49 protein-coding genes and 1 tRNA gene (1 of these 50 running past the window's edge) are annotated in these 57671 nt (G+C 52.9%); 25 read left to right on the forward strand and 25 right to left on the reverse strand.

Features of this window, described 5'->3' with window-relative positions; genetic code table 11:
- The coding region (locus tag ACU8YC_RS12340) for an inverse autotransporter beta domain-containing protein (RefSeq protein WP_446895381.1) at positions 1-3310 on the forward strand (3310 nt) is incomplete at its 5' end.
- Positions 3311-3714: 404 nt separating this feature from the next.
- On the opposite strand, the gene ACU8YC_RS12345 is transcribed toward ACU8YC_RS12340, so the two are convergent.
- From ACU8YC_RS12345 to ACU8YC_RS12370, 6 genes are read right to left on the reverse strand one after another with little or no spacing between them, the layout of a single operon-like run.
- On the reverse strand, positions 3715-4107 hold the full coding sequence (locus tag ACU8YC_RS12345; RefSeq protein ID WP_446895382.1) for a DUF4280 domain-containing protein: 393 nt from the start codon (positions 4105-4107) through the stop codon (positions 3715-3717).
- Positions 4104-5024, reverse strand: a complete 921-nt coding sequence (locus ACU8YC_RS12350) for a type VI secretion system protein TssA (RefSeq protein WP_446895383.1) — start codon at positions 5022-5024, stop codon at positions 4104-4106. Before ACU8YC_RS12350 ends, ACU8YC_RS12345 begins: the two co-directional genes overlap by 4 nt.
- Complete coding sequence (locus ACU8YC_RS12355; RefSeq protein WP_446895384.1) at positions 5024-8563, reverse strand: type VI secretion system protein; 3540 nt, start codon at positions 8561-8563, stop codon at positions 5024-5026. Before ACU8YC_RS12355 ends, ACU8YC_RS12350 begins: the two co-directional genes overlap by 1 nt.
- A complete protein-coding gene (locus ACU8YC_RS12360) occupies positions 8560-9309 on the reverse strand; it encodes a DotU family type IV/VI secretion system protein (protein WP_446895385.1) in 750 nt (249 codons plus the stop codon). The genes ACU8YC_RS12355 and ACU8YC_RS12360 overlap by 4 nt, the downstream gene beginning before the upstream one ends.
- Positions 9290-10627, reverse strand: coding sequence for a type VI secretion system baseplate subunit TssK (tssK, locus tag ACU8YC_RS12365; RefSeq protein ID WP_446895386.1), 1338 nt, complete (start codon positions 10625-10627; stop codon positions 9290-9292). The genes ACU8YC_RS12360 and tssK overlap by 20 nt, the downstream gene beginning before the upstream one ends.
- A 14-nt stretch (positions 10628-10641) precedes the next feature.
- Positions 10642-11010 (reverse strand): T6SS protein Cts2N, encoded by a 369-nt coding sequence (locus ACU8YC_RS12370; RefSeq protein ID WP_446895387.1) that lies wholly within the window; start codon positions 11008-11010, stop codon positions 10642-10644.
- 470 nt (positions 11011-11480) lie between these two features.
- Here ACU8YC_RS12370 and tssB point away from each other — a divergent pair, with 470 nt between their 5' ends.
- The 13 genes from tssB to ACU8YC_RS12435 all read left to right on the forward strand — a co-directional run bounded on the left by tssB (position 11481) and on the right by ACU8YC_RS12435 (position 27252).
- Positions 11481-11993, forward strand: coding sequence for a type VI secretion system contractile sheath small subunit (tssB, locus tag ACU8YC_RS12375; RefSeq protein ID WP_446895388.1), 513 nt, complete (start codon positions 11481-11483; stop codon positions 11991-11993).
- Positions 11994-12012: 19 nt separating this feature from the next.
- A complete protein-coding gene (gene tssC, locus ACU8YC_RS12380) occupies positions 12013-13494 on the forward strand; it encodes a type VI secretion system contractile sheath large subunit (protein ID WP_446895389.1) in 1482 nt (493 codons plus the stop codon).
- A 19-nt stretch (positions 13495-13513) separates the two neighbouring features.
- Positions 13514-13996: an Hcp family type VI secretion system effector gene (locus ACU8YC_RS12385; RefSeq protein ID WP_446895390.1), complete on the forward strand. Its 483-nt coding sequence runs from the start codon at positions 13514-13516 to the stop codon at positions 13994-13996.
- Between the two features lie 9 nt (positions 13997-14005).
- Positions 14006-14383: a GPW/gp25 family protein gene (locus ACU8YC_RS12390; protein WP_446895391.1), complete on the forward strand. Its 378-nt coding sequence runs from the start codon at positions 14006-14008 to the stop codon at positions 14381-14383.
- A gap of 19 nt (positions 14384-14402) precedes the next feature.
- Positions 14403-16124 (forward strand): type VI secretion system baseplate subunit TssF, encoded by a 1722-nt coding sequence (gene tssF / locus ACU8YC_RS12395; protein WP_446895392.1) that lies wholly within the window; start codon positions 14403-14405, stop codon positions 16122-16124.
- The gene (tssG, locus tag ACU8YC_RS12400) at positions 16088-17035 is read left to right on the forward strand and encodes a type VI secretion system baseplate subunit TssG (RefSeq protein ID WP_446895393.1); all 948 of its coding nucleotides are present in this window, start codon (positions 16088-16090) and stop codon (positions 17033-17035) included. Before tssF ends, tssG begins: the two co-directional genes overlap by 37 nt.
- On the forward strand, positions 17026-19548 hold the full coding sequence (gene tssH, locus ACU8YC_RS12405; protein ID WP_446895394.1) for a type VI secretion system ATPase TssH: 2523 nt from the start codon (positions 17026-17028) through the stop codon (positions 19546-19548). The genes tssG and tssH overlap by 10 nt, the downstream gene beginning before the upstream one ends.
- Positions 19545-20420, forward strand: coding sequence for a hypothetical protein (locus ACU8YC_RS12410; RefSeq protein WP_446895395.1), 876 nt, complete (start codon positions 19545-19547; stop codon positions 20418-20420). The genes tssH and ACU8YC_RS12410 overlap by 4 nt, the downstream gene beginning before the upstream one ends.
- A gap of 206 nt (positions 20421-20626) precedes the next feature.
- Complete coding sequence (locus ACU8YC_RS12415) at positions 20627-20875, forward strand: type II toxin-antitoxin system Phd/YefM family antitoxin (protein ID WP_446895396.1); 249 nt, start codon at positions 20627-20629, stop codon at positions 20873-20875.
- Positions 20865-21146, forward strand: coding sequence for a type II toxin-antitoxin system RelE family toxin (locus ACU8YC_RS12420; RefSeq protein WP_200103067.1), 282 nt, complete (start codon positions 20865-20867; stop codon positions 21144-21146). Before ACU8YC_RS12415 ends, ACU8YC_RS12420 begins: the two co-directional genes overlap by 11 nt.
- Before the next feature lie 26 nt (positions 21147-21172).
- Positions 21173-23137, forward strand: coding sequence for a type VI secretion system Vgr family protein (locus ACU8YC_RS12425; RefSeq protein ID WP_446895397.1), 1965 nt, complete (start codon positions 21173-21175; stop codon positions 23135-23137).
- Positions 23137-23658 carry a toxin-antitoxin system YwqK family antitoxin gene (locus ACU8YC_RS12430; protein WP_446895398.1) on the forward strand — a complete coding sequence of 174 codons (522 nt, stop codon included), beginning with the start codon at positions 23137-23139 and terminating at the stop codon, positions 23656-23658. Before ACU8YC_RS12425 ends, ACU8YC_RS12430 begins: the two co-directional genes overlap by 1 nt.
- Positions 23659-23916: 258 nt before the next feature.
- Positions 23917-27252: a S8 family serine peptidase gene (locus ACU8YC_RS12435; protein WP_446895399.1), complete on the forward strand. Its 3336-nt coding sequence runs from the start codon at positions 23917-23919 to the stop codon at positions 27250-27252.
- Positions 27253-27523: 271 nt separating this feature from the next.
- On the opposite strand, the gene ACU8YC_RS12440 is transcribed toward ACU8YC_RS12435, so the two are convergent.
- The 7 genes from ACU8YC_RS12440 to aspA form a co-directional block, all read right to left on the reverse strand.
- Positions 27524-28792 carry a tyrosine-type recombinase/integrase gene (locus ACU8YC_RS12440; RefSeq protein WP_446895400.1) on the reverse strand — a complete coding sequence of 423 codons (1269 nt, stop codon included), beginning with the start codon at positions 28790-28792 and terminating at the stop codon, positions 27524-27526.
- A 194-nt stretch (positions 28793-28986) separates the two neighbouring features.
- Positions 28987-29062 (reverse strand) — tRNA-Phe (locus ACU8YC_RS12445).
- Between the two features lie 158 nt (positions 29063-29220).
- Entirely contained in the window at positions 29221-29796 is a 576-nt protein-coding gene (locus ACU8YC_RS12450) for a transcriptional regulator (protein WP_210904338.1), read from the reverse strand.
- A gap of 36 nt (positions 29797-29832) precedes the next feature.
- Positions 29833-31542 carry a protein-disulfide reductase DsbD gene (locus ACU8YC_RS12455; protein WP_187259230.1) on the reverse strand — a complete coding sequence of 570 codons (1710 nt, stop codon included), beginning with the start codon at positions 31540-31542 and terminating at the stop codon, positions 29833-29835.
- Positions 31518-31865 carry a divalent cation tolerance protein CutA gene (gene cutA / locus ACU8YC_RS12460; protein ID WP_151217311.1) on the reverse strand — a complete coding sequence of 116 codons (348 nt, stop codon included), beginning with the start codon at positions 31863-31865 and terminating at the stop codon, positions 31518-31520. Before cutA ends, ACU8YC_RS12455 begins: the two co-directional genes overlap by 25 nt.
- 131 nt (positions 31866-31996) lie before the next feature.
- Entirely contained in the window at positions 31997-33298 is a 1302-nt protein-coding gene (gene dcuA, locus ACU8YC_RS12465) for an anaerobic C4-dicarboxylate transporter DcuA (protein ID WP_151217313.1), read from the reverse strand.
- 115 nt (positions 33299-33413) lie between these two features.
- Positions 33414-34850 carry an aspartate ammonia-lyase gene (aspA, locus tag ACU8YC_RS12470; protein WP_016151388.1) on the reverse strand — a complete coding sequence of 479 codons (1437 nt, stop codon included), beginning with the start codon at positions 34848-34850 and terminating at the stop codon, positions 33414-33416.
- A gap of 337 nt (positions 34851-35187) precedes the next feature.
- Here aspA and ACU8YC_RS12475 point away from each other — a divergent pair, with 337 nt between their 5' ends.
- Entirely contained in the window at positions 35188-35667 is a 480-nt protein-coding gene (locus tag ACU8YC_RS12475) for an FxsA family protein (protein ID WP_151217315.1), read from the forward strand.
- A gap of 40 nt (positions 35668-35707) precedes the next feature.
- On the opposite strand, the gene yjeH is transcribed toward ACU8YC_RS12475, so the two are convergent.
- Entirely contained in the window at positions 35708-36955 is a 1248-nt protein-coding gene (gene yjeH / locus ACU8YC_RS12480; protein ID WP_187253589.1) for an L-methionine/branched-chain amino acid transporter, read from the reverse strand.
- Between the two features lie 274 nt (positions 36956-37229).
- On the opposite strand from yjeH, the gene ACU8YC_RS12485 reads away from it, so the two are divergent.
- The 3 genes from ACU8YC_RS12485 to ACU8YC_RS12495 all read left to right on the forward strand — a co-directional run bounded on the left by ACU8YC_RS12485 (position 37230) and on the right by ACU8YC_RS12495 (position 39701).
- The gene (locus ACU8YC_RS12485) at positions 37230-37523 is read left to right on the forward strand and encodes a co-chaperone GroES (protein WP_000027827.1); all 294 of its coding nucleotides are present in this window, start codon (positions 37230-37232) and stop codon (positions 37521-37523) included.
- Between the two features lie 43 nt (positions 37524-37566).
- Positions 37567-39213, forward strand: coding sequence for a chaperonin GroEL (gene groL / locus ACU8YC_RS12490; protein WP_003025464.1), 1647 nt, complete (start codon positions 37567-37569; stop codon positions 39211-39213).
- Positions 39214-39347: 134 nt separating this feature from the next.
- A complete protein-coding gene (locus ACU8YC_RS12495; protein WP_151217317.1) occupies positions 39348-39701 on the forward strand; it encodes a DUF4156 domain-containing protein in 354 nt (117 codons plus the stop codon).
- Between the two features lie 171 nt (positions 39702-39872).
- Here ACU8YC_RS12495 and yjeJ read toward each other — a convergent pair whose 3' ends face one another.
- Positions 39873-40736 (reverse strand): YjeJ family protein, encoded by an 864-nt coding sequence (yjeJ, locus tag ACU8YC_RS12500; protein ID WP_446895401.1) that lies wholly within the window; start codon positions 40734-40736, stop codon positions 39873-39875.
- Between the two features lie 184 nt (positions 40737-40920).
- Complete coding sequence (epmB, locus tag ACU8YC_RS12505; RefSeq protein WP_151217319.1) at positions 40921-41949, reverse strand: EF-P beta-lysylation protein EpmB; 1029 nt, start codon at positions 41947-41949, stop codon at positions 40921-40923.
- Positions 41950-41990: 41 nt separating this feature from the next.
- Between epmB and efp the strand changes: the two genes are divergently transcribed.
- The 3 genes from efp to ecnB all read left to right on the forward strand — a co-directional run bounded on the left by efp (position 41991) and on the right by ecnB (position 43003).
- The gene (gene efp / locus ACU8YC_RS12510) at positions 41991-42557 is read left to right on the forward strand and encodes an elongation factor P (RefSeq protein WP_003025478.1); all 567 of its coding nucleotides are present in this window, start codon (positions 41991-41993) and stop codon (positions 42555-42557) included.
- A gap of 57 nt (positions 42558-42614) precedes the next feature.
- The gene (locus ACU8YC_RS12515) at positions 42615-42749 is read left to right on the forward strand and encodes an entericidin A/B family lipoprotein (RefSeq protein WP_151217320.1); all 135 of its coding nucleotides are present in this window, start codon (positions 42615-42617) and stop codon (positions 42747-42749) included.
- Positions 42750-42856: 107 nt separating this feature from the next.
- On the forward strand, positions 42857-43003 hold the full coding sequence (ecnB, locus tag ACU8YC_RS12520) for a lipoprotein toxin entericidin B (RefSeq protein WP_003025482.1): 147 nt from the start codon (positions 42857-42859) through the stop codon (positions 43001-43003).
- 30 nt (positions 43004-43033) lie between these two features.
- On the opposite strand, the gene ACU8YC_RS12525 is transcribed toward ecnB, so the two are convergent.
- A complete protein-coding gene (locus ACU8YC_RS12525) occupies positions 43034-43633 on the reverse strand; it encodes a helix-turn-helix transcriptional regulator (protein ID WP_151217322.1) in 600 nt (199 codons plus the stop codon).
- Between the two features lie 256 nt (positions 43634-43889).
- Between ACU8YC_RS12525 and sugE the strand changes: the two genes are divergently transcribed.
- A complete protein-coding gene (gene sugE, locus ACU8YC_RS12530) occupies positions 43890-44207 on the forward strand; it encodes a quaternary ammonium compound efflux SMR transporter SugE (RefSeq protein ID WP_000118520.1) in 318 nt (105 codons plus the stop codon).
- Here the strand turns inward: sugE and ACU8YC_RS12535 are convergent.
- The gene (locus ACU8YC_RS12535; protein WP_446895402.1) at positions 44204-44737 is read right to left on the reverse strand and encodes a lipocalin family protein; all 534 of its coding nucleotides are present in this window, start codon (positions 44735-44737) and stop codon (positions 44204-44206) included. The genes sugE and ACU8YC_RS12535 overlap by 4 nt on opposite strands.
- A gap of 92 nt (positions 44738-44829) precedes the next feature.
- On the reverse strand, positions 44830-45975 hold the full coding sequence (locus ACU8YC_RS12540) for a class C beta-lactamase CMY-179 (protein ID WP_187259226.1): 1146 nt from the start codon (positions 45973-45975) through the stop codon (positions 44830-44832).
- Positions 45976-46106: 131 nt separating this feature from the next.
- Between ACU8YC_RS12540 and ampR the strand changes: the two genes are divergently transcribed.
- On the forward strand, positions 46107-46982 hold the full coding sequence (gene ampR / locus ACU8YC_RS12545) for a LysR family transcriptional regulator AmpR (RefSeq protein ID WP_151224455.1): 876 nt from the start codon (positions 46107-46109) through the stop codon (positions 46980-46982).
- Between the two features lie 40 nt (positions 46983-47022).
- Here ampR and frdD read toward each other — a convergent pair whose 3' ends face one another.
- Genes frdD through frdA form a run of 4 tightly spaced genes read right to left on the reverse strand, consistent with a single transcriptional unit; the run spans position 47023 to position 50313 of the window.
- Entirely contained in the window at positions 47023-47379 is a 357-nt protein-coding gene (gene frdD / locus ACU8YC_RS12550) for a fumarate reductase subunit FrdD (RefSeq protein WP_103768662.1), read from the reverse strand.
- Between the two features lie 10 nt (positions 47380-47389).
- The gene (gene frdC / locus ACU8YC_RS12555) at positions 47390-47785 is read right to left on the reverse strand and encodes a fumarate reductase subunit FrdC (protein WP_151217327.1); all 396 of its coding nucleotides are present in this window, start codon (positions 47783-47785) and stop codon (positions 47390-47392) included.
- A gap of 10 nt (positions 47786-47795) precedes the next feature.
- Positions 47796-48530 (reverse strand): fumarate reductase iron-sulfur protein, encoded by a 735-nt coding sequence (gene frdB / locus ACU8YC_RS12560; protein WP_137384014.1) that lies wholly within the window; start codon positions 48528-48530, stop codon positions 47796-47798.
- Positions 48523-50313: a fumarate reductase (quinol) flavoprotein subunit gene (gene frdA / locus ACU8YC_RS12565; protein WP_048212906.1), complete on the reverse strand. Its 1791-nt coding sequence runs from the start codon at positions 50311-50313 to the stop codon at positions 48523-48525. The genes frdB and frdA overlap by 8 nt, the downstream gene beginning before the upstream one ends.
- A gap of 324 nt (positions 50314-50637) precedes the next feature.
- Between frdA and epmA the strand changes: the two genes are divergently transcribed.
- A complete protein-coding gene (epmA, locus tag ACU8YC_RS12570; protein WP_048236296.1) occupies positions 50638-51615 on the forward strand; it encodes an elongation factor P--(R)-beta-lysine ligase in 978 nt (325 codons plus the stop codon).
- Positions 51616-51829: 214 nt separating this feature from the next.
- On the forward strand, positions 51830-53332 hold the full coding sequence (gene yjeM / locus ACU8YC_RS12575; protein WP_446895403.1) for a glutamate/gamma-aminobutyrate family transporter YjeM: 1503 nt from the start codon (positions 51830-51832) through the stop codon (positions 53330-53332).
- 65 nt (positions 53333-53397) lie between these two features.
- On the opposite strand, the gene mscM is transcribed toward yjeM, so the two are convergent.
- Together mscM and asd are read right to left on the reverse strand one after the other, a co-directional pair.
- On the reverse strand, positions 53398-56712 hold the full coding sequence (gene mscM, locus ACU8YC_RS12580) for a miniconductance mechanosensitive channel MscM (protein WP_151217329.1): 3315 nt from the start codon (positions 56710-56712) through the stop codon (positions 53398-53400).
- Between the two features lie 17 nt (positions 56713-56729).
- On the reverse strand, positions 56730-57671 hold the 3' portion of the coding sequence (gene asd / locus ACU8YC_RS12585) for an archaetidylserine decarboxylase (RefSeq protein ID WP_151217331.1). Its footprint extends 27 nt past the window's final position; the window shows 942 of its 969 coding nt (coding positions 28-969); its start codon lies beyond the right edge, outside the window; it ends in the stop codon at positions 56730-56732.

Here is a 57671-nt window from a genome sequence, read left to right on the forward strand (position 1 = left end):
CTACACCCTGGGGGGCGGTGAGACCGCCGCCTCCGTTGCAAAAAAATTCCACCTGACCCTTGACCAGCTGCGCGAAATCAATCAGTTGCGCACCTTCGCACACGGCCTGAACGGTCTGCGGGCCGGGAATGACGTGGACGTGCCGCTGATGACGGCAAGGGATAAAAAAACAGTATCAGGTACATCCACTGCATCCCCCTCCACTGACGGCACATCCGTTCCCCTGCCGGAGGGCGATGAGCAGGTGCAGAAGATGGCAGGTTACGCCTCACAGGCCGGGAGCGTCCTGGCCGCCAGCGTAAAAAGTGAGGCGGTCACGTCCATGGCCCGCGGCCTGGCCACGGGGACTGCCAGCGGTGAAATCCGGCAGTGGCTCAGCCATTTCGGTACTGCCCGCGTGCAGCTGGATGCGGATAAAAACTTCTCCCTGAAGAACTCGCAGTTTGACCTGCTGATACCCCTTTATGACCGGGGGGATAACCTGGTGTTCACGCAGGGCAGTCTGCACCGGACCGACGGCCGGACCCAGGCTAACCTCGGCGCCGGGTTACGCCACTTTATGCCCGGCCACATGCTGGGCGGAAATCTGTTCGGCGACTACGACCTGTCCCGCGACCATGCGCGTGTCGGTGCCGGTCTTGAATACTGGCGTGACTTCCTGAAGCTGGGTGTCAATGGCTACTACCGCCTGACGGACTGGAAAGACTCCCCGGACCGGGCCGACTACGAGGCCCGTCCGGCAAACGGCTGGGATGTCCGGGCGCAGGCCTGGGTGCCGTCCCTGCCGCAGCTGGGTGGCAGGCTGACGTATGAGCAGTACTACGGGAAGGAAGTGGCCCTGTTCGGGGTGGACAACCGGCAGAAGAATCCGCATGCCATAACGGCGGGGATTAACTACACGCCCGTGCCGCTGATTACCCTGGGGGCAGAGCAGCGTCAGGGGCCGTCGGGGAAAAGCGACACGCGACTCACCCTGGACGTGAACTATCAGCTGGGGGTGCCATGGCGTAGTCAGGTCAGTCCGGATGCGGTGGCGGCCATGCGAACCCTCACGGGCAGCCGGTATGACCTGGCGGAGCGTAACAACCATATCGTACTGGAGTACCGTAAGCAGGAGCTGGTAAAGCTGGCTCTGAGTACCGACAGCATTGCCGGCGCAGCCGGCACCACCCACGCCCTGGCTGCCACGGTCAGCTCAAAATACGGGGTGCAGTCTGTCAGTGTGGCCGCTGGTAGCTTCCTGGCGGCGGGCGGCGTGGTGACGCCGCAGGGCACCTCACACTTCAGCCTTACTCTGCCCCCTTACCGGGTAACTCAGCAGGCGCAGGTCGTGAAGAAGGATATCCGCCCGGCTGATGCTACCGACCAGAATATCTACACTCTGACCGTGACCGCAGAGGACCAGCGGGGCAACAGCGCACCGGCAAAATCCGTGACGGTGACTGTCCTGCCGCCCGAACTCAGCATTGAGGGCTCACTTCAGGTGAACAATGACAACGCGCCGGCCGATGGCACGTCTGTCGTGACAGTGACTGCACTGATTGGTGATAGTAACGGCCATATCGTGGCGGACCAGCAGGTGGTGTTCGCCATGTCCTACCCGGATGGTCGTTCTGACACACAGACCGTTGTGACGGATGCGCAGGGCCGGGCGGTTGTGGATATCACTTCCGTGGTGGCCGGTACGACCACCGTGACGGCGACAGTCGGCGCGGTGGCGAAGAGCGTTCCTGTGCATTTTGTGGCCACAGGTATTGTGGCTTCACACTCCACGCTGACGGTGTCGCCGTCTTCTGTTATCGCAGATGGCCGCGCCACGGCCACCCTCAGTCTGCGTGCGAGGGATATCGAGAATAATCCGGTGGCCGGGAAGGCCGCTGAACTGAGCTTCCCGGCCACCGGTGTGAGTGTGAGCATCACGGCGGCTTCGGAATCTCCAGTCGGCTCCGGGCACTACACCGCGCAGATCAGCGGAACGCAGGCCGGTACGGTCACCCTGGGCGTGGCTCTAAGAGGCTCCACAACGGGGGGACTGAGCTCGCCCCTGACTCTGATAGCGGATGACAGCACGGCGGGGATCACCACCCCGGGCGCGGGCCTGACCACGGAGACGGATAACGCCGTGGCCGACGGCACTGCCAGCAACACCGTGAAGGCGGTGGTCGCCGATATCCGCGGCAATCCTGTTGCCGGCGTGGCAGTCGGCTTCAGTGCCGACAACGGTGCCACTATCGCTGGCACTGGCACCACTGGGGCGGACGGCAGCGTGACGCAGTCCCTGACCAGTACCACCGCCGGCCTGAGCACCGTCACCGCGACCGTGAACGGTAGCAGCGCCACCACTGCTACGCACTTTGTGGCCGATGACGGCAACCTGAGTACCATCCTGTCTGCTCTGACGGCGGTCCCGGCCACCATCGTGGCGACCGGGAGGGATGCCTCCCTTATCACTCTTGTGCTGAAGGATGTGAATGGCAACCCGGTCGCCGGACGAGCCGTGACGCTGACCGGCAGCCTGACCGGTACCACTACCGGGGCGGTCACTGACCACGGTGACGGGACCTATACTGCAGAGCTTACCGGCACTGCTGCAGGCAGCACTACTGTCAGCGCGCAGGTGAACGGTAGTGCCTTTGGCGTGTCCCCGGTCACAGTCACGCTGACCGCTCCACCGCCACAGATTATGTCCGGTACGGTCAGCGTGAACGGTGCGACGTTTGCGCTAGACAGCGGCTTTCCGACTACCGGCTTCATGGGCGCGAGTTTCCGGATACAGCCAGGCGGCAGTGATGCGAACAACAACCAGTATATCTGGAGCAGCGACCAGTCCTGGGTTAGCGTGGCCGGTACCGGTGTTGTGACATTCACCGGGACAGCAACCCGCGCCACGAAAACGGTGACCATCACAGCTACCCCGGTGGCTGGAGGCGCGCCGCTGACCTACGCCTTCACCCTTAAGGGCTGGTACATAAATGATGGGGATGCTATACGAAGCTGGTCTGATGCGAACATGTACTGCTCATCGCAGTCGGGTTACAGTTTACCAACCATCGTACAGCTCACAAATGATACATGGCGTAAGTCCTCAGGGGCAAAAGGTCAAGATCAAACTCGGGCGGCAAACGCAGGGCTCTGGAGTGAATGGGGTAACTTAACGTCTTACTCAGGTGCGGGTTTCTCCGGCACTTCTTACTGGTCGTCGGAGCAGAGTTCCAGTGACTATAACTACTACGTCTTCCTTAACGTTGGCGTCGTTTACCATGACGTCAATACCATCATGATCTACTCGGTGTGTCGTCAGGGTCTTTAATCTTTATTTTGTAGTTCTTAGCGTTAGTTTTTTATTTTTAATTATGGTTTTTATGTCCCCCGCGTTTACGCGGGGGACTGAGGAGAATGATGGGAATAAAGGAGAGGTTGTCACGCAGGTGAGACAGAGGGTAAAGCATCAGGCCCAGGCAAATAGGTGACATGACGTCATTTTATTACAATCGGAGACAACCTTTTGAAAAATAACGGTAATATGCGTAATGTGCACCCCGCGAGCAGCAATTTTAATGACGTAGACTTTCATAGCCTACAGGCTCTGTTATGTAATGGTGGTGGTTATTTTAAGCCCTGCAGAAAACCCATTTGATGATTGCCCCTCGCTTTATCATGTGTTTCCAAAAGAAAAACATACTATGCGATAACGTATTAATACGACATATCCCATTAAACCAAAAGTGTTGTCACCTGCCCGGGATTCCTAATTTGAATCACCCCACCACAGGCGCACATTAGCTGCGATTGCATGGTGAGAGCCGGCGTATTGCCGATCATTGTCGTCGTTGAACCGGGCATCCATGGCGCGATGATGGTTGGTATGCATGGCATCGGTGTCAGCATGCCGAACGCCGCCGCGGTTGCGGCAGCAACGGTCGGGTTGGCGAGGCTGTTGCACATCCCGAACGGCAGAATGTTTAGAAACGGTTTGTTATCCATAATATTCGCCATCGGCAGGTTGTTGACGATGGTTCGGCTGGTGGGCAACACGTTCAGGGCGGCAGGCGCTATACCAAACGAGCATTCCAGCATCGCGCCATTACATACGGCAGGACAACTCATGGCAGTACCCCCAATTGCCGCCACAGTCGGCGGGCAGATTCATCGCTGTTAATCAATTCAGAGAGCAGCTCCGGCAGCGGCGTATGCCCCCAGGCATGGGCTCGATACAACAGATAAGGTACCGGGCTGTGCGGTTCGGTACGCGCCAGATAATCTGCCACCTGTTTAATCATCAGATACGCCTCTTCGCGGTGAGCGAACGCTCCGGGGCTGTTTACCGTTGGTACGGCGTCTTGCGAAACCGGTGGCGAGGATTCGGGTAATGCGTTGCCCAGCGCCTGCAGGCTGGTTTTGATTTTTTGCTCCAGCGCGTTGAATGACGGCGCGGAGTCTGCGGGCCAGCTCTGACAGGCACGATCGAGCCGGGCAAGCCATTCAAGGCTTGCCGTCAGCGCCTGAACAATAGATTCTTCCGTGCCAGGTGGCGGAACGTTGGATAATTTTCCCTGCTGCCACTGAGTCAGGGAGATTTTTTCCCCATGCGCCATAAACAGCGGGGCTTCAGCGACCAGCGCGGCATAATGCTGTGCCATCCAGCAGAGCGGGGCGGCACGATAATCATAGTCACCGTCTTTAATTTTCGGGTGCAATTCCTCCGGGTAACGCTCCAGCGCCAATGTGGCTAACGCCAGCGCATCGGGCAAAGCTGTTAAGCCGCGGGTTCGTATCCATGCTTCGCCCAGCCAGCACATGATTACCAGATCCTTACTGATCGTTTTCGTCAGCACAGTGGCGATGTTGGCGACTTCATCCCAGTCGGCACGGCGCGGCGTACTTTGCCAGACACCGGTGGGCAGCGTTTCGTCATCCTGCTGGCGGGCGGCGATCAACTGGTCGAACTCCGGGGAGTAGCGAATCGAGTCGCCACATGGTTTATCGGTCAGAATGGGAGTCAGTAATGCCTGAATATGTTCCATTATTTTCCTCGTGGTAATCCCTGTTCGGTAAGTGGTATCCACGGTAGTGGCGCTTTGCCCTGCGGGTCCAGCAATACGACCTGGCAGAAGACCGTGGCCTGTGCCTGTTTCTGACCATCACCGATCGGGAGCGAAAAGTGCAGCGGCAGCGGTTGGGTGAGCGCGCCGCCAATGCGCTGTTGTTCAATCATTCTCAGCAGTGACCATGTTCCCTGCCAGCGCCAGCGGCCAGTATCACCGCTTACCGTTATACCTGTCTGTGACAGGCCTGGCATTGGACGCCATGTGGAATTGGCTGCCCAGCGCAGACTAAAGTTCAGACTATCGCCGCTGCGCCAGTGCAGGTCAGTTGTGCTGCCGGGGTAGCTAATCGATTGTTGATTGCCGACAAGCCGCCAGTCGGCAATCTGATCGGCCCCTGCCTCGCGGTTACGTGAGGTGCGCCAGATGACTCGTACAGTGACCCCTTCGGGGGAAACCAGCGCAGCAAGAAGCGGTTTTGCCGCCGCCAGTTGTTGAATCAGCGGCGACTGTTCGGAGAGCGATTCCTGCGGTAGTTGCGCGAGCAGAACGGTGAGCTCGCGTACCCGGTCAACATCGGCGTCTGGCGCATGCGGCACGGCAGTAAAGGGGAAATGTCCCGCCAGCCAGACGTTGTACAGCGTGAAGATTTGCTGCACTGCACCAATGCTTGCCTGCTGGCGAAGCTGCTGACATTTTTGCAACGATGTATTGACCAGCGCGTTCAGCGACTGACTATAGAAATCATTGCCGCCGGAGACGCTGAACGGCGCCAGCGTGCTCTGGCAATTCTGCGCATTCATTGCGGGCAGCGTCGCGGCCAGGGTCGTCATTTGCTGCGATGGACTGCCCGGATCCTGCTGCTGAAGTCGCTGCATTGCGCCCAGCGAACTGCTCCAGCGGGCGATAAGCTGGTTGTCGCCCGACGTTAGCCAGGCGCGCTGTCTGTCGAGCCAGTCAATATCGGGCTGATAACGCGTCAGCGCCGTGGATATTTGTTCTGCCTGCGCAGTCGCCCAACCGGCCACTTTTTGGCTGCTGATTTGCGCCTGCTCTGCGCTGGAGTAGTCGATGGCTGGCGGGGTCACCGCCGGTAGGTGCGCCCCACCGTCCTGACGGACCCGGTTAATCACCTGAGCGGCGACTTGCTGGCGTAACGCTGTAGCAAATTGGGGGCGATTAAGCTGGTTAAATGCATCCACGACGCTATCCGCGATGGCGGTACTGATATTGCTGTTCTGCACAGTATCGGGAGCGCCAGTGTAGAGCGCCTGGCGCATGGCGCTTTCCACGGCCTGCTGAGCCAGTAGAGTCAGTCTGGGTCGCCAGATGCTGTCAGGAAGCTGCTGCATAAAACGTTCGTATCCACCATACAGCGCCAGTGCCTGCTGTAGCTGCAGATTCCTAGGGTAGGTCGTTTCGTTCACCGTGGGGTGATGGGTACCAGACTGCCAGAAAGGCTGATTAAGCAGGTCGCGCAGGCTTTTCTGGAGTGCCAGAATATCGGGAGAAACGTTGAAATCACCTTCTGGTGACTGCTCGGTTAATGACGAAAAATGCAGGCGTGAACCATCGACCTGGGCCAGAAAACGCTGGCGCAGCAGAGCTTCGTGGCGCTGGAGATCCTGAATCACGCTGTTGTCAATCAGCCGTAGCGCGCGGGCCTGGGTGAGCAGCTCGTCCAGCGGTAAGCGAATGGGGGAGTGCGTGGCATCGCGGCTCAGATTGTTGATTGTTGTCAGCGTACTCTGCAGGCGGCTGACCTGACGCACCAGCGAACGGACAAACAGCGGCGTTACGTTCGTGCCGTTGCTAAATAGCGTCAGCAATTGTTCAAGCTGCTCCTCGTTGTTATCGAGGCTGGTATTACCGTAATTCTGTTCCAGCCAGCGCATGGCTTCGCGGGAAAATATCTCGCTGTTTTGTTGCGTCAGTTCGCTGGCGTCGGGTAAACGCAGGCCAGACAGATTGAGCGTGGCAAACATCTCGTTCAACGCGTCCTGCGAAGGCAGTGAATCGGTATCGACGGTCACGCCCCAGACGCTGGCACTGGCGTTTGCCAACGTCTGTACAGTGGGTTGCTTCATCTGCATCAATTGTAGCAACGGCAAATAGCGCGACTCCATTTGTTTTGCCACCGTTAGCAAGTGCTGAATTTGCCGGTAACGCTCTTCGGGCAGCAGATCGTCCTGCTCAAAGCCCCTTTCATTTTGATTTTGCAGGCAGATGCTGTTGGTAGCGGGCACCAGCAGGCTGACCAGGGTGACGTTGTTAAACATCTCGCGCAATTTTGTATCGGTACGGCTGAACAGCGAGCCGGGCCAGACGATGGAACGAAACTGCCACTGTGGAATGCCATTGAGAACTCGCCAGTACAGCGTGGTGGAACGCTCACCAGTAATATCGGCGCGGACGGCTGCGGCGAGGATCTGCAGACGATCGTGAAGTAATACAGCATTGGTATATTGATATCGCCAGCTCCAGGTCATGGCGATGAGCCACAGCACGCAAAGACAGCTGTAACAGGCGAGGGTAATGAAATGGCGGCGCAGATTCAGGCGCAACAGACGGCGTACAGGCAGTGCCAGACCGCGTTCTGCGGCGATTTTCCCACTCAGTAGCGACTGACAAAACTGCATCTGCGGCTTGTCGTTGGTCACGGTGCGCGCGACAAACCAGATCCCTCTAAGCAGCGGCGGCTCATCGCGGGCGTTGCTGTTGAACAGGGTGTCGAAATAATCATGCAAAGGCTTGGCAAGCGGTGGGAAAAATTCGGGTAGTCGAAAAAGCGTTGTTGTCGTCTGGCCTTGCAAGGTGCCGAGCTCGGTAATGAGCTGGCGTAGCGATGCCCGTGTGTTATCCAGCGCATCGTCAATCCACTGGGATTGCCAGATAGCTTCTCTGGCGACTGAAATCGCGCTGCCAATGGGGCTAAGGCGAGCATCCTCGGGTAACTGCGCGAGCAGGTCGGCGACGCCCTCCTGTGATTCCAGCCCACTGACCAACAGATAGATGGGCAGGCTCAAGCCGCAAACTTGCTGGATTTGTTGGCAGTGGTTAAGCAGGCTGGCGCGTGTGGCTTCATCGTCCAGCAGCGCTTCCAGCGGTAGGGTGATAATCAAGGCATCCAGCGGGCGCTGAGGGCGGCTTTTTACCAGTGCGGCCAGCATTTTTTGCCAGCCGTTCTGGCGAATAAGGCGTTTTTTTTCCGTTGCTTGCAGCGCTTGCGGAAGACACAGAAGACGGCAGCGTTGGTTAAACCACCACTGCCCGAACCAATACTCCATGCCGTCCGTTAGCGACCAGCTGCGGCAGAGCAGTCGGTTATCGTTTTCATCACCGAGCATCAGAATGCGCATGCTGTCGTAAGGATCCTGGTCGCCGCAGGCGCGTTGGATCTCTTTTTGCGCCCGGTTAAAGGTATCGTTGCGATTTTCCCACTGCCACCAGACGCACCAGACGGTAATTGCCAGCATTACCAGCACGACGATCAACAGAGTCAGCCAGGGTTGGGTCACTTTTTATCTCCCGGACAAGACTGGGTGACCGGAAAGTCAGGCAGCGCGTTTACGCTAATGGCATCTTCAATACTCAGCCATAAACGCTGGCTTACCAACAGCAGCGCCAGCAGGATGATGATGGCGATCAGGTGCAGGCGTGAGTTGTCTGGCAGGCGACGGTGGACCGGGAGCTGTAAGGGGGAACCGAGCGCAGCGGATGCCATCCGTGGCGCAAGAACGCAGGGGTCTGCGTCATACTGAAAAGCAAAATACCAGAGCAAACGGCACGTCTCCAGATGTGTCTGTTGGTCAAAGTCGTCACGTCGGGATCCGAACCCCAGCGTCAGGCCGCGCAGGTAAAGCGCGGCTAAATCACGCAGACCCGGATTACGTTCATTGAGCAGGGCGGTGATCTTGCGGGGGATCCGATCCCCTGCGCTATGGGTTTGCCACAGATGATATTCCAGCGGGCAGTTTTGCCACAGAGCGAGTGCGGGCCAGTCGCTGTAGAGTACGGTCTCATCGATCAACGCGACCAGTGCGTACACGGCGTCATCAATCTGCTGTTGAAAAGGTGCTCCCAGCACGCGTGTCAGACGACGGCTGTACTCCGCCACCCTTTGATTTCCGTATTCAAAAGCCTGGTTATGCAGTTCGGCTGGCGGCAGCGTGCTGCTTTTACAGGCGTCGAACTGTACCAGCCAGTGAGAGAATATCTCATCAAACAGACGGCTGGCGGGCATATCAGGCACCACGTGCATCATGGCGATCCTCCTGGCGATAGAGTATGACCTGCAGCGGCATCACGTTGGTTTCATGCAGCGGAGCAATAACCAGCGGCGCCTCTTTTTCAAACCATTGGGTGGTCAGCGTTAGCGTGAACAGCGCAATGCTGGTGTCGGTTTCCCAGTCGCCCCGTTTCTCGGCTGCCAGCGGTATGATGCTCATGCCGTGCATCCGTTGTCGGCGCAGGATTGGCAAAAATGGTTGGCTGGCGATCAGACTCTGCTGTAACCAGATTTCAGCCCTCGATGCGTCACCGGTGGGCATCAGAATGCCAACCACGATCTGCTCTTCGGCATAAATATCCGGCGGGAGTTGCAGTGAAAAATAGCTGTCCAGTTTGCTGAAATTAAGTCGTTGATAGCGGCGATGTATATACGAGAGTTGCGTTTTCAACAGGGCGAAAAGCGCTGCAAATCCGGGCTGCATATTCTGGTAATCAAAGGTCGGCAGCAGGGGCAGCGTTTTTTCCTGGGTGAGGATCGCTGTCTGGCCGATGAACAGGCACAGTGCCTGCCAGAGATCCTGCGGATGCGTCTGCGCGCGGTTAATCAGGCTTTCCAGCAGCGGCAGCGCAGACTGAATGCTCTGTAACGACAGCGCCAGCCATAGCCAGTCGTTAGTGCGTTGACTCTGTTGCGCCAGTTGCATTTCCCGGCTCAGAAACAAACTTTTTTCCCGAGCCTGCAAACAAAGTTGTCGCGTATGTCGCGAAAGATAGCTCTCTTCGTTGACTCTGGGCGCTGGCGGAAACCATTCGCTCTGACGAAAACCGCCTTCGGTATAGATGACCTGCAGGAGCGGCAGGCAGATAAAATCCGCGCGTTCATTTGAGCACACCAGACGCGGCGCAGCTTGCCAGATTGGAATGCTTTCGGGAAATTCGCCGCTGCTCAGGTCAGGGAGCGGAGCGCTGTTGATGGAGCGGTAGCGATCCTTCATTGGCTGCCACTGTCCGGCACGGTTTCGTGGGGGCAGCGCCAGCCAGAGTATATGCTCACTGTCCGGTGCGGCAGGCAGTAAACGGGCGCAGTCAAACTCCAGCGGTGAATCGTCGCTAATGTCGTATCGGATTGGCGTACCGTCAGGCATGATCGCCTCAAGATGTAAAACGCGTAACGACCCGGCACATAGCGCCGCGTCGTCAATCTGTAGCCGGTTGACGCCCCAGAACCAGGGATTAGCACACTGTACCAGTGCCGTGGAAAGCGTTTCATTGCGCAGTACCTGCAACTGGAAATGCTGCGGCAGCATTGCCATTCCTTCATACCAGCAAACCATTGCCGGAATTGTGCTCATAGTACTTTCCTTGTTCAGGGGACCAGGACTGCTTCATCCGTCATGAGTAACAGATGCAGTGAATCTGTTTTTTCCAGTCTTAAGCGGTGTTCTCCTGCGCTGCGGTAGCGGGCAAACAGCAGCATTGCCTCTGCCTTAACGCCCTGCAGTGGGGAGTTTTTGGTCACAAAACGTGAATCCGGCACCAGCTCCAGCGACCAGACGTGCAGCCCGTCAGGACTATCGCGCAGGAGTTGTGATTTGGCGTTAAACCACTGTGTCGCACTAAGCGATTGTACGGTTGGCAGCAACGCGTTATCGGTAATCGCGACAATATCCACTGCGACGGGCGTGTTATCGTTTGCATCTGCTACGGTTTCAATGACCACATCATTAAATGCCACACGGTTTTGCCACAATGAACAGCCGCTACTCAGTAAAATTAATACACTGAATAATATTATATTGGCTGAATGGCATGGCCCGTTTTTCATATAAAATCCTTTTATATCATCTTTAAGAATGTAATTAATGGCGGAGGTTGTTTTTTTGACTTAAATCATCATTAGGTGAATCTCAAACATTAAAATTCGTTAACATTTAAATATTAATTAAATTTATATTTTCAGTGTAAAGTATTATTTTGCAATCTCATAGTAACTCATTGATTTTTATTTATTAATTTTGTCTTGATTTGGTTGATTGATTTTTATCAAATGATTTGTTTTTTTGTGTGGAAAGTAAAAAATCAAGTTGATATTTATTGGGTGCTGTGCTTTTAATATTGCAGGTAGTTATTCATGAATATTACTTTTCGAATAACGGTGCGGCAAATATCGTACCAGGGATACTATTGCATTAAAAAGGATTAAATATGGCCGAGAGCATACAGCATAAACTCAACCGTATTAGGCCGCCACGCGTACAAATAACGTATGATGTGGAAACGGGTGGGGCGATTGAGAAGAAAGAACTGCCTCTAGTGGTCGGTATTTTAGCGGATTTATCCGGCCAGCCAGCCTCCCCTCCGGAGAAATTACGCGAGCGGCGGTTTGTCGAAATCGATCGTGATAATTTCGATGATGTGCTTTCCTCAATTTCACCTCGTCTGGCGATACAGGTTGAAAATCGTCTGGATAATGATGGCTGCAAATTGAACGTTGAGCTGCACTTTAACGAGTTCGGCGATTTTTCTCCACTCAGTATTATCAATCAGGTTAAACCCCTCCAGCGTCTCTTCCTTGCCCGCCAACGCTTGCGCGATCTGCTCACCAAACTGGATGGTAACGACGATTTGGATGCGTTGTTGCAGCAGGTGGTAAACGACAATGCCGAACTTCAGGCATTAAGGCCCGCAGCGGCAGAAAAACCGGCTGAAAACGCGTAACTGAATCAGGAGAAGAACAATGGACAATGTTCAGGAACAAGCTGAAAGCGGCGGACAGACGGTCACGCTGAGCGTGCTGGATCGCATTATCCAGGAAGGGCGGATGGCGCGCGATGAGCTGCAACAGACCTACGCGCGTGACATGCTGGAAGAGCTGGCGACGCAAATTCTTGATGAAGGTATGGCGATAGGGAGCGATACCTTGGCGATGATCAACCACCGCATCGCGCAAATCGACGAACTTATCAGCGGTCAGTTGAATGAGGTGCTGCACCACCCGGATATGCAGAAACTGGAGGCATCCTGGCGCGGGCTGCACCAGTTTGTGATGAATACGGAGACCAGCACCCGACTGAAATTACGTCTGCTGAACTTGTCGCGCAAAGAACTGCAGGACGATTTGGAAAAAGCGGTCGAGTTCGATCAGAGCACGTTGTTCAAGAAATTGTATGAGGATGAGTACGGTACTTTTGGTGGGAATCCCTATAGCGTGCTGGTGGGCGACTTCGAGTTTGGCCGTCATCCGCAGGATGTGGCGCTGCTGGAGAAAATATCTCAGGTCGCGGCGGCCGCTCATGCGCCGTTTATCGCCGCAGCCAGCCCACGCTTGTTTGATATGGGATCGTTCGCTGAGCTGAGCTTACCACGCGATCTGGCGAAAATCTTCGAAAGCACCGAGCTGATCAAATGGCGGGCATTCCGGGACAGCGACGACTCGCGCTATGTCTCGCTGGTGCTACCGCACGTATTGCAGCGCCTGCCTTACGGTCCGGATACGGTGCCGGTGGATGGGGTTAACTTTATCGAGGACGTCAACGGCATGGATGCCAGCAAATACCTGTGGGGAAATGCCGCATGGGTACTGGCCAATCGCATTACCGAGGCGTTTGCCTTATATGGCTGGTGCGCCGCAATTCGTGGCGCGGAAGGCGGCGGACTGGTGGAAGATCTCCCTGCGCATACCTTCTCCACGCCATCCGGCGATATCAGTCTGCGCTGTCCGACGGAGATAGCCATTACCGATCGTCGCGAAAAAGAGCTGAACGATCTTGGGTTCATCGCGTTGTGTCATAAAAAGAATACAAATACTGCCGCGTTCTTTGGCGGGCAAACCACCAATCAGGCAAAAATCTACAACACGCCTGAAGCCAACGCCAACGCGCGGATCTCGGCGATGCTGCCTTACGTCTTTGCCGCCTCCCGCTTTGCGCACTATCTGAAGGTCATTATGCGCGATAAAGTCGGTAGTTTTTTGAGTCGCGAAGATGTTGAGCGATTCCTCAATAACTGGATTGCCAGCTACGTGCTACTCAGCGACACCGCACCGCAGGAGATCAAGGCACAGTATCCGTTGCGCGAAGCAAGGATAGACGTACTGGATGTTCCCGGCAAACCCGGTGTCTATCGCGCGGTGGTATTCCTGCGCCCTCATTTCCAACTGGAAGAATTGACCACATCTATCCGCCTGGTTGCGGAATTGCCACCGCCAGTATCGGCTTAATTGCATAAGGGAAGATTCTATGGATGCTATTTTTTTAAAGATTGATCCGATCAAAGGTGACAGCAACGTCGATGGATATGTAGACCAAATCGAAATTATGTCCTTCAGCCATAATGTGGCGATGCAGGTTACTAATGATGTGAGTAACACCAACCGTACGTCTGGTCGGGCGCATGTGGGGGAGATGTCCCTGACCAAATTTGTCGATATTTCCACTCCTGAGCTTAATCTTTACTGCTGTTCCGGGAAAATGATTACCCAGGCGGTATTAACGCTATGTCGCAACGATGGCGACTCGGTGCTGCCGTTTATTGTCTATACCCTCGACAACGTATTGATTTCACATATCAGCGTCAGCGGCGGCTCGGGTGGTAAACCTGTTGAAACGCTATCGCTAAACTTCAGCAAAATTAAATGGGAATTGAAGGCCCAAAAATTAGAAGGGGCGGAGAAAGGTGCGGCGGCGTCGGCCTGGGATATGGCGATGAACAAGAAACCGTAACCTGAGGTGATGTCCATGTCGCTACCCGTCGCGCTGCTCGACAGGTTGATGGATGAAAACGTTACGCCGCGCGAATCGGTGTGTCGGGAGTTGAGGCGATTGTTCAACTCCCGAGCCCCGGCGGGTGGTGACGAGTTACCGCTGCTGCTTGCCTGGGGCGCCCCGGAATGGCATGGGCTGAACGCGGGCGATGAACGCGTGCTTAACGGATATTGTCGTCGACTTCGCGCAGCCATTTTACGCAACGAGCCGCGGATACAGGTGCTAACTGTCAGCGTGAAAGATGCGCATCATCAGATGCTGGCGCTGCGCATTGAAGCGATGCTGTGGAACGATGACGACCCGTTGACGCTGAGTCTGGCGTATCAAAACGGCAGTTGGCAATAACCCGCGAAAGGGGAGATCAATGGACGATCGATTGTTGGAAAATTATCTGCAGGAATTACGATGGTTGCGTAAAGCCAGTGGCGAGTTCGCCCATCGGCACCCGCACGTTGCCTCTCGTCTGCGGTTGAGTGAATTTGATTGCCCGGATCCCCACGTTGAACGACTTTTAGAAGGCTTCGCTCTGCAAAGCGCCAGACTGCATCAGCGCCTTGACGACGGCTTTGGTGAACTGTGTGAATCGCTACTGGAGCTGCTTTCTCCCCATACAATACGACCGTTTCCTTCCTCTGCTACCGCCCGTTTTACTGCGGATCCGCTGGCAGGCGATTTGAGTCAGGGTTACGCGCTTCCTGCCGGAACGCCGCTTTACGCGCTCACGGAAAGCGGTGAGACGGTCTGGTGGCGTACCGCGCTGGCGCAAACGCTGTGGCCTATTGAGATTGAAGAGGTTACCTGGTGCGATGCGGGACAGGCCCGGCAGTTAACCGGGCAGACGCAGGCGCGTGGCGCGTTGCGTATTCAGCTACGTTGCCTGTCGCCACATCAGTTTTCTACGTTGGCGGTAACACAGTTACGCATTCATCTCAGCGGTTCGCCGCAAATCAACGCCACGCTGTTTGATTTGTTGTACGCCCATGTCATTGGCCCGCAGCGCCCACATCCCATTGGCCTGCTGAATGCCGAAAAAATTTTGCCCTGCGAACCGGGCGTAGAGTCCAGCGTGCTGGCGCTCAGTGCCTGGATGAACAGTCCGCAGGCGCTGATGTATTTTGATTTGCCGCTTCCGCCGACGAGGGATGGCGATGGCATGACCTTGTGCATTCCGTTCGATCGCGCTCCGACGGGGGCGCAGCATATTCGCTCGGGTGATATTCGTTTGGGCTGTGTGCCAATAGTTAACCTCTTCACCCGGACCTCTGAGCCGCTGATCGCCGGGCATACCCGCAGCGAGCATCGGTTGGTGGCCGATCATCACGATCAACATGTACAGATCTACCGTGTACAGACGCTGTGGATGAGTCACCGTGAGGAAGCCTGGCGCGTGCCTGCGTATTACTCAGCCCGTGGGCATAGCGAGTCCCGCTGGTTCTGGCATGCGCGGCGCAACCGCCAGCAGGGCAATGCGCTGTGGCTAACCCTGGTGGACCGCCGTTTCGACCCGTTTGCCCCGGTAGAAGAGACAAGCCTGACGGCAACGCTCTGGTGCAGCAACGGTGAGCAGGCCGCACAGCTTTGTGCGGGAACGCCTCTGACCTTTGAAGTCCCTGGCCCGGTTGCGCAGGTGCATTTGCTGGGAACGCCGACCACGCCTTCCGCGCCCGCCTTGCAGCGAGATGCCCGCTGGAAACTGCTTTCTTCACTGGCGCTCAATCACCTTTCATTGACCGAAGGAGAGAGGGCTCTGGACTCGCTGAAAGAGCTGCTGGCGCTGTATGCCCCTTCCTCTGCATCACCTGCTGTCTGGCAGCAGATCAATGGCATCCGTGAGATGTGTTGTCAGCGGGTCAGCGAGCACCGCGGAGGCGATGCCTGGCGCGGCTGGCATAACGGTATTCGGGTGACGCTGACCCTCGACCCACAGGCATTTACGGGCAACAGTCGGCTGTTGTTTGCGGGGGTCGTCGCCCGTTTTCTGGCGCGCAATGCTACCGCTAACTGCTTTGTACGTACGGTACTGCTGGATGAAGGGGAGGCGCTGTCGCTATGGACGGATGTCGAAAAGACCGCGCTGATAGCGTAATTGCGCAACTTAAGGGCGAGCCGTGGCGTTTTTCGCTGGAGCAGTGCCTCAGGCTTTTACAGGCGAGCGGCGACACACCCGAGCTGTGGGGCGAGCTGGGGCTGGCGTTTGCGCCAGCGGAAGTCGGCGCGCTGAACCAGGATGTTCTCCAGGTGCATAGTCTCGGGCCGGGAGGCGCAGACGGTGTATTGCCCTACGGCTGGCTGGAATGGTTGCAGCAGGCGACGCAGGATAAAAACAGCGCACCGCAGGATTTTATCTTTATGTTTCAACAGCGTTTTATTCAGCATCACTACCGGAGCCTGAGCCTGTACCGGCTGGCAACGCCTTATGGTCAGTGCGAGGACGCGCCGGGGCTGGCGGTGATGCGGGCGTTGTGTGGTTTCAGGCTCGATGCTATGGAAAAGCATGAGTCTGCGCAGGTACAGAGCCTGCTGATGCAATGCGGCAGTCTGACGAATCGCAGGCGTTCAACGGCTGGATTTGTGGCGCTGGTCGAGGCCGTACTGGACGTCACCGTGCAGGTCGAAGAGTTTGTCGGCCGCTGGCAGCCTTTGCCGCAGGCATCCATAAGCCGGACGGGGTGTCGGCTGGGGCGCAACAGCGTCGCCGGGCGACGGATTTGGAACCAGCATGCGGCGCTGCGGGTGCATCTGCATGCTGAAAGTGCCGCCCAGTGGCGGGCGTTTTTATCCGATGGGCAAGCCTTTATTCAGCTCAGCAAACTGGGGCAAATCTGGTTTGGCCCAGGGATAACGCTGCAACTGATGATGCGCGGGACGCTAAATCTTGACCACTGCCTGAGCCGCGATACGCCGCCGCGTTTGGGCTATACCGCTCAACTGGTAGGGCGTAAACCCGCCGCGTTTCATTGCCAACAGCAACTTGAGGAGAACAACGCATGGACTTAAAAGCGCTGGTACAACGACTGAATCCGGTTTGCTTTCGTGCGCTGGAGCAGGCCGCCGAACGCAGCCGGGCGCAGGGACACTGGTTTGTTGAGCCGGAGCATTTGCTGCTGGCATTGCTTGATGATGAACACTGTGATCTCGCGTATTGCCTGAGCGGTGCGGCGATTTCCGTCGACACGCTGCGCGAAGAGATCCGTAGCGCCCAGGCGCAGTTCAAATCAGGCTGCACGCGGATGCCGGTGTTTTCCGTGCAACTGGTGGAATTACTGGAAGGTGCGGTTTTGTTGGCGGCTTTCCAGCGCCTGTTGAAGGTCCGTTCAGCGTTGTTGCTGCAAGCCTTACTCACCCGAGAGCGTCTGCGCGCCCAGCTGGCGCAGGGAATGCCGCTGCTGTTGCTGCTTCAGGCGGGAGTGATGGAAAGCCAGTGGCAGAGCTGGTGTCGTGGCTCCGTTGAAGAATTAAGCGACACGCATGCGGGAGAAAACCCGGAGCGTGAAGGCGGTGTGCTGGATCAATACACCCACGATCTGACCTGTGATGCGCGGGAAGGGCTGATAGATCCGATCATCGGGCGCGACGCGGAGATCCGCCAGTGTATCGACATCCTGCTGCGCCGCAGGCAAAACAACCCGATTCTGGTCGGTGCGCCCGGCGTGGGCAAAACCGCCGTGGCCGAAGGGCTGGCGCGACGCATTGCCGAAGGCAGCGTGCCGCCGCCGCTGCGCGATGTGGCGCTGCTGTCGCTGGATCTGGGGTTATTACAGGCTGGCGCAGGGGTGAAAGGGGAATTTGAACAGCGGCTAAAAGGGGTGATCGATGCAGTAAAAAAATCCCCGCAGCCGATCATTTTATTTATTGACGAAGCCCACACGCTGATTGGCGCGGGCGGCGCCGAGGGCGGGAGCGATGCCGCCAACCTGTTGAAACCGGCACTGGCGCGTGGGGAACTGCGCACCATCGCCGCCACCACCTGGCAGGAGTACAAAAAATATTTCGAAAAGGATCCGGCCCTGGATCGGCGTTTTCAGCGTATCCAGATTGAAGAACCGGACGAGAACAGCGCGGTGGTGATGCTGCGCGCGGTGGCCGACAAGCTGGAAGCACACCACGGCGTGCAGATCCTCGATACCGCTATCCGCGAGGCGGTGCGTCTGTCGCAGCGCTACATTTCCGGGCGCCAGTTGCCGGACAAAGCCATTAGCGTGCTCGACACCGCCTGTGCCAGAGTGGCGCTGGCGCAGCATGATGTGCCGCCTCAGCTTGAGGAGATCCGCCAGCAGCAGGCGGCCATCGAAGAAGAGAGTGAGCGTCTAAACCGTGAGCTGCTGGTCGGCGTCGATCACCACGACAGACTTTGTGAACTGGAGGCGCTGGCGGAGAAACTGCACATTCAGGCGCGGGAAGTGGAAGGGCGCTGGCAGGATGAGCGTCAGCGGGTCGGTGAACTGCTCGCTGCCCGCCAGCGAATGCTGAGTTTGTGTGAAAGGCTGGACGATGACGAGGAACTGGAGCAAGAGCTGGTGGAGTGCGCGGCGCTGATCGGCAAACTGGAAACCGCCGCCGCGCAACTGCGCGAGGAGGTGCCGCTGGTGCCGGACTGCGTGGATCCCGCCACCGTAGCGGCGGTGATCTGCGGCTGGACGGGCATTCCGCTCGGACAGATGCTCACTGATGAAGCCCACGCCCTGCGCACGCTGGTCGAACGCATGAGCGAGCGGGTGATGGGGCAACAGGCAGCGCTGGAGACCATCGCCCAACGCCTGCGCGCCTATCGCAGCGGCCTGACCGACCCGCAAAAGCCGGTCGGCGTGTTCCTGCTGGTGGGCCCAACCGGTGTGGGAAAAACTGAAACCGCGTACGCCCTTGCCGACGCCCTGTACGGCGGCGAACGCAATCTGATCACCATCAACCTGTCTGAATATCAGGAAGCGCACACCGTCAGCCAGCTAAAAGGCGCGCCGCCGGGCTACGTTGGCTATGGCAGCGGCGGGGCATTAACCGAAGCTGTGCGCCGTCGCCCCTATTCGGTGGTGCTGCTCGACGAAATCGAAAAGGCGCACCCGGACGTGCTGGAGGCGTTCTATAACGTCTTCGACAAAGGTGTGATGGAAGACGGCACTGGCCTGATTGTCGATTTCAAAAATACGGTGATGCTGGCGACCAGCAACGTCGGTGCGGAGTTAATTCTTGATACCCCTGCGGCTGATTTAAACAGTGAGCGGTTTAACGAGGCGCTGTGCGAGGAATTATTAACCCATTTCCGCCCGGCTTTTTTGGCAAGGATGACCACGGTGGCGTATCGGGCGTTGGATGAAGAAATATTAAAAGGAATTGTGTTGGCTAAATTGGATAAGTTATCGCAGAGATATTTTGTGGCGACGGGAGAGAAATTAAATATGGAGGATGGATTGGTTGAGAGAGTAATGGAGAAATGTAAGGGGGTGGGGGCCAGGGATGTTGATAATCTGGTGGTTGGGGAAGTGATGGGGTTTGGTTACGGTGGTGTATTATGAGTAAAAAGATATATATGCCTGCTGATTATAAATACGCTATTGATTTAGCAGATATAATTATCCATACAGTAAAGAACGTTTTAAGGTATGGGGCTGGAAATCAGGTTCATTTTAATACTCCAATAACGTTTTCATACAGTAGTAAAGCGCGAATAACAACAAACTTTCCAGCTCATTATCTGGTTGATGAAACAAGGAGTATAGCAAAGGTACTATCTGCTGGAATGGGGCAAGGAAAAAGTGGAACAAGGCGTTCGGCATTGGCTGCAAAAATGGTTGGTGCTGGTAATTGTGGGGAACATGCTGATTTAGCATATGTCTTGTGTCGGGAATATTTTTCTTCAGAGTGGACTGTATGTAACGTTTCCTCAAAAAAAATGGATCATGCTTTTGTTCTTCTTTGGAAAGGGGGTAACCCGGAAATGATTAATCATTCAAGAGGAAAATTGCACTATAATAGTAGAGGGATAATTGTTATTGATCCATGGCCAATAAAAGCACAATCTGTTCTTTGGCATGATCATTTTTTATATGATCGAGGTCCAATTGACAGTGTCGTTAACTATCATTCGCGTAAAAGGTGTTTAGGGCATCGTATTTATTCAGGTGTAGATACTAATGCAAAAGTCATACAGAGTTTACGGATAGGAAGTGCAGTGGTTTCGTCTCCAATAGTTCTACAATCTAAATTTTTAGGTAAGGATAAATATTCAATTATGGTGAGAGGAATAGCTAAACAGAAAGAGGTAATTGAATATGAAACATATAGAAAAATTAGATCTGAAAATCTGTCTGGCACGAGTCTTAGTTACCAGTATGACCATCAGTATGTAACAAGAAATGATGATGTTTTTATATATGACTCATATTAAGTATGGTTTATATCCATCAAATGGTTTAGGGAACCGTTATTTTTGTTGAATAATAAGGACTTCCCCATGCCCGATACCACCATTATAAAACTCACCACCACAGCGCTAACCGATCTTACCACCGCCGCTGCGAAATTATTCTTAATGATGCTTATAAAGGTACTTTTAATGGTCTATAATAAAACCCCATTAACGAGGAAAACATCATGCCATTTCATATCCTGACTAAAACTGCAGCCAGCATCACCGACCTGAAACGTAACCCGATGGGGACGGTTAACGCTGGAGAAGGTGAAGCGGTGGCGATTCTGAACCGCAACGAGCCTGCGTTTTACTGCGTGCCGCCTGCGATTTATGCGTATCTGCTGGAGCTGGCAGAAGACGCCGAGCTGAACCGCATCGCCGACGAGCGTGAAGGTGGAAAGCGAATAAAGGTGTCTTTAAATGACCTATAACCTGGAGTTTTTAGATATTGCGCTCAAGGAGTGGCGCAAGCTTTCTCCTACATTACGCGAACAGTTCAAAAAGAAACTGGCGGAGCGGCTGGAAAATCCTCATGTTCCTGCCGCCCGCCTTTCCGGCAAATTACACCGTTACAAAATCAAGCTTCGCAGTGCCGGGTATCGTCTGGTCTATCAGGTCGAGGACGAGCAGGTTGTCGTTCTTGTGATCGCTGTAGGCAGACGTGATGGCGATGAGGTTTATCATCAGGCTAACCGGCGTTAGCGCTATCGTTAAAAAAGGAATTTCCAATGCCCGATACCACCATTATCAAACTCACCGCCCCGGCGCTAACCGGTCTCACCGCCACTACCGCGTACACCGAGTCTCAGCTTAACGGTCTGACCACCGCCACCGTCGCGGGAACCACCTCCGCGCCGTTAACCTTAGACAGCGCGCTGGCGACCCATCTGACCGCCACGATTAACGACGCCGACTACGACGGGTTGATTGCCGAAGCGCACCAGCTTCCGGTGACCAGCAACGCCGATCGCTATCAGTTTGTGCTGCGCCCGTGGGTGTGGTGGCTGACGCTTGCCAGCAACAACCGCGTGTTTCAGAACCTCAGCGCGCAGGAAATTGTCGAGAAGGTGTTTAAGGATGCTGGGTTTACCGACTACATATTTCAACTGAAAAGCAAACCAACAAAACGTGAATACTGCCTGCAATACAACGAAAGCGACTTCAATTTTGTCTCGCGGCTGTTGGAGCAGGAGGGCATTTTCTGGTTCTTTACCCATGCAGCAGGCAAGCACACGCTGGTGCTGGCAGATGATAACAGCGCCTTTCCGCCGATTACTGGCGATAAAAAGGTCAAATATCAGGCAGCAGCGAGCGGCGAGCGGGAAACCGGCGCGATCCGTTCGGCAGAGCTGCGTTTGCAGGCCACTTCGCAGGGGTTCCAGAGCAGCGACTATAACTATGAACAGCCAAAAGCCGCGCTGTTTGCGCAGGCCGGTGAGAAGAAGGGGGGCATGGAGTATCAGCATCCGGGGCGTTTTATCGTTAAAGCCGAAGGCGACGCGCTGGCGGCGTGGAAGGTTAATGCCCTGAAGGCGCAGGCGAAACAACTGGTCGGTGAAAGCGACTGCGCGGCGCTGATGGCCGGGCACTGGTTCACCTTAACCGATCACGACGACAAGGCGCTTAACATCGACTGGTTAATTACCGCCGTCAGCCATGAGTACGACGGTGAGCATTATCGCAACCGCTTCACCGCCATCCCGAAAGCGACGCTATACCGTCCGCAGAGCAACACGCCAGTACCGTTTATGCATACCCAGACGGCGACGGTGGTGGGTAAAAGCGGGGAAGAAATCTGGACCGATAAACTCGGTCGGGTGAAGGTGCAGTTCCCATGGGATCGCGAGGGTAAAAACGACGAAACCAGCTCCTGCTGGCTGCGGGTCGCCACCGCCTGGAGCGGAAACGGCTACGGCGCGCAGTTTATCCCACGGATCGGCCAGGAAGTGGTGGTGAGCTTTATCGACGGCGACCCGGATAAGCCGCTCATTACCGGCTGTGTGTACAACGGGGCGAATGCTTTGCCGTATGCGCTGCCAGCGAATCAGACCCAGTCCGGTATTAAAACGAAAAGTGAAAAAGGCTTTAACGAGCTGCGCTTCGATGACAAAAAAGATGCTGAACTGCTGGCGATGCAGGCGCAGAAAGACTTCCAGCTCACCGTGTTAAACGACAGCAAAACCACGATTAGCCACGATGAGATCCACAACGTTAAAAACGACAGCACTCGCACCATTGAAGAGGGAAACGAAACCGTCACCCTGAAAAAGGGTCATCGCACGGTCAAAATTGAGAAGGGTAGCGACACGCTGGAAGTGAAGGATAAACGCAGCGTGACGGTGAAAGGCGATCAGGAACACGCCATCGACGGCAACGAGACGCATAAGGTAAAGGGCAACTACACGCTAAATGTTGACGGCAACCTGACGATAAAGGTCAGCGGTACACTAACTCTGGAGAGTGGCAAAACGTTGGACATCAAGAGCTGGGCGGACCTTAATGCCAGCGCGTCGGGCAGCATGAAGCTGGATGCCACCAACATCGCCAGTGCAGCGAAAGCCGATTTGACCCAGAAAGCGGCAACCATCAGCCATGAGGCAAAAGCTACGCTCATCAGCAAAGCCAGCGCCACTCAGACTGTGGATGGCGGCGGGATGCTGATGATTAAGGGTGGGATGGTGAAAATTAACTGATGAGCGATACGCTGGAGTATCAACAGGATAGCACCCTGCTACGAGCTAATTTCGCAAACGACCAGCTAAACGGCGAAACGCGAATTGAAGAAAACGGACGGCTGCTGGCGGTTTTGCGTTACCAGCAGGGGGTGCTGAACGGGATGATGGAGCGCTGGCATCCTAACGGCCAGCTTGCCATGCAACAGGTGTATCGTGAGGGCAAGCCGGACGGTGTGGCGCGTTACTTTTCAGAAGAAGGGGCGCTGATGCGTGAAGAACAGTGGGTTCATGGTCAACTGCACGGCGAATGCCGCAGCTTCTATCCTTCCGGTCCGCTGCAGATGCGTGAGCAATGGCTGCAGGGGTTGCGTCACTCGCTCAGCGAACAGTTTTACCCGGACGGCTCGCCAGCTCAGCGGCAATCTTATGAACAGGGAAAACTGAAGGGGGAAGTGGAACGCTGGCTTCCGGACGGACGTGCGGTGGATACTAAGGGTAAACTACAGTCGCGGATGAGCAAATGGACCGAGAGGCTGTGAAGAGCAAGTATATGATCAACATACGCGATTCCCAGTAGATATCATAATGTGTGAGAAGCTATAGCTAAAAATCCTCTTTCTGATGTACTGCCAAAATAAACTGATTAGCGATACGTTTTTATGATAAAAATCATTAAACAGGATGGATTATAAATTTAATAATAAAAACAAGTATGGCTTCATGTTACAAATATATAAACAGTTTATCATAATGATATTTTTTTATTTCCCTCCTGGGTTGATAATAAGGATTGTTAAATGAATGCAGGCGAATTATCAAGTTTTTTTAAAGTAATGCCTTTGAGTCTTATATTACTTTCTTTCCATGCGCAGGCAAAAACACCAGATGAATTTGTGACGCAGGAGTATCTGAATAACACGGGACTCTGGGTGATAAATGCAGCTGAAGCCTACTCGAAAGGATACACAGGGAAAGGAATTGCGCTTGGAGTACTTGACACCGGTGTTAATTTTCAACATGCCGAATTTAAAGGTAAGAAATTCTTATGGTTTCCGGATGAAGGTTACGTTTATGACTGGGAAATGAATTCACATGGCAGCCATGTTGCCGGAATTATGGCCGCTAACAAGGATGGCCAGGACCATCCGGGAAATATGCATGGCGTTGCTTTTGATGCAAACCTGCTCGCGATGGGAACGCTCCTGGATGGTATTCATGAGAATAATTTTGGGACTTTAATAAGAGCTGTGCTGGATCGACCTGACATCAAAATTGTTAATAATAGTTGGGGCGATTCACTTTATTATTTAGACGAGCTTTTTACTGCCGCAAATGATGCTGAGCATGGCGAGATAATTCTTAATGTACGCGATGCTATCTCAGCATATGAATCGGACTCGTTCCTTTATAATCTCGGAGAGCACGATAAGTTGATGGTTTTTGCGGCAGGGAACAGTGGTCACCGGGGCCCATCTACACCAGCAGCGTTCCCTGCATTTTTACCTGATCTTCATAACTGGCTCAGTGTTGTCGCACTTGATTCGACTGACGGGCGTATTTCCCTGGAGAGTGATGGAAAAACTAAACGTCTGTCCGATTCTGCTGTCCCCACTTATTCAGAGCTGGCAATGGGAGCCGAAGAGTTTTCTCTTGCAGCGCCGGGAACATGGATTAATTCCGTTAATGCTACGGGTGGATATGCGGATTCTACAGGAACATCAATGGCTGCTCCCTATGTGTCCGGCACACTGGGTCTCGTGCAACAGGCTTACCCATGGATGAGTGCAAGACAACTGGCAGATACAGTACTCTCAACTGCGGACCGAAATTTTATTGCTCCCGGGCAGATTATTTCTCTTTCCGAGGACAGAACAATGGATCCGGTGACGGGGCATTCGTTCACCGATACGGTGATCCGTCTGCAAATCGTCGACAGTGCGGATAAATACTGGGAACGGGTTCAGGAGGAAAAGGTGATTCCTTCAGCCGGTACTCCGGAAAGGGAACGTCTTGAAACCTATCTCCGTAAATATTACAGAGAAAATACAGCGATGGTGTACGGATATTATGGGATTAAAAATGATGATGAATTCATTGCTGCATTCTTCGCAACAAAAGACTCTCCCTACAAAATAACATATCCTGACGGTACAGTTTATTCCACACTTTATGGCTCTGTCTGGAGCGTTCCTTTTGACCAGATTTTCGGGCAGGGAATTGTTAATGCGGGGAAAGCTGTTGATGGTCCGTCACAGTTCAACGTGAATCGTATGACCCCGGATGATCTCTCCAGCGAACAAATCAGTGTATATACGGGTAAAAAAGAGCTGCTTTACGCTGTCGATACCCGGGGTTTTGTTTCCGGGTGGCACAATGATATCTCTCAGGAACTCTGGCACACAGAACGCCATACGAATATTCTGCCCGAGTTTCTGGAAAAATATCCTGATTTTCTTGAAATAATGGAAAAACAGACCACCGCAGGTCTTCTGAAAAAAAATGAAGGCACATTATACCTGACAGGAACCAACAGTTATCAGGGATCGACCGTGATTGAAGGTGGCACACTGTCCATTTCTCAAAAAGAAGATCATTCAGGTGGACAGTTACTGAACAGTAACGTGTACGTTCTGCCGGAAGGGCAATTACAGGGTAACGGAACCATACACCAGAGCGTGTCTAACTGGGGTAACGTTACTCCCGGGAACGGCATTGGGGTTCTGACTGTTGGCAGCTATGTACAGTACTCACCGGGTACGCTGCTGATGGATTTTGATTCAGCAGGTCATACTGACAGGCTTATTGTTAATGGCGACGCTAAAATTGACGGGACGCTTGCGTTATCTCCTGTTCGAGGCTATTACAATAATCCTGTTACTTTTTCTTTTAATGACCTGATCTCTGCAGGTTCCTTCTCTTCATTACCGGCTGTTACGGAACTGGGCCGCCTCTCACCCACGCTTACGATGAATATTGTGCAGGACCAGGATCGGTTCACGATCAACACGTCACGAAGCCTGGAGGCATACAGCCAGTATGCATCAGACGATAATGCGTCCCGCGTGGGCAGGGCACTGTCTTCTGCGGCAAATGTACAGGCCGACATGTACGAACTTTACGGTGCACTGGATTTCTCAGATGCAGAGGGCCGTACTGTTCGCAACGCACTGACACAGTTATCACCAGACGCGTACGGTAACGCAGCGCTGGCCGCTTTTGAGATGCAACGGATGCTGTCTGATACGCTTCTTTCTGGATTGTTTGCACGCAGTGAACAAAAGGACAGTGAATGGCATGTCTTTGTACAACCCTATGCCGTGACATCTGACATGAACGCACCTGGCGGAACGCGTGGTTATCATGCGACAAACGCAGGGCTGATTGTTGGCGCAGAGCAGAGCCGGTCTGACGGGCTGACCTTTGGCGGTCATATGGTGATGAATCATCAGTCCGCAAATGGTGATGAGAATGGGGTCTTACGCAATAATGGATTGTATCTTGGTGTTCAGGGGGACTTCTCGCCGTCGGACCGGGGGGGCTGGAATCTGTTCGGAACGGGCCGGGCAGGGATTGAAAATCAGGACATGACGCGGCGTGTTTCTTTCAGTGATTATTCTGCGGAAAACAGGAGTGCCTGGACCGGTTATTCGGGAAGTGTTCGCGTGGGAGTGGGGTATGCGTTTCAGCAGAAAGGGTTCAGCGCAGGGCCGTTTTCCGCTCTGGACTATGCCTTTTCATCCCGTCCTTCTCTCACCGAACAGGACGGCGGAGGAAGCCGTCTTCATCTGGATAGCGAAAATTTTCATTCTCTGCGTTCCGTGCTCGGTGTGCGTCTGCAAACCAGTGAACAGTATCTGAGTGAACAGGTTAACTGGAGTGTGCAGGCATATACTGCATGGAACCATGAACTGCGTGAAAATGCCGGCGTGATGCATGCGTCGTTTGCGGCTGCGGATAATGATGACTTTTCCGGTACTGTGAAAATGCCGGACAGGGACAGCGTTAGTGTCGGGACAGGGATTGTTTTCAGAACGGATAAAAATGTTGCTGTCTCTCTCAACAGTGGCGGGGAGATTTATCGCCGGAACGGCACCTCAGTGTATGGAAATTTAAGTGTGGAATGGGCATTCTGAACGGTGCCATTGCAAAGAGCAGGCCACTGATAAACGTTGCTGCCATTTTCGCCTGTCGTGTCAGTCATGAATGTATTTAAAAACCGACACCTCAGGCGTGACATTAATCTCTGGCCGGGAAGCAGATACCGTCGGTACGGTATCTGCTGGCGTGAATTGCAGCAGAGGCTGACTGAATGCGGCGTAAATATCGCGCCCTTTCAGGGGACTCCCTCACTCGTCTGACAAAAAAGAAAATGGATATCCACCTGAATGGCGGATATCCACAGAATTATTTTTCGCTGAGAGGATTGCTGACTCTGGCAAAATCGAACGGAGAAATCGTCTGTATTCTGTTTGCATCCAGAAAATCGGCCCACCACTGGAGCATCAGTCGACGCTCGTCCATAAACTCGGCTTTGTGGATGTAGGCCGCACGTACGCCATTTCGTTCCTGATGACTCATCTGACGTTCCACCGCATCCCGTGACCATAATCCCGACTCAATCAGTGAACTGCAGGCCATGGCCCTGAAGCCGTGACCACAAACGTCAACTTTCGTATCGTAGCCCATCAGTCGCAGGGCGTTATTCACCGTATTTTCACTCATGGGTTTCCAGGGGGTATGGTCGCCAGTGAAAATCAATTCATATTCTCCGCTGATGGTGTGGATCTGCTGCAGAATATCCAGTGCCTGAGTTGAGAGTGGAACCAGATGCTCTGTACGCATTTTTGAGCCACGATGGGAATACTTGACCCCCTCAATAGGTTTCCGCTCTGGAGGTATGGTCCACATGGCTTTCTTGAAGTCGATTTCAGACCACCTGGCAAAGCGTAGTTCACTGGAACGGATGAAGATAAGCAGGGTGAGTTTAGTTGCCAGTCGGGTGAGAGGTTGTCCTCTGTAGGTACCCAGACGTTCAAGCAGTCCGGGAATGCGACTGAGGGTCAGTGCCGGGCGGTGCTGACGCCTCACGGTCGTGAGTGCGCCGGCCATGTCGACAGCAGGATTATACGCAATAATCCCGGACTGAGCTGCATAGCGCATGATGGCGGCAATGCGCTGCTGAAGGCGGGCGGCTATCTCATAAATTTCTTTTGTCTCGGCTGCTTTGACGGGAATGAGGAGGTCGGGGGTTCTCAGCGTAGTGATATCACGTGAACCGATAAACGGGAAGACATGCGTTTCAAGGCTTTTGAGAATTTTGTCGCTGTGTGAGGCCGACCATTTTTTATTGCTTTTATGCCACTGTCGGGCGATGGCTTCAAAGGTCTGTTCTGTGGCGGGAACGGCTTTCCGAACCCGTTTTTGTTCACAGGGGTCAGTCCCTTCGGCGATGAGCTTTCGGGCTTCATCCCGTTTCGCTCTTGCCTCAGATAACGAGACATCCGGGTACACGCCCAGCGCGAGGGTTTTCTCTTTGCCGAGGTGCCGGTAGCGCAGTCGCCAGTAACGGGAGCCGTTGGGATGAACCAGTAAAAACATGTTGCCGCTGTCGGCGAGTTTATAGGGTTTTACGTCCGGTTTTGCGGCCCGGATTTTAGCGTCAGTCAGTGCCATGGCAGGGTTCCTGAGTGATTTGAGGGTACAGGATTTTATCGAATCAGACTATACCCGCAGATGTACCCGCACAAGGGGCTTGATGCGGGTGGAATTGGGTAGAATTGGGTTGAACCGGATGATTTGGGAGGCGTGGATTTTAGCGGGCTCAGAATGCAAAAACGGACCTCCGTGGAGGTCCGTTGATATGAATTTGGTGCCCGGACTCGGAATCGAACCAAGGACACGGGGATTTTCAATCCCCTGCTCTACCGACTGAGCTATCCGGGCAACGGGGCGCATTAAACCGTATTCACGTCTGTCAGTCAATTAAATTTCGGGAAAAACCGTTCAACCGCTTAATATTACGGCAATCTACGCATTTATGCCTGAAGATTGAACAAAATAGCGTGGTGCCAATTTCTCACCACCCAATAAGCGTTGTGCGCTTAAGTCAGCGCACCGCCCATACGGCACTGAGCAAAGCGCAGGATATCTTCAGCCAGACGGTGTGCTGTTTCGACATCAGCATGGCTACGATTGACCAACATGCGGCTCAGGCAGCCTTCCAGCACCAGCTCCATCTGTTTGGCAACCATTGCCGGGTCGTCAACTTCCAGCGTCGTGAGCAGTTCATGGGTGAAGTCATGCGCCGCCTTTTTTTGTTGATCGGCTAACTGATGGATCGGATGTCCGGGATCGGGGTAAAACGTACAGGCGGCGATGAACAGGCAGCCTGGATAGCGATTATTGCTCACGCATTCGGACAGCGCGTTGTAGCGTGCCAGTAATTTCTGCTCAACGCTCTGGGTGTCATCCAGCAAAAGCTGACGCCGCCAGATATCCACCCGCTGGCTGAGGTAACGTAACGCATCGTACAGAATGGCCTCTTTATCGGGCCAAAAGCGTTGTAGTTCATCAAGAGGATAATTGATACGTTCGGCCACCATTTCCAGCGTGGTATTGGCTATCCCTTGAACCTCAAGTAATTTCAGGGTTTCTCCCAGGACATCTTCACGTTGCACGGTATTCTCCTCCGTATTTCCTGTTGCAAGTGTCGCTCACGGTTGGCGATCGCGCAAATGTGCGCTGAAGGTCGTGGCATCCATAAAGCCCGTTACCCGAGCCTCCGGGTGCTCTTTCCCTTCAGCGTCAAAGAACAAAATAGTCGGCAAACCTAAAACCTGTAAATGCTTCAGCAGAGCAACATCCTGGGCATTGTTTGCCGTCACATCCGCCTGCAAAAGCACTGTGTTGCCGAGCGCTTGCTGAACCTGTGGGTTACTGAACGTATACTTCTCAAACTCTTTGCAGGCCACGCACCAGTCGGCATACAAATCCAGCATAACAGGCTTGCCTTTAGCTTGCGCCAGTGCCTGATTTAGCGCATCTACCGATGCTACCGGCGTAAAGTTAAGATGCGTCTGGTCTTGAGCATGCGGCGCACCGAACGCCCAGTCCTGTAATGGTCTTACGCTGACCAGCGCTGCAGCTAACAGGACAATCTGCACGATGCGCATCCAGGCGTGCTTTGCCTGCAGGCTGGTGATGAATGCCCACGCAAAGAATGCGACGCCAAGCGCTGACCACAGGCGAGCGCCCCATTCGTCGCCAATGATGCGTTCGAGTAAGAAGACGGGAAGCGCCAGAATGACAAAACCAAAAGCGGTTTTGACATGCTCCATCCAGGGGCCGCTTTTAGGTAACAGGCGATTGCCAAATACGGTAATCAGCATCAGAGGTAATCCCATCCCCAGCGCGTACAGATACAGCGTGCCGCCTCCCAGCCACATGTTCCCGCTCTGAGCGATATACAGCAAAATCGCGCTTAACGGGGCTGTGGTACAAGGAGAACAGATGAGACCTGCGATCGCCCCCATCGCAAAGACGCTACCGGGAGAACCACCTTGCTGGCGGTTACTCATCAATGTAAGGCGCGTTTGCAGCGATGAAGGGAGCTGCAGCGTAAACAAACCAAACATCGATAACGCGAGCAGCGTAAAGATGACGGCAAGGCCAATCAGAACGTAAGGATGCTGTAGTGCGGCCTGGAACTGCAATCCAGCGGCCGCAACAACCAGACCCAACGCGGTATAGGTGAGCGCCATCCCCTGGACGTAGATAAACGTCAGCAACAGTGCGCGCCCGGTTGATAATCGTTGCTTGCCGCCCAGCACGATGCCGGAAATCAATGGATACATCGGTAATACGCAGGGCGTAAACGCGATGCCTATTCCGATCAGTAATGCCCACAGAGCGGTAAAGGGGAGTTTGGCTGCGGGCTCCGGTTGCTCTTGCGGCGCGACAGTGGCTGGCACTGGCGCAGGTGTTGCCTGGGTATCGGCGGATACTTCACTTAACGGTACGGTTTTGGTTTCTGGCGGGTAGCAAAATCCGGCGTCAGCACAGCCCTGGTACGTGACCGTTAATGTTGCGCCAGATTTCGCCTGATTGATCGTGACCGGGATGGTCAACTGTTTACGGTATATCTCACTTTTGCCGTAAAACTCATCTTCATGCCAGACCCCCGGCGGTAGTTTTACCTCGGCGATATCAGCCTGAGAAGGCGTAATGCTTATCTGTTTGCGATACAGATAATAGCCATCTTTAACCTGCCATGTGAGGTTCAGATCGTGTTGGTTTTGCTGGAAATCAAAAACAAACGCCCGATCGGCAGGTACAAACTGCGAGCGGCCTGGCGCGTCAAATAATCCGGCAAAAGTAGATGTGCTGCACAGCAGCAGGATCAGCGTAAGGATGCGTTGAGCCATGAGCGGTAATCAAAGTCTCCGTGAATGACGGGTAAAACCAGAAGTTCAGGTGTTTGATATGGATGATGTGACTTCAGGCAATCGAGTAGGGCTTGCTGGTGCGTAACGGTGGTTTTTAAAATCATCTGGACTTCATATTCCTGCTCCAGTTTACCTTCCCAATAATAGAGGGAGGTCGCACCGGGCAGTAGCGTTACACAGGCGGCTAGCTTTTCCGCCAGCACTTTTGCAGCCAGATCCTGGGCGGTTGCTTCATCCGGCGCAGTACAGAGCACCACAACGGTATCGGGGATGGAAATATCCTGACTCTTTACATCAAGCATAAACACCTCGAAAGAACAGAGTAACCAGCTAAAGAGTGGTCACTATACAACGGACGAGGGAAGGATGTTAGCTAAAGCGGGGTGATAAAGAGGAGGAACTGCAGGGTGCGAAGGCACCCTGCAGTAAAGTCTTATAGCATGAAGCTGCCCAGCAAGAAGCCGAAGCAGACAGCCAGAACGACACCCAGAGTACCTGGGATGAAGAACGGATGGTTAAAGACGAATTTACCGATGCGGGTTGTTCCGGTGTCATCCATCTGAACCGCCGCAACCAGAGTTGGGTAGGTTGGCAGAATGAACAGGCCAGAAACCGCGGCGAAAGACGCAACAGCAGTCAGCGGGGAAACGTTCAGAGCCAGAGCCATCGGCATCAGTGCTTTAGCGGTTGCAGCCTGAGAGTACAGCAGTGCAGAAGCAAAGAAGAAGATGACCGCCAGCAGCCACGGATGACCCTGGATTACGCTACCTGCAGTATCTTTGATCCAGTCAATGTTGTGAGATACGAAGGTATCACCCAGCCATGCAACACCCAGGATACAAATACAGGCGCTCATACCGGCTTTGAAGGTGCTGGAGTTCAGGATGGAGTCAGTTTCAACGCGGCAGATGATTGTCGTCAGCGTCGCGATGCTCAGCATGATGATCAGGATTGCGTTGGTGGTGTTCATCAGCGGTTTAGCGACCAGGCCAAGGCTTGGGCTGTTGATGATGGCGTATACAACGACGCAAACCACGCCCAGCAGGAACAGCCAAACGGAGGTTTTCGCGCCAGCTTTGATTTCAACTTGTCTTTCACCGCGCAGTTCAACCAGGCCTTCTTCCAGACGCTTACGATAAATCGGGTCGTCAGACAGTTTGGAGTTGAACAGTGCGGTGATCAGGAAGGACATCACCAGAACGGCCAGCAGAGTGGATGGAATGACCACGGACAGCAGGTGAATGTAGCTGATGCCATGACCTTCCATGACGGAAGACATGTAAACCACAGCCGCGGAGATTGGAGACGCCGTAATCGCAATCTGTGCGGAAACCACCGCGGTAGAGAGCGGACGGCAAGGCTTGATACCTTGCTCCTTCGCGACTTCAGCGATAACCGGCAGAGTAGCCAGAGAGATGTTGCCGGTACCGGCAAAGATCGTCAGGAAATAGGTCACGATAGGTGCAAGGATCGTGATGTATTTCGGATTCTTACGCAGCAGTTTTTCAGTTTGATGAACCAGATAGTCCAGACCACCGGCAATCTGCATGGCAGAGATAGCAGCGATAACCGCCATGATAATGGAAATAACATCGAACGGAATATTACCCGGTTTTACGCCAATAGCGGCAAGAACCAGAACACCCAGCCCACCTGCAAATCCAATACCTATACCCCCAAGTCTGGCACCTAAAAAGATTGCCAGCAAAACGATGATAAGTTCTAAAACTATCATATTAGCCTTCCTTGTTGTTTAACAAGTTGATATTAAATTGTTGTTTTTAAGTAACTTCGAGTAAGAAAAAAGGCACGTCATCATGACGTGCCTTCTCCGGTACTACCCTACACGATTACTGTTCGCTTTCATCAGTATAACGTTTTGCTTTATAAGCAGGGTGCATCAGGTTCTGTGCAGAGAAGATATCGTCCAGTTCAGACTCGGTCAACAGACCGCGTTCCAGGACAACTTCACGTACGCTCTTACCGGTTTCGGCACAAATTTTACCGACGATGTCGCCGTTGTGGTGACCGATGAACGGGTTGAGGTAAGTAACGATGCCGATGGAGTTGAATACAAACGCTTCACAGACTTCTTTGTTAGCAGTGATACCACTAACGCATTTTTCCAGCAGGTTGTAGCAAGCATTGCTCAGAATGTGAATGGATTCAAACATTGCCTGGCCAATGACCGGTTCCATTACGTTCAGCTGCAGCTGACCCGCTTCAGATGCCATGGTGACAGTGATGTCGTTACCGATGACTTTGAAGCACACCTGGTTTACGACTTCCGGAACAACCGGGTTCACTTTTGCTGGCATGATAGAAGAACCCGCCTGCAGTTCTGGCAGGTTGATCTCGTTCAGACCAGCACGTGGGCCAGAGGAGAGTAAACGCAGGTCGTTACAGATTTTGGACATCTTAACAGCCAGACGTTTCAGTGCGCCGTGCACCATAACGTATGCGCCGCAGTCAGACGTCGCTTCAATCAGGTCTTCAGCAGGAACACAAGCGAAGCCAGTGACTTCAGCCAGTTTCTGTACTGCCAGCGGGGAATATTCTTTCGGCGTGTTCAGACCTGTACCGATTGCCGTTGCGCCGAGGTTAACTTCCAGCAGCAGTTCTGCGGTACGACTAATGTTTTTCACTTCTTCTTTCAACAGTACGCTGAAAGCATGGAATTCCTGACCGAGAGTCATCGGTACAGCATCTTGCAACTGGGTACGACCCATTTTCAGGATGTCCTGGAATTCAACAGCTTTTTGTTCGAAGCCTTCACGCAGTTGGTTCAGAGCATCAATCAGTTTGATGATGGATGCGTAAACAGCGATACGGAAGCCGGTTGGGTAAGCGTCGTTGGTAGACTGACATTTGTTAACGTGGTCGTTCGGGTTCAGGTACTGATATTCACCTTTCTGGTGACCCATCAGTTCCAGACCGATATTGGCCAGCACTTCGTTGGTGTTCATGTTGACGGAGGTACCCGCACCACCCTGGTAAACGTCTACCGGGAATTGATCCATGCATTTTCCGTTATTCAGGACTTCATCACACGCCGCGATGATGGCATTTGCCACACTCTTAGGAATGGTTTGCAGCTCTTTGTTGGCCATTGCCGCTGCCTTTTTAACCATTACCATACCGCGAACAAATTCAGGAATGTCGCTGATTTTGTTGTTGCTAATGTAGAAGTTTTCAATCGCTCTCAGAGTGTGAACACCGTAGTAGGCGTCCGCTGGAACTTCCCTGGTACCCAACAAGTCTTCTTCGATACGAATGTTGTTTAACATGTGAACCTTCTTTTTCAAGCTGCCAATGATTTGACTAAACACACAGGATATATGTGATTTCGATTGTTTCTCGACCGACGATTATCCCCTGCATCGGTCTGATACTCGAGATCATATGCTGGTTCAGGATTTCTACCGTAATCTGGATCACTTAAAGCGTGGAATTTACCCCTTATTTATTATTCTGTGAAATGGATCACCCCTTTGTGATTAACCCTAAATATTAGTGTACAAGCCGCTTGAAATTTTGCTAACCACCACAATATCAAACCGATGCGAGTCACATAATTTTCGTACAGGCGTTGAAAAAAACGACTGTTATTAACAGGAGATCCCCTTGCGCTGGATACCACTAATTGCCATTTTTCTCTATGTTTACATAGAGATATCCATTTTTATTCAGGTCGCCCATGTATTTGGTGTCCTGATGACGCTGATTTTGGTTATTTTTACGTCGGTTATCGGTATGTCACTGGTTCGTAACCAGGGATTTAAGAACTTTTTACTGATGCAACAAAAAATGGCGGCTGGTGAAAGTCCGGCTGCAGAAATGATCAAAAGCGTGTCGCTGATTATCGCTGGTTTGCTGTTGGTGCTGCCCGGCTTTTTCACCGATTTCCTCGGTCTTCTCCTTTTATTACCTCCGGTGCAAAAACATCTGACGATGAAACTGCTGCCGCATTTACGTTTTTCGCGGATGCCGGGTGGCGGTTTTAGTGCTGGAACCGGTGGCGGTGAGACCTTCGACGGTGAATTTCAGCGTAAAGACGATGAGCGCAACCGTCTTGATCATAAAGACGACGATCGTCGAGACTGACCCCGCAGGCCCGGTAAGTACTACCGGGCTTTTTTATTGCTTATTTGGCCTCAGCCATTTTCCGACTCGGTAAAAACAGCCACAGCCCAGCCAGCATAATCAGGGCGTACAGGCTCTTCCAGCCAACCATCGTCAGTAGCAGTAGACACAGCAGACCGCCAATGACTGCCAGTGCGCGGTAATGCCCTTTCAGTAATCGACATCCCGCCAGCATGCACAGCAGGTAAATCATAATAAAAATGCCGTTGGCATAGACGATTAACGCATCGAGATTGATTTGCAGCATATAGATGCACAAGGTACTCACCACGCAGCAGCCCAATACGGCGTTTAGCGCATTGCGTGGAAGGTGACGGGGAGACAGACGTGCCAGATGACTCTCCGGTTTATACTGTGCTTGCGACCAGACCAGCCGGGCGAAGCTTTGAATATAAATGTTAAGGCTGGCAAAACAGGCCAGATAACCAATGATGCAGGCGACCCACAGTGCCTGTACGCCAAACAGCTGCACGACGATCTCTGGCAGTGATGCCGCTGCCGCCATCTGTTCGCCGTAGGCGCCAAAATGAAGCACGACGACGGTGCATGCCCAATAAACAGAGCCCGCCAGCAGCAGACCTATCATTAGCGCGCGCGGGAAATCCCGCTCAGGATTTTTGAATTCAGACGCCAGATGAGCAAAGGCTTCAAGGCCAACAAAACACCAGAACATCACCGACAGCGCGGCGAATAGCCCGGGTAGTTCAATATCGCTAATCGCAGGGAAGGGGATTTCGCCAGGTTTCAGATCGCCCGCCCACCAGATAGCGACAATGAGGGCAACAATCAGTCCGGCAATGACCGTTTGCAGATTCGCGCTGGAGCTTGCGCCGCGAGAGCCGATATACCAAACCAATCCCAGCGTACCGAGTTCCGCCAACAGCAGTTGCTCGTCATGCCAGCCAAACATCGCCTGGCCAAATCCGGCGGCGATGTGTAATGCCGCGGGCAAGCCGACGGGAATCACCGATAAAAACAGCCATCCGGTGACGCGCTCCAGGCGTGAGCCAAAGGCCATGCCGACAAAATGCGCTACGCCGCCCGCGCTGGGAAAATGGCGACCCAGTATGGCAAAGACAATCGCCACGGGAAAAACTAAAACAATCAGCACCGGCCAGGCCCACAAACTGTTGTTGCCGGCCACCAGCGCAGCCAGCGCAGGGACGGCGAAAACGCCTGTACCTAACAATGATGTCGACAACAGGCCAACGCCCTGAGCCAGTCCCAGCTCTTGTTTCAGTCCGCTCATAAGTTGTTATCCGGTTATGCCCAATGACGGGCTACAGCGCAGATTTTTGATGGTATCACAATCGGATTTGCTTATGACGACGCGGCTGAAATCGTTATGAAATGTGAGGCGCGTCGGCGTTTTGACGGGATTTTCTGCTGATAAAAATTTTTTTTCGCTTGCCCCCTTGAAGGCACAAAACCCCATCCCCATCTCTCTGGTCACTAGCCGGGAAACCGTTTACGGGCCGGCGTCACCCATAACTGATAAAGACTTTCTCAAAGGAGAGCTATCAATGAGTATTCGTCCGTTACATGATCGTGTGATCGTCAAACGTAAAGAAGTTGAATCTAAATCTGCTGGTGGCATCGTACTGACCGGTTCTGCAGCAGGTAAATCAACTCGTGGCGAAATCATCGCTGTCGGTAAGGGTCGCATCCTGGACAACGGTACCGTACAGCCGCTGGACGTTAAAGTCGGCGATATCGTTATTTTCAACGATGGCTACGGTGTTAAATCTGAGAAGATCGACAATGAAGAAGTGTTGATCATGTCTGAAAGCGACATCCTGGCAATTGTTGAAGCCTAATCCGCGAACGACACTGAACATACGAATTTAAGGGAAAGAGAAAATGGCAGCTAAAGACGTAAAATTCGGTAACGACGCTCGTGTGAAAATGCTGCGCGGCGTAAATGTACTGGCAGATGCAGTGAAAGTTACCCTCGGTCCAAAAGGCCGTAACGTAGTTCTGGATAAATCTTTCGGTGCACCGACCATCACTAAAGATGGTGTTTCCGTAGCACGTGAAATCGAACTGGAAGACAAGTTCGAAAACATGGGTGCGCAGATGGTGAAAGAAGTTGCCTCTAAAGCGAACGACGCTGCAGGCGACGGTACCACCACCGCAACCGTACTGGCTCAGTCCATCATCACTGAAGGTCTGAAAGCCGTTGCTGCGGGCATGAACCCGATGGATCTGAAACGTGGTATCGACAAAGCTGTCGCTGCTGCCGTTGAAGAACTGAAAGCACTGTCCGTACCGTGCTCCGACTCTAAAGCTATTGCTCAGGTTGGTACTATCTCCGCTAACTCCGACGAAACCGTAGGTAAACTGATCGCTGAAGCGATGGACAAAGTCGGTAAAGAAGGCGTGATCACCGTTGAAGACGGTACCGGTCTGCAGGATGAACTGGACGTGGTTGAAGGTATGCAGTTCGACCGTGGCTACCTGTCTCCTTACTTCATCAACAAGCCGGAAACTGGCGCAGTAGAACTGGAAAGCCCGTTCATCCTGCTGGCTGATAAGAAAATCTCCAACATCCGCGAAATGCTGCCGGTTCTGGAAGCCGTTGCGAAAGCAGGCAAACCGCTGCTGATCATCGCTGAAGATGTTGAAGGCGAGGCGCTGGCAACTCTGGTTGTTAACACCATGCGCGGTATCGTGAAAGTGGCTGCGGTTAAAGCACCAGGCTTCGGTGACCGTCGTAAAGCGATGCTGCAGGATATCGCTACCCTGACCGGTGGTACCGTTATCTCTGAAGAGATCGGTATGGAGCTGGAAAAAGCAACTCTGGAAGATCTGGGTCAGGCTAAACGCGTTGTTATCAACAAAGACACCACCACCATCATCGATGGCGTGGGTGACGAAGCTGCAATCCAGGGTCGCGTGACTCAGATTCGTCAGCAGATCGAAGAAGCAACTTCCGACTACGACCGTGAAAAACTGCAGGAGCGCGTAGCGAAACTGGCAGGCGGCGTTGCAGTTATCAAAGTAGGTGCTGCGACTGAAGTTGAAATGAAAGAGAAGAAAGCCCGCGTTGAAGATGCCCTGCACGCGACCCGTGCTGCGGTAGAAGAAGGCGTGGTTGCTGGTGGTGGTGTTGCGCTGATCCGTGTAGCAAGCAAAATTGCCGGCCTGAAAGGCCAGAACGAAGACCAGAACGTTGGTATTAAAGTTGCGCTGCGCGCAATGGAATCCCCGCTGCGTCAAATCGTGCTGAACTGCGGCGAAGAACCTTCTGTAGTGGCTAACACCGTGAAAGCGGGCGACGGTAACTACGGCTACAACGCTGCAACTGAAGAGTACGGCAACATGATCGACATGGGTATCCTGGATCCAACCAAAGTAACGCGTTCTGCTCTGCAGTACGCTGCTTCTGTTGCGGGTCTGATGATCACCACCGAGTGCATGGTTACCGACCTGCCGAAAGGCGATGCGCCTGACTTAGGTGCTGCTGGTGGTATGGGCGGCATGGGCGGTATGGGCGGCATGATGTAATCATGTTGTTCTGAATCTCTCAGAATTGAGAAACCCCTGGGCAGAAATGTCCGGGGGTTTTTCTTTTGGTCATCTTTTTAGTATATGATTCAGCTACGGACATAACGTCCAGCTAATTGATTATGGGGAATGACATGCACGTGAAATATTTAGCAGGGATCGTTGGTGCCGCGCTACTGATGGCGGGTTGTAGCTCCAGCAACGAACTGAGTTCTGCCGGACAAAGCGTACGCTTTGTCGAAGACAAGCCTGGCGCAGAGTGTCAACTGATTGGCACCGCAACCGGCAAACAAAGTAACTGGCTTTCTGGCCAGCACGGCGAAGAGGGTGGTTCAATGCGTGGTGCCGCAAACGATCTGCGTAACCAGGCCGCAGCAATGGGTGGTAACGTGATTTATGGCGTCAGCAGCCCATCACAAGGAATGCTTTCCAGCTTTGTTCCTACTGCCAGTGAGATGACTGGCCAGGTTTATAAGTGCCCTAATTGATTACACTTCATCCTGCCTCCTTGTTGGCTGCGCTATGAAACCCCAGTCACATAGCTATCTATGCTCCTGGGGATCTCTTTGCTTGCCGCCGTGATGCAGATTGAATGATTTTGCGTAATGAAAAGCACTTACCAAATTCGCTTGGTCATAGGCCTGATAAGCGCAACGCCATCAGGCATTCTGAACTTTTTGCGCAGACTGGACGCGTAAATGATGTAGTGCGCGCAAGCATTGATCCTGAGTGAGCTTTTGCGCCTTATCACTCGTCAACGTTCTGACAAATACCTGACAGGGTACGCCCGCTATTTTTTTCAGCCGAGGGCTGAAATCGAGAAGACGACGAGTAATGGCTTCGGCTTCTTTGCTGCCGGAAAGGGCGCGAGTTTTTACTACCGATCCACAGAACTGGACTTTCCCTTTTTCATCCTTATAACGATAGATAATCGCCAGATAATGATTAAACAGGTTATGCTTCCATTCTGGTTGTGTATAAGAGTCGTATTCAAGATTGTCGTTTTGCTGGCAATCAACATCATACAGCGGCAGAAAATCCAGTAGTGATGTAATTCGTAGCGCCAACTCCCGCATGCCTGCATTATTTATTGCATGAATAATTGCATGGACCAGCACTTGAATCTGTAATTCATTAACCCGTAGTTCGTGCGTTTTTCCGTCATGCAACGTCAGAGAAAATGTTAAGTATTCCCCTTTATTATTCACTAACATGAGCGAATTTATGCGAAAGTTAATATCCGCGTTCCTTAACTCATCTTCCTGAATTAAAGGGATATTTTCGTGCATTTTTTTGCTGGCTTTGTCACGTTCTTTTTCATATTGCAAACGAGCGTCTTCGCTAAGCTGGTGCTTTGTATAGAGTCTGCTCTCGAGCGCGATAAGCAGATCTCTTAGTCCAAGCGGAGAGAGAAAAAATAACGACTCTTTATTTCTTGGTTCTTTAATCTTCAATGCCAAAGCAACAAATTCATTCTTCTGACGAATAACGCCGGTATTAATACCTTTAATACTGATAGTCATCAAAGGTTCTCCCTAACCATATATTTATTAAAAATCTAGATTTGACCTGATTTATATGTTTTGCAAATAATAAATTGCGCGCCGCGAGTTAAAATAGCACATATTAAAAGTGCGACTCCACCTACAGGGATAGTAAATAATCGCGATCGATAGCGAGTGTCCGAAATCGGACACTCAATAATGACTATTGTTGGCGTAACTGCAGATCCAACGGTGTTTTACTTGGTTCTCCACCAATTTCACGTGCCAGTTTAGGGACCATATAGCCGGAAACCAGTGTCAGCAGCTCACGCATAATACGACGCGCTTCATCGTCGCTGACCATAAAGTGGGCGGCACCCTGCACTTTATCCAGTACGTGCAGGTAATAGGGCATCACACCGGCATCAAACAGCGCGTTACTCAGGTTGGCCAGCGTTTGTGCGTTATCGTTCACGTCACGCAGCAGTACGCTTTGGTTGAGAAGCGTGACGCCTGCAGCACGCAGTCTGACCATCGCCTGGCGAAATGTCTCATCGACTTCATTCGCGTGGTTAATGTGATTGACCAGCAGAATTTGCAGGGAAGAGTGCGCAAAACGTTCGATCAGTCCTTCAGTAATACGTGCTGGGATAACAATCGGCAAACGGCTGTGAATACGCAGACGCTTAATATGCGGGATGTCTTCCAGTTGCGTGAGCAGCCAGTCCAGTTCATGGTCTTTAGCCATTAACGGATCGCCACCGGAGAAGATAATCTCATCCAGCTCAGGATGTGCGCTAATGTAGTCCAGAGCGACCTGCCAGTTGCGCTTATTGCCCTGGTTTTCAGCGTACGGGAAGTGTCGACGGAAGCAATAGCGACAATTTACTGCACAACCACCTTTAACCAACAGCAGCGCACGGTTGCGATATTTATGCAGCAGACCGGGAACCACGCTGTGCTGTTCCTCCAGTGGATCGGTGGAGTAGCCAGGTGCAGAAACGAACTCTTCCTGAGAAGTCAGTACCTGACGCAGAAGAGGATCGTCCGGATTGCCTTTTTCCATGCGGGCAATAAACGTACGTGGTACGCGCAGGGCGAAAAGCCGTCTCGCGTCGCGTCCGGCCAACAGTTTTTCATCTGCGTCTATATTCAAAAGATGCAGAAGTTCATCAGGATCGGTCACAACATCGGCAAGTTGCGATAACCAATCTTCTCTGGATGGGGTATTTAGGGTTACAATATGCGCCATTTTGTGGCTTAGCTACCAGTTAACAATTTTCAGAGGGCCTTATGGCAACGTACTATAGCAACGATTTTCGTGCTGGTCTTAAAATCATGTTGGACGGCGAACCTTATGCGGTTGAAGCCAGCGAATTCGTTAAACCAGGTAAAGGCCAGGCATTTGCGCGCGTTAAGCTGCGTCGCCTGCTGACCGGTACTCGTGTAGAGAAAACCTTCAAGTCTACTGACTCCGCTGAAGGCGCAGACGTAGCTGACATGAACCTGACCTTCCTGTATAGCGACGGTGAGTTCTGGCACTTTATGAATAACACCACTTTCGAACAGCTGGCTGCAGACGAGAAAGCGGTAGGCGATAACGCCAAATGGCTACTGGACCAGGCTGAATGCATCGTGACCCTGTGGAACGGTCAGCCGATCTCCGTGACTCCGCCGAACTTCGTTGAGCTGGAAGTTGTTGAAACCGACCCAGGTCTGAAAGGTGATACCGCAGGTACTGGCGGCAAACCGGCTACCTTGTCCACCGGCGCAGTCGTTAAAGTTCCGCTGTTCGTACAGATCGGCGAAGTGATCAAAGTGGATACTCGCTCAGGCGAATACGTTTCTCGCGTAAAATAAGATATCTCATTGATTATATGGCGCAGGTTACTGCGCCATACTTTTTCCAGGGCAGGAATGATGAAACGTCTTCTCGGTCTTGTAATGCTCATTTCTTTCACCTGCACCTTGTTGACGGGGTGTAATACCGCGCGCGGCTTTGGTGAAGACATCAAACATCTTGGCAGTTCAATCTCTCACGCCGCCAGCTAATCCTCTCTCATAGTCTTAAAAATGGTTGTTTATCCATCATCCTTGCGGATCTTGTCTATTATTAAGTAGCTATACACAAACAATATTGGCTAGAAAAGGAAGACGTTATGGTTAAGAAGACAATTGCTGCGATCTTTTCTGTGTTGGTACTTTCTTCTGTATTAACCGCGTGTAACACCACGCGAGGCGTAGGGCAGGATATTTCTGAAGGCGGTAGCGCCATCTCTGGTGCAGCGACAAAAGCTCAGCAATGACCATCAACGGTACGACGTTGTGTCGTACCGTTAATTACCTTTCTCGGCTAGTGAGAGAAACGGCGAGAATCGATTCCCCAGGTGCAGTTTCATGCGGATATTCCGTTTATAGGTGTAGACTGTCTTGCCATGAATGCTGAGGGCGGCAGCTATCGCATTGTTACTCACACCATCCATCCACATCGATAATACTTTCTCTTCCTGGGGCGTAAGCAGCGGAGACGCGTTTTCGCCGATTTCTAAGGTGGGACGAACCTGGAGCGCCTCCTGAATGGTGTTCGAAAGTGCGTTCAGAGTGGCGTGCTTAGTTAAAACCGAATGGGCGACGGATTGAGGGGAAGCAAGAGAGGGATGTAATCTGTCAGCTGATTGCAATAAAATCAGCGGAACGACGCCGCAGCTCATAAAAAAGGGCGTAATTGGCGGGCTGGGATGCGTCTCGCTAATAAAACTGTATAAATCCGCGATCACCAGATGCGGCTTCCACTGCAAAATATGCTCTTTTGCTAACAGGAGGTTATTTATTCCTGATACCAGAAATGAGGAGCTGAACCTGCCGGAATGATTAAGCAAGGCCTCAATCCCTGTGCGAGTATAGTGGCACCGGTCAATCACTAAAATTTTAAGCATAACCTTTTCGCATTCAGAAGAGAGGCAATCGACTTTCTGGATTCAGAAAGCCCTTCATCATAGAGAACTCCGATGAGCGCCAAACGCGGGAACTACGCCGCTAATTATGCTTAATTCTTGCTTTTAGTAGGTTGCGAATAAAAAGGTTGAAATTCATTTTCTTCCGGGCAAAAATGCCATTTCACACATCAGCTTTGCAGGACGACCTGCAAACGCTTCTTTCACCGGGGACGGCCCCATTGTTCTGGAGCCTGATATGTCCTGGATCGTTTTATTAATTGCAGGTCTGCTCGAAGTTGTCTGGGCGATTGGCCTGAAATATACCCACGGTTTTACGCGTTTGACGCCAAGCATTATTACCATTGCGGCGATGATCGTCAGCATCGCCATGCTATCCTGGGCAATGCGTACGTTGCCTGTCGGGACCGCTTATGCCGTATGGACCGGTATTGGCGCAGTTGGCGCAGCAATTACCGGGATTCTGCTGCTGGGTGAGTCTGCCAGCCCGGCGCGTTTACTGAGCCTCGGGCTGATTGTTGCCGGCATTATTGGCCTGAAGCTGAGCACCCACTAAGCGCCTGGTTGTTTTACCCAAATCAGTTTATTTACCTCAAACCCTTCCCGGGTCGCGACAGCCAACATTTGCTGTTTTATTTCGTCTGAAATAGTCGGGGTCCGTGAAAGGATCCACAGGTAGTCGCGATCCGGCCCGCAAACCAGCGCGTGACGATATTCCCTGTCGAGCGCAATCACGTTATACCCGCCATAGAAAGGGCCAAAGAACGAGACCTTGAGCGCAGCGCGGTTTGGATCGCCGGTGAAATAGGCTTTACCCTCGGTTTTCTGCCACATTTCCCTGTCAGGGTTATAGCCCTTGTTGATCACATTGATGCCGCCATCGTCGCGCAGGCTGTAGGTTGCGGTCACTTTTTCCAGTCCACGCTCGAATCGATGGTCGAAACGCGCAATTTCATACCAGGTGCCCAGATAGCGTTTGGCATCAAAGTTATTCACCACGGTAACGCCTTTCGGCGGTGTAGGGGTACTGCAAGCAACAACCAGAAATGCAGCCGTAACTGCAGCAACGATGGGCAGAATGCGCATAGTGTTTTCCTTACTGTTTTTTGTTAAGTGTAGATGACAGCAGGAAAAAAAGATCAAGAATGGAGGTCCGGTTTACCGGACCTCTTTGTCAGTTATTGCAACTTTTCCAGGATGCGCCAGGCGGCCTCTACGCGAGCCGGGTTAGGGTAGCTTTTGTTTGCCAGCATCACGATGCCAAGTTTTTTTTCTGGCACGAAGGCAACGTAGCTGCCAAATCCGCCAGTAGACCCTGTTTTATGCACCCATGAGGCTTTCACGGCCGGGGCTGGCGGATTTACCTCAACGGCGGGAAGTGCTGCCAGCGCTACTTTGCTGTCGCTACCGCTGATTATCGAGTCGGCTTTCACCGGCCAGTTAAGCATCTCCCAGCCCAGTCCCTGATACATATCGCCAATACGCCAGTAACGTGATTGCGCAAGCTCAATGCCCTGCTGGAGCGTTTTCTCCTTAACCTGGCTGGCGTCCATGTTGGCCTGAACCCAACGAGTCATATCGACGACGCTGGATTTCACGCCATAGGCTTCGGCATCAAGTTGTCCGGGGGAAACATGCACTGGCTTTCCTTCGCGATAGCCCCAGGCATAATCTTTTTGTTCGCTCTGTGGAACCGTAATCCAGGTATGCGCCAGTTTTAAAGGCTGCAGGACGCGTCTGGTTAGCGCCTCTTCATAGCTCATCCCTGAAGGTTTCACCGCTAGTGCGCCAAACAGGCCAATACTGGAGTTAGCATAGAGACGTTTAGCACCTGGAGCCCATTGCGGCTGCCAGTTTTGATAAAAGCGCAGTAATGCGGCTTTATCCGTAACGTCGTCGGGGATCTGAAGCGGCAGACCACCCGCCGTATAGGTGGCTAAGTGCAGCATGCTGATACCCCGCCATTGTTTGCCCGTCAATTCTGGCCAGTATTGCGTGACCGGATCGCTGAGCTTGATTTCGCCGCGGGCGATAGCATCGCCACCCAACACGCCGTTGAACGTCTTACTGACCGAGCCAAGTTCAAACAGTGTTTGCTGAGTAACGGGACGGTTATTGGCGATATCGGCTTTACCCCAGGTAAAGTAATACGGTTTCCCCTGGTAGATAATCGCCACGGCCATACCCGGAATAGCCTGTTCTTGCATCAGCGGTGTGATGGTGCGATTGACGATATCGGCAATGTGTTGTTCTGTTTTTGACGCGGCAAACGTTGAGAAAGAGGCTGTCAGCAGCAACGCGCAGCATATTGATTTTTTCATCATGAAATCAGTTCCGTTATAAAAAGCGAAAGAGTGTCCGGGCCCGTCAGACGCAATCAGTGTGTTTGATTTGCATCGTGTTGACAAACGGTTAAATTTAGCAGCAGATATAAGTTTTTCTAACAGGCCAGATGATGACGCGTCGCTATATCCCTCTAAACTCGCTGCGTGCTTTTGAAGCCGCGGCCAGACATCTCAGTTTGACCCGTGCTGCGATTGAACTCAACGTGACGCATTCTGCAATTAGCCAGCATGTAAAATCACTAGAGCAGCAGCTGAATTGTCAGCTTTTCGTGCGTGGTTCTCGTGGGTTAATGCTGACGACTGAAGGAGAAAGTCTGTTACCTGTACTTAATGACTCTTTCGATCGTATGGCGGGGATGCTGGATCGTTTTGCCACTCAACAGACTCAGGAAAAACTTAAAATTGGCGTGGTAGGGACTTTTGCGGTCGGCTGTCTTTTCCCTCTGCTGAGCGAATTTAAGCGCAGCTACCCGCATATTGATTTGCACATTTCCACCCATAATAACCGCGTGGATCCCGCTGCCGAGGGGCTGGATTATACCATTCGCTATGGTGGTGGTGCCTGGCACGATACCGATGCGCAATATTTATGTAGCGCGTTGATGTCTCCTCTGTGTTCACCGACATTGGCTTCGCAGATTAAAGTACCTGCGGACATCCTGAAATTTTCGTTACTGCGATCGTATCGGCGTGATGAATGGGCGCTTTGGATGCAGGCCGTCGGAGAAGCGCCGCCGTCACCGACGCACAACGTGGTGGTGTTTGATTCGTCCGTCACCATGCTGGAGGCCGCGCAGGCGGGGATTGGTGTGGCAATCGCCCCAGTCAGAATGTTCACGCATTTGCTCAGTAGTGAACGTATCGTCCAGCCGTTTTTAACGCAGATTGATCTGGGGAGTTACTGGATAACGCGTTTGCAATCTCGCCAGGAGACACCTGCGATGCGCGAGTTTTCACGTTGGTTGATCGGGGTATTGCACAAATAAAAAGGCCCGCCACTGGCGGGCCTGAAATTAACGTATGCGATTAGATGGTCAGGATACCAATCGCCGTTACAACGGTCAGGATCGCTGCCAGGCCGTAGAATACCCATTTGCCAGCAGGCACGTGGATTTTCAGGTCATGCATTGCGTGGTGCATACGGTGTAAACCGCACCACAGCGGCAGAACGATCATCAGGAACAGAAACGCACGTCCGATGAAGCTCTGAGCGAATGCCAGTACGCGTTCATAGGTGAAGGCATCAGGAACAAAGCCCAGCGGCAGCATAATGCCGACCAGCAGGATCATCACTGGCGCAATGATTGCGCTCCACATACCGCCTGCACCAAACAGGCCCCAGAATACGGGTTCGTCAGAGCGTTTTGGATTTGGATTAATCATTCCGGACTCCTTACCAGAACAGGGCAACAAACAGTATTACTACTGTCGCAACCACAGTAACTGCCCAGAGACCTTTGATGATCGGCTCTGGCCCCATTTTTTCGTCTTTTACGATGATGTTGGCGGCTTTAGGCGCCAGCTCAAACCAGGTTTTGGTATGCAGCAGCGCTGCTGCCAGGGCGATAACGTTCAGGATCACCACCACCGGGTTTTGTAAAAAGGCGACGAAGCCCATCCAGGACTCTGCACCATGCTTGAGTGCAAACAGGCCGATAATCAGTTCAATGCTGAACCAGACTGCCGGAACTGCCGTGCCTTCGCGCAGCATGTAAAAACGATAAAATGGCAGCTTTTTCCACCAGGTGGACGTCATAGGACGCACATAGGGTTTGCGTTTAGTCGTCATCGTGCACTCCTTAGCGTGGTTTCAGGGTAGCGATAAGAAAGTCTTTTGAACTTTCAACTTTACCCTGCTGAATGGCCGCAGCCGGATCGACGTGTTTCGGGCAGACTTCGGAGCAGTAGCCCACGAAAGTACAGGTCCAGACGCCGTTCGGGCTGTTCAATTGAGCCATACGCTCCTTCTTACCGTGGTCGCGGCTATCTTCGTTGTAACGATGCGCCAGCGTAATCGCAGCCGGTCCAATGAACTCAGGGTTCAGGCCGAACTGCGGGCACGCGGCGTAGCACAGACCACAGTTGATGCAACCGGAGAACTGATGATACTTCGCCATCTGCGCCGGAGTCTGGGTGTTTGGTCCCTGATCCGGTGTACGCGGGTTACCGATGATGTACGGCTTGATTGCTTCCAGACTTTCGATAAAGTGCGTCATGTCAACGACCAGGTCGCGCTCGATCGGGAAGTTGCCCAGCGCTTCAACCTTCATACCGCTGGTGTAATCACGCAGGAAGGTTTTGCACGCCAGTTTTGGCACATTGTTGACCATCATGCCGCAGGAGCCGCAGATCGCCATACGGCAGGACCAGCGGTAGCTCAGGTCCGGCGCCAGGTTATCTTTGATGTAGCCCAGCGCATCCAGCAGTGACGTGGTTTCATCATAAGGAACTTCGTAGAAAGCACTGTGCGGCGCGGTATCGGTTTCCGGGTTATAGCGCACCACCTCAACTTTCAGGTTTTTCATCTCAGCCATTCGCCTTCTCCTTCTTATCGGCTGCTTCCGCTTCGCCACCGTAAACACGTTTAGCCGGTGGCAGAGTGGTGATTTTCACGTCGCTGTATTCCAGGCGAGTCGTGCCGTCAGCATCGCGGAAGGCGAGGGTGTGTTTGAGGAAGTTCACGTCGTCACGCTCGGTGCAGCCTTCATCCAGACGCTGGTGCGCGCCGCGGGATTCTTTACGTGCCAGAGCGGAGTGCGCCATACATTCAGCAACGTTCAGACCGTGACCCAGTTCGATGGTGTACAGCAGGTCGGTGTTGAAGACGCTGGAAGTATCAGTGATACGTACGCGCTTGAAGCGCTCCTGCAGTTCCGCCAGCTTATCAACGGTTTTCTGCATGAGTTCCGGCGTACGGTAGATACCGCAACCTTCTTCCATGGAAATACCCATTTCGTCACGGATCTTAGACCAGTTTTCGTTACCTTCCTGGTTAACCAGATCTTTCAAGCGTTTTTCAACGCCAGCAACCTGTGCATCCAGAGCAGCACTGTTTGCAGCGCCAGCCGTTGCAGCGCGTTCCGCAGCTTGTTCACCGGCCATACGACCGAAGACCACCAGTTCCGCCAGAGAGTTGGAGCCCAGACGGTTAGCGCCATGCAGACCAACAGAGGAACATTCGCCGACAGCGAACAGACCTTTAATGCGGGTTTCACAGTGCTGATCGGTTTCGATACCGCCCATGGTGTAGTGTGCTGTCGGACGTACCGGGATCGGTTCTTTAACCGGATCGACACCCACATAGGCTTTCGCCAGTTCGCAGATGAACGGTAAACGTTCGAGCAGTTTTTTCTCGCCGAGGTGACGCAGGTCGAGGTGAACAACATCGCCACGCGGAGTGGAAATGGTGTTGCCTTTGCGCCATTCGTGCCAGAAAGCCTGAGAAACTTTGTCGCGCGGACCGAGTTCCATATATTTGTTTTTCGGCTCGCCCAGCGGAGTTTCTGGGCCCATGCCGTAGTCTTGCAGATAACGGTAGCCGTTTTTGTTGACCAGAATACCGCCTTCACCGCGGCAGCCTTCAGTCATCAGGATACCGGAGCCTGGCAGACCTGTCGGGTGATACTGAACGAATTCCATATCACGCAGTGGAACGCCATGGCTAAGTGCCATGCCCATACCGTCGCCGGTTACGATGCCGCCGTTGGTGTTGTAACGGTAAACACGACCTGCACCGCCCGTCGCCATCACAACGGCGTTAGCACGGATCTGCACCAGCGTGCCTTCCATCATGTTCATGGCTACCAGGCCGCGAGCATGACCATCGTCAACAAGGATATCCAGAACGAAGTGTTCATCAAAGCGCTGAATCTGCGGGAACTGCAAAGATGTTTGGAACAGCGTATGCAACATGTGGAAGCCGGTTTTATCCGCGGCAAACCAGGTACGCTCGATTTTCATACCGCCGAAGCGACGTACGTTGACGCTACCGTCTTCACGACGGCTCCATGGGCAGCCCCATTGTTCCAGTTGCGTCATTTCAGTTGGGCAGTGGTGGACAAAGTAATCCACGACATCCTGCTCACACAGCCAGTCTCCGCCTGCTACCGTATCGTGAAAATGGTAGTCAAAGCTGTCATGATCCTGCGCGACTGCAGCAGAGCCGCCTTCGGCAGCAACGGTATGGCTGCGCATTGGGTACACTTTTGAGATCAGTGCGATTTTAGCGTTGGGATTTGCTTGTGCGGCAGCAATTGCTGCACGCAATCCCGCGCCACCGGCGCCTATAATGGCAAGATCGGCTTGAAAGGTTTGCACGACATTCCTCCAGATTGTTGTTATTTCATTCCTGCCTGAAATCAGATGCTTCATCGGCTCCAAACAGGTTATGAACGCGTTTCCACTGCTCCTTTATAGGTACAATAGTATAGTCTCAGGGATGTGCGGGAAATTTGACGTGTTCGATTTTTTTAGCGTGTCACAGGGGGGAATTATCATTGAATTTGATTAATTTAATTACTAAACCACCCTATGTCGCTTTTTTTACCCAATTGCTTGTACAGATTACTGGGGCGCGAAATTTGTCTCGTTAACGCGATACGAGTAGACTTCGTGCCCTTGTCTTAAATCGGAGAAACAACCATGAGCGAAACGGCAACCTGGCAGCCGAGCGCGTCCATCCCCAATCTGTTAAAACGTGCAGCAATTATAGCGGAGATTCGCCGCTTTTTTGCCGATCGTGGCGTGCTTGAGGTTGAGACCCCTTGTATGAGTCAGGCAACGGTAACGGACATCCATCTGTTCCCGTTCGAAACGCGTTTCGTCGGCCCGGGGCACTCCCAGGGGATGAATCTCTATTTAATGACCAGTCCGGAATACCATATGAAGCGCCTGCTGGTGGCAGGGTGCGGCCCGGTGTATCAACTGTGCCGCAGCTTCCGTAATGAAGAGATGGGGCGCCATCATAACCCTGAATTCACCATGCTCGAGTGGTATCGTCCGCACTACGATATGTATCGCCTGATGAACGAAGTGGATGATTTGCTTCAGCAGGTGCTGGACTGCTCGCCTGCGGAAAGTCTCTCTTACCAGCAAGCCTTTCAGCGTCATCTGGAGATAGACCCGTTGTCTGCGGATAAAACCCAACTGCGGGAAGTCGCGGCGAAATTGGATCTCAGCAATATCGCTGATACCGAAGAAGACCGGGACACCTTACTGCAACTGCTGTTTACGATGGGCGTTGAGCCGCATATTGGCAAAGACAAACCGACGTTTGTGTATCATTTCCCGGCCAGTCAGGCATCACTGGCGCAAATCAGTACCGAAGATCACCGCGTGGCTGAACGTTTTGAGGTTTATTACAAAGGTATTGAGCTGGCAAATGGTTTCCATGAATTGACCGACGCGCGTGAACAACAGCAGCGGTTTGAACAGGATAACCGCAAACGTGCCGCACGAGGCTTACCGCAGCAACCTATCGACACCAACTTGCTGGAAGCGTTAAAAGTAGGCATGCCGGATTGTTCTGGCGTGGCGCTGGGCGTTGACCGTCTGGTGATGCTGGCGCTGGGCGCAGAGAGCCTGACTGAGGTTATCGCATTTACCGTCGATCGCGCGTAACTGACTCTTCTTCAATACAACGTGGCGGTAAAATCGCCACTTTGTAGCATATTTTTTCATTTTCCCTCTAATAGCCACAATTTACTCCTGGATATTTGATATCGTTCAGGTATCAATTCTGTGTTGATTTATCTATCGCTGAACTCTGCAAAGAGAGCAGTGCCAATCGGTGAGCGGCGTTAGTTAAACGCTTGCCAGAGAAAGGGATGGTTTAATGACCCAAACAATAAAAAAGATGAGCCTGATTGGTCTCATCCTCATGATATTTACGTCAGTTTTTGGATTTGCTAATAGCCCATCGGCTTTCTATTTAATGGGATACAGTGCTATTCCATGGTATGTATTTTCTGCATTATTATTCTTTATTCCATTCGCCTTAATGATGGCTGAAATGGGTTCTGCCTATCGTAAAGAAGAGGGCGGTATCTATTCCTGGATGAATAATAGCGTTGGACCACGCTATGCCTTTATCGGCACCTTTATGTGGTTCTCTTCCTATGTTATCTGGATGGTCAGCACTGCGGCGAAAGTCTGGGTACCTTTTTCAACCTTCTTATTTGGCGCAGACATGACGCAACATTGGCGTATCGCGGGGCTTGAGCCTACGCAGGTCGTCGGACTGCTCGCCGTTGGCTGGATGATTCTGGTGACCTGCGTGGCCTCCCGGGGTATTAATAAGATTGCCCGTATTACGGCAGTAGGCGGAATTGCCGTAATGTGTCTTAATTTAGTTCTGTTGTTAGTGAGTGTCGCTATTTTGTTATTAACTGGTGGCCACTTTGCTCAGGATATTAATTTTATCTCCTCGCCTAATCCGGGATATCAGTCCGGTCTGGCCATGCTGTCATTTGTGGTATTTGCCATTTTTGCTTACGGTGGAATAGAAGCCGTGGGTGGATTAGTTGATAAAACGGAAAAACCCGAAAAGAATTTTGCGAAAGGCATTGTTTTTGCCGCGATTGTGATTTCTGTGGGTTATTCGCTGGCTATTTTTTTATGGGGTGTTAGTACTAACTGGCAGCAGGATATAAGTAATAGCTCGGTTAACCTCGGCAATATTACTTATATCCTGATGAAAAGCCTTGGGATGACGTTGGGTAATGCGCTGCATCTTTCCCCTGAGACCGCGATGGCGATGGGCGAATGGTTCGCGCGTATTACCGGACTTTCTATGTTCCTCGCTTATACCGGCGCGTTTTTCACGCTCAGCTACTCGCCGTTGAAAGCGATTATTCAGGGTACGCCGAAGGCATTGTGGCCCGCACCGATGACCAAACTGAATGCGGTGGGAATGCCGACGACCGCAATGTGGTTGCAGTGTCTGTTGGTAAGCCTGTTTATCCTGCTGGTTTCGTTTGGCGGCGATACGGCTTCAGCGTTCTACAACAAACTGACCCTGATGGCGAACGTTTCGATGACGCTGCCGTATCTGTTCCTTGCGCTGGCATTTCCGTTCTTTAAATCCCGCACGGGTCTGGAAAGACCGTTTGTTGTCTTTAAAACCCGAGCGGCGACGCTACTGGCAACAGGCGTGGTAGTACTGGTGGTGACGTTTGCCAACGTATTCACCATCATCCAGCCGGTAATTGAAGCCGGGGACTGGAACAGCGCATTGTGGATGACCGGTGGCCCAATCTTCTTCTCGCTGCTGGCGATGGCGATTTATCAGAACTACAGCCGCCGCAAGGTCACCGAACCTGAGTGGGCGGTGGAATAAACATCCTACCTAATCCGGCCTACAAAGAAGCATCTTCGTAGACCGGATACGCTGTAGCCGTCTGTTTACAAACTTCCCGCCGGGCGACTGCCTCTGCCCGCAGAACTTAACGTTCTACCCGTTTGCTTACCCCCCAGACTCTCCAGACGCATCTGGAACGGTGGGAATGGCATATCGATACCGTGCTCGCGGAAACCAGCCAGTATCAGCTGATGGATCTCGTGGCGCAGCGGCATACGGTGCCCCATCTCTGCGGCATAGATACGCAGTTCGAAGATTTGAATCCCCTGCTGCAGGTCAACCAGAAAGACTTCTGGCGCCGGGTTATCGATAACCAGTGAACAGCGGTGTGCGGCAGTAAGCAGGATCTGCGTCACTTCCTCGCTGTTCGCCTCCGACGGTGCCGGGATGGTTAACACTACGCGGGTGACCGAATCTGACAACGACCAGTTGATAAACTGCTCGGTGATAAAGGCTTTGTTGGGCACGATGATCTCTTTGCGGTCCCAGTCGCTGATGGTCGTGGCGCGGGTATTAATTTTCGTCACGCTACCGGTAAGATCGCGAATTGTCACCGTGTCGCCAATGCGGATTGGTTTTTCAAACAGGATAATCAGGCCGGAAATAAAGTTGGCGAAGATTTCCTGCAAACCAAAGCCCAGACCAACACCGAGAGCCGCCACCAGCCATTGCAGTTTGGACCACTCAATACCGATCATCGAGAAGCCAACCAGACCGCCAATCAGCATTAGCAGGTACTTGGTGATAGTGGTGATGGCGTAACCGGTGCCGGGGGTTAAATCCAGATGTTGCAGCAGCGCCAGTTCCAGCAACGCGGGCAGGTTGCGTACTAATTGGGTGGTGATGATAAACACCAGAATTGCGATAAGCACTGCACCCAGCGTTATCGGCTCCAGGCTTTCCACGCCCTGCACCGTAGAGGTGACATCCCACAGCGAGATGTTTTCCAGGAAGCCAAAAGCGGAATGAATTTCTGACCACAGCACAATGACCGAGAGCAGGGCGATAAGCATCAGGATAGAACGCACCAGACGCAGCGATTGCGCGCTGATAGCATCCAGATCCACTTCGCTTTCATCAACATCAATTGTGCCTTCAAGACTGGTGGAATGCGGCGGTTCTTCTTCACCCCGCGCGCGCTGCGCAAGCATTTCGGCGCGTCGATGCTTGGCGCGATCGAAGGCCAGGCGGCGGCGCTGGATCAGCATCCAGCGGCGGATGACGTGATAAACCACCAATAACAAGAACCAAATCGCCACGGACGTTTCCAGACGTGCCAGCAACGCTTGTGACGTGGCGAGGTAGCCCACGGCTGCGGCGAGAATAGCAATCAGCGGCGCGCCCATCAGCATATTCCATAGCATGCTGTTGACCATGTTGTCGCTGTTGCCCTCTTTATCGAGGTACAGCGGTATCCCGGCGCGTTTCAGGCTCAGGGTTACAACCGCCAGCGCACCGCAAATCAGAATAAAGCACAGACGTCCCAGTGAGGCGGAGAATTCCCGATCATTGAGATTATCAAACATAATCACCGCCATGATCAGCGGGACAATCAGTCCGATGCTCATCAGGTAATAGTGCATGGCTTTCGCGACGCGGTTACGTGGCCAGCCAAAGTGGGCAATGAACAAACCGTTGGGACGCGCAAAGGTGGCGCAAATCATTACCGCCCATAGCATAGGCACCGTGGCGGTAACGCCATCGCCGATAGCAACAGCCAGCGGGTAAGGCCAGGCTTCCTGCAACCCGTAACCGAGCGTTGCCCACAGCACCGGCAACGGCGAAGCGACGAGTATTGACCAGAAAACCGTGCGTATCGTCAACCAGAAGTGGTCCTGGGTGACTTTCCCGACCCGCGCTGATGAACGCTCCAGAAAACGGGTGAAATGTTTGCGCGAAGAGAGGCTAAAGCCAACCAGCACCAATGCCGCGAAAAGCGGTAGCAGCGTTTCTTTGCTGGTCAGCATCATGATGCTGGCTTTACCCAACTGATTAAACGTATCTAATGAGATCAAACGCCGCAAATCCTGAACGATGTCGACAGGCCAGGAGAGCGAGATGGGGCTGACGTCTGACGTCCAGAACAGATAGCGGTGCGTTGCTTCGTTGACCTCTTTTAGCGCATCTTCCAGTTGGCTGTTGGAGACCTTGAGTTTGGTCAGCTCAAGGATCAGGGTATCGCCACCCTGTAACAGAGAGTTCAGCAACTCACGCTGGGTGCGTAGCTGGGCGTTGAGAATGCTGCTCTGTTCAGCAGTTAGCGGTTGTCCATCGGCCTGATGAATCTGACGCAGTTGTGGCTGTTTGTTGAGGAGATCTTCATAGCGCATACGGTGCACGCGTAGCTGCGCCATTTCGGTATCCAACTGCTGGGGTTTGGGCATTTCCGGTAAACGGGATACCTGCGCGCGCAGCGCTTCTCCCAGCATATTTGAGACCCCAAGCCATTGGGACTGCTCTCGCAGCGTATTCAATGCCTGGCGCACCTGTAATGTTTGACTGGCGGCCTGACGCTGTTGCGAGGCAACCAGGTCCATACGCTGCGCCTGCTGGTTTAAGGCCTGAGACAGTTCGCGGTTAACTTTGAACTGGTCAACAATGCCTTCCGGCAGCCCCGCGCTGTTTTCCGCCAGCAGTTCGGTGCTTTCCAGCGCTCGCTCTGCTTCACGCTGGCGCTGACTGTTGAGTTGGTTGCGCAAAGCCTGCAGGTAAGTATCAAGCTGTTGGCTCTGTTTTTCCGCCAGCTCTGAGCGCATACGTGCCAGTTCCTGGCGGTTATTGGCGGAAAGCTGCGCCAGCTCCAGTTCATCGACCAGAGCTTTGAGTTTGGCGGATTCAGCCTGCATCGCCTGATTCTGCGCGGGATTCGCGTTGGCGGCACCAATACGTCGCTCAAGCTCATTGAGCTGGCGGCGGGCATCGGTTTGCTGTTGAGGAAGCTGACTTAAGGAGTCGGCGATTTCCCGGGCGCGATCCTGCTCCTGCTGGGCCTGACGACTCTTTTCCAATAGCTGGCTGCTGACCTGGAGGATCTCCTGATTTAACGCATCGGTGGTGAGTCCGGTTGGCACATTGCGCGGTTCATCGCGCAGGTTGCTAAGCTGCGCGCGTAATGTTGCAGACAGCTTGGGGAAGTTATCAATAACCTGTTGATATTGTTGGGCGCGCTCGAGAGATCCTTTACGCTCCTCAAGGGCATTCAGCGCGGACTGGAGCGCCTCGACGGTTTCTGGCTGAGCGGGTTTTGCCGCCTTTGCCTGCTCCAGTTCCTGGGTGAGTTGTTTGGCATCGGGGGCCGTCGCAGCGTACGCCCCCAGGCTGAGGCACCAGGCCATCAGAAAAGTGATAATCAGGCGCACAGCAGCGATTCCTATGTTTAACTTTCGTCTTTTTTGTCGTCAACCAGCGGGCTGGCATCGTGTTCTGCTTCGATCTCTTCTTTCGTTAGCGGGGCAGGTTCTGCCTCTGGCGTCACGAAAGTCTCGGTCGAGATGGCCATTGGTTGGCCAATTTTTGTCACGGAAAGGTCCTGCAACTGCTCAACCAGGTTAACTTTGCCCGGTGCGAACAGGTTGATGACGGTGGAACCGAGCTTAAAGCGACCCATTTCCTGACCTTTCAGCAGCGCCACCGATCCTTCGCTTTCGCCTTCCGGCCAGGTCCAGCGTTTAATGACGCCTTCACGCGGTGGGGTAATGGTGCCAGCCCAGGCGGTTTCAATACTGCCGACGATGGTCGCACCGACCAGAATCTGCACCATCGGACCAAATTCGGTATCAAACAAGCAGATTACGCGTTCGTTGCGTGCAAACAGGTTCGGCACGTTTTGCGCAGTCAGGATGTTTACAGAGAAGAGATCGCCCGGTACATACATCATTTCACGCAGGATACCGTTACACGGCATGTGTACACGGTGGTAATCGCGTGGAGACAAGTAAGTGGTCACAAACGTACCGTTGCGGAATTTGTCCGCCATCTGGTAGTTGCCGGCCAGCAGCGCTTCCAGGGTATAGCTGTGTCCTTTGGCCTGCAGCAGTTTGTCTTCTTCAATGTTACCTAACTGGTTAATCACACCGTCAGCAGGCATGACCAGAACGTTTGGATCGGTGTTGATCGGGCGCGCGTCATCGCGCAGCGGGCGAACAAAGAAGTCGTTAAAGGTGCGATAGCTTGCGGTGTCCGGCTTTTGTGCCTCTTTCATATCGACCTTGTAGTATTTCACGAACAGATCGATAACCAGTTTAGTTAGCCATCCAGCTCGTTTGCTTGCACCCCAACCCGCCAGGCGAGTGAGCCATAGTTTCGGCAGAATGTATTG

The organism is Citrobacter sp. VF227 (assembly GCF_052950715.1).

Bases quoted from the DNA above. Each gene is read 5' to 3' on its own strand.
- ACU8YC_RS12345 (WP_446895382.1), bottom strand. From the start codon at position 4,107: ATGAGTTGTCCTGCCGTATGTAATGGCGCGATGCTGGAATGCTCGTTT.
- ACU8YC_RS12350 (WP_446895383.1), bottom strand. From the start codon at position 5,024: ATGGAACATATTCAGGCATTACTGACTCCCATTCTGACCGATAAACCA.
- ACU8YC_RS12360 (WP_446895385.1), bottom strand. From the start codon at position 9,309: ATGATGCACGTGGTGCCTGATATGCCCGCCAGCCGTCTGTTTGATGAG.
- tssK (WP_446895386.1), bottom strand. From the start codon at position 10,627: ATGAGCACAATTCCGGCAATGGTTTGCTGGTATGAAGGAATGGCAATG.
- tssB (WP_446895388.1), top strand. From the start codon at position 11,481: ATGGCCGAGAGCATACAGCATAAACTCAACCGTATTAGGCCGCCACGC.
- tssC (WP_446895389.1), top strand. From the start codon at position 12,013: ATGGACAATGTTCAGGAACAAGCTGAAAGCGGCGGACAGACGGTCACG.
- ACU8YC_RS12385 (WP_446895390.1), top strand. From the start codon at position 13,514: ATGGATGCTATTTTTTTAAAGATTGATCCGATCAAAGGTGACAGCAAC.
- ACU8YC_RS12390 (WP_446895391.1), top strand. From the start codon at position 14,006: ATGTCCATGTCGCTACCCGTCGCGCTGCTCGACAGGTTGATGGATGAA.
- tssF (WP_446895392.1), top strand. From the start codon at position 14,403: ATGGACGATCGATTGTTGGAAAATTATCTGCAGGAATTACGATGGTTG.
- tssG (WP_446895393.1), top strand. From the start codon at position 16,088: ATGGACGGATGTCGAAAAGACCGCGCTGATAGCGTAATTGCGCAACTT.
- tssH (WP_446895394.1), top strand. From the start codon at position 17,026: ATGGACTTAAAAGCGCTGGTACAACGACTGAATCCGGTTTGCTTTCGT.
- ACU8YC_RS12410 (WP_446895395.1), top strand. From the start codon at position 19,545: ATGAGTAAAAAGATATATATGCCTGCTGATTATAAATACGCTATTGAT.
- ACU8YC_RS12415 (WP_446895396.1), top strand. From the start codon at position 20,627: ATGCCATTTCATATCCTGACTAAAACTGCAGCCAGCATCACCGACCTG.
- ACU8YC_RS12420 (WP_200103067.1), top strand. From the start codon at position 20,865: ATGACCTATAACCTGGAGTTTTTAGATATTGCGCTCAAGGAGTGGCGC.
- ACU8YC_RS12425 (WP_446895397.1), top strand. From the start codon at position 21,173: ATGCCCGATACCACCATTATCAAACTCACCGCCCCGGCGCTAACCGGT.
- ACU8YC_RS12430 (WP_446895398.1), top strand. From the start codon at position 23,137: ATGAGCGATACGCTGGAGTATCAACAGGATAGCACCCTGCTACGAGCT.
- ACU8YC_RS12435 (WP_446895399.1), top strand. From the start codon at position 23,917: ATGAATGCAGGCGAATTATCAAGTTTTTTTAAAGTAATGCCTTTGAGT.
- ACU8YC_RS12440 (WP_446895400.1), bottom strand. From the start codon at position 28,792: ATGGCACTGACTGACGCTAAAATCCGGGCCGCAAAACCGGACGTAAAA.
- ACU8YC_RS12455 (WP_187259230.1), bottom strand. From the start codon at position 31,542: ATGGCTCAACGCATCCTTACGCTGATCCTGCTGCTGTGCAGCACATCT.
- cutA (WP_151217311.1), bottom strand. From the start codon at position 31,865: ATGCTTGATGTAAAGAGTCAGGATATTTCCATCCCCGATACCGTTGTG.
- dcuA (WP_151217313.1), bottom strand. From the start codon at position 33,298: ATGATAGTTTTAGAACTTATCATCGTTTTGCTGGCAATCTTTTTAGGT.
- aspA (WP_016151388.1), bottom strand. From the start codon at position 34,850: ATGTTAAACAACATTCGTATCGAAGAAGACTTGTTGGGTACCAGGGAA.
- yjeH (WP_187253589.1), bottom strand. From the start codon at position 36,955: ATGAGCGGACTGAAACAAGAGCTGGGACTGGCTCAGGGCGTTGGCCTG.
- ACU8YC_RS12485 (WP_000027827.1), top strand. From the start codon at position 37,230: ATGAGTATTCGTCCGTTACATGATCGTGTGATCGTCAAACGTAAAGAA.
- groL (WP_003025464.1), top strand. From the start codon at position 37,567: ATGGCAGCTAAAGACGTAAAATTCGGTAACGACGCTCGTGTGAAAATG.
- ACU8YC_RS12495 (WP_151217317.1), top strand. From the start codon at position 39,348: ATGCACGTGAAATATTTAGCAGGGATCGTTGGTGCCGCGCTACTGATG.
- yjeJ (WP_446895401.1), bottom strand. From the start codon at position 40,736: ATGACTATCAGTATTAAAGGTATTAATACCGGCGTTATTCGTCAGAAG.
- epmB (WP_151217319.1), bottom strand. From the start codon at position 41,949: ATGGCGCATATTGTAACCCTAAATACCCCATCCAGAGAAGATTGGTTA.
- efp (WP_003025478.1), top strand. From the start codon at position 41,991: ATGGCAACGTACTATAGCAACGATTTTCGTGCTGGTCTTAAAATCATG.
- ACU8YC_RS12515 (WP_151217320.1), top strand. From the start codon at position 42,615: ATGATGAAACGTCTTCTCGGTCTTGTAATGCTCATTTCTTTCACCTGC.
- ecnB (WP_003025482.1), top strand. From the start codon at position 42,857: ATGGTTAAGAAGACAATTGCTGCGATCTTTTCTGTGTTGGTACTTTCT.
- ACU8YC_RS12525 (WP_151217322.1), bottom strand. From the start codon at position 43,633: ATGCTTAAAATTTTAGTGATTGACCGGTGCCACTATACTCGCACAGGG.
- sugE (WP_000118520.1), top strand. From the start codon at position 43,890: ATGTCCTGGATCGTTTTATTAATTGCAGGTCTGCTCGAAGTTGTCTGG.
- ACU8YC_RS12535 (WP_446895402.1), bottom strand. From the start codon at position 44,737: ATGCGCATTCTGCCCATCGTTGCTGCAGTTACGGCTGCATTTCTGGTT.
- ACU8YC_RS12540 (WP_187259226.1), bottom strand. From the start codon at position 45,975: ATGATGAAAAAATCAATATGCTGCGCGTTGCTGCTGACAGCCTCTTTC.
- ampR (WP_151224455.1), top strand. From the start codon at position 46,107: ATGACGCGTCGCTATATCCCTCTAAACTCGCTGCGTGCTTTTGAAGCC.
- frdD (WP_103768662.1), bottom strand. From the start codon at position 47,379: ATGATTAATCCAAATCCAAAACGCTCTGACGAACCCGTATTCTGGGGC.
- frdC (WP_151217327.1), bottom strand. From the start codon at position 47,785: ATGACGACTAAACGCAAACCCTATGTGCGTCCTATGACGTCCACCTGG.
- frdB (WP_137384014.1), bottom strand. From the start codon at position 48,530: ATGGCTGAGATGAAAAACCTGAAAGTTGAGGTGGTGCGCTATAACCCG.
- epmA (WP_048236296.1), top strand. From the start codon at position 50,638: ATGAGCGAAACGGCAACCTGGCAGCCGAGCGCGTCCATCCCCAATCTG.
- yjeM (WP_446895403.1), top strand. From the start codon at position 51,830: ATGACCCAAACAATAAAAAAGATGAGCCTGATTGGTCTCATCCTCATG.